At 32.8% G+C, this 57,671-nt stretch carries 48 protein-coding genes and 1 tRNA gene (2 of these 49 only partly in view); 24 read left to right on the forward strand and 25 right to left on the reverse strand.

Annotated elements, in window-relative coordinates; translation table 11 throughout:
- From CLU81_RS13755 to CLU81_RS13780, 6 genes are all read right to left on the reverse strand, one after another.
- Positions 1-1,019, reverse strand: partial view of a PepSY domain-containing protein gene (locus CLU81_RS13755; protein ID WP_099710328.1) — the 5' portion only. The gene continues 529 nt to the left of window position 1, outside the view; the window shows 1,019 of its 1,548 coding nt (coding positions 1-1,019); its start codon is at positions 1,017-1,019; the stop codon falls past the left edge of the window.
- Positions 1,020-1,026: 7 nt separating this feature from the next.
- Complete coding sequence (locus tag CLU81_RS13760) at positions 1,027-1,329, reverse strand: hypothetical protein (protein WP_099710329.1); 303 nt, start codon at positions 1,327-1,329, stop codon at positions 1,027-1,029.
- 18 nt (positions 1,330-1,347) lie between these two features.
- Positions 1,348-1,680, reverse strand: coding sequence for a hypothetical protein (locus CLU81_RS13765; RefSeq protein WP_099710330.1), 333 nt, complete (start codon positions 1,678-1,680; stop codon positions 1,348-1,350).
- Positions 1,681-1,740: 60 nt separating this feature from the next.
- Positions 1,741-4,236 carry a TonB-dependent receptor gene (locus tag CLU81_RS13770; protein WP_099710331.1) on the reverse strand — a complete coding sequence of 832 codons (2,496 nt, stop codon included), beginning with the start codon at positions 4,234-4,236 and terminating at the stop codon, positions 1,741-1,743.
- 217 nt (positions 4,237-4,453) lie between these two features.
- On the reverse strand, positions 4,454-5,698 hold the full coding sequence (gene odhB, locus CLU81_RS13775) for a 2-oxoglutarate dehydrogenase complex dihydrolipoyllysine-residue succinyltransferase (RefSeq protein ID WP_099710332.1): 1,245 nt from the start codon (positions 5,696-5,698) through the stop codon (positions 4,454-4,456).
- Between the two features lie 78 nt (positions 5,699-5,776).
- The gene (locus tag CLU81_RS13780) at positions 5,777-8,551 is read right to left on the reverse strand and encodes a 2-oxoglutarate dehydrogenase E1 component (protein ID WP_099710333.1); all 2,775 of its coding nucleotides are present in this window, start codon (positions 8,549-8,551) and stop codon (positions 5,777-5,779) included.
- A 116-nt stretch (positions 8,552-8,667) separates the two neighbouring features.
- On the opposite strand from CLU81_RS13780, the gene CLU81_RS13785 reads away from it, so the two are divergent.
- Genes CLU81_RS13785 through CLU81_RS13795 form a run of 3 tightly spaced genes read left to right on the forward strand, consistent with a single transcriptional unit; the run spans position 8,668 to position 10,312 of the window.
- Positions 8,668-9,219, forward strand: a complete 552-nt coding sequence (locus tag CLU81_RS13785) for a hypothetical protein (RefSeq protein ID WP_099710334.1) — start codon at positions 8,668-8,670, stop codon at positions 9,217-9,219.
- Positions 9,220-9,271: 52 nt separating this feature from the next.
- The gene (locus CLU81_RS13790; protein ID WP_099710335.1) at positions 9,272-9,835 is read left to right on the forward strand and encodes a hypothetical protein; all 564 of its coding nucleotides are present in this window, start codon (positions 9,272-9,274) and stop codon (positions 9,833-9,835) included.
- A gap of 60 nt (positions 9,836-9,895) precedes the next feature.
- Positions 9,896-10,312 (forward strand): ribonuclease E inhibitor RraB, encoded by a 417-nt coding sequence (locus tag CLU81_RS13795; protein WP_099710336.1) that lies wholly within the window; start codon positions 9,896-9,898, stop codon positions 10,310-10,312.
- A gap of 35 nt (positions 10,313-10,347) precedes the next feature.
- On the opposite strand, the gene CLU81_RS13800 is transcribed toward CLU81_RS13795, so the two are convergent.
- The 3 genes from CLU81_RS13800 to CLU81_RS13810 form a co-directional block, all read right to left on the reverse strand.
- Positions 10,348-11,463, reverse strand: a complete 1,116-nt coding sequence (locus CLU81_RS13800; protein WP_099710337.1) for a SprB repeat-containing protein — start codon at positions 11,461-11,463, stop codon at positions 10,348-10,350.
- 85 nt (positions 11,464-11,548) lie between these two features.
- Positions 11,549-11,902 (reverse strand): hypothetical protein, encoded by a 354-nt coding sequence (locus CLU81_RS13805; RefSeq protein WP_099710338.1) that lies wholly within the window; start codon positions 11,900-11,902, stop codon positions 11,549-11,551.
- A 41-nt stretch (positions 11,903-11,943) separates the two neighbouring features.
- Positions 11,944-12,969: a LacI family DNA-binding transcriptional regulator gene (locus CLU81_RS13810; protein ID WP_099710339.1), complete on the reverse strand. Its 1,026-nt coding sequence runs from the start codon at positions 12,967-12,969 to the stop codon at positions 11,944-11,946.
- A gap of 165 nt (positions 12,970-13,134) precedes the next feature.
- Between CLU81_RS13810 and CLU81_RS13815 the strand changes: the two genes are divergently transcribed.
- The 3 genes from CLU81_RS13815 (at position 13,135) to CLU81_RS13825 (ending at position 18,973) form a co-directional block, all read left to right on the forward strand.
- Entirely contained in the window at positions 13,135-15,774 is a 2,640-nt protein-coding gene (locus CLU81_RS13815; protein WP_099710340.1) for a TonB-dependent receptor, read from the forward strand.
- 123 nt (positions 15,775-15,897) lie between these two features.
- The gene (locus CLU81_RS13820) at positions 15,898-17,118 is read left to right on the forward strand and encodes a sugar MFS transporter (RefSeq protein WP_099710341.1); all 1,221 of its coding nucleotides are present in this window, start codon (positions 15,898-15,900) and stop codon (positions 17,116-17,118) included.
- On the forward strand, positions 17,108-18,973 hold the full coding sequence (locus CLU81_RS13825; protein WP_099710342.1) for a trehalase family glycosidase: 1,866 nt from the start codon (positions 17,108-17,110) through the stop codon (positions 18,971-18,973). The genes CLU81_RS13820 and CLU81_RS13825 overlap by 11 nt, the downstream gene beginning before the upstream one ends.
- Positions 18,974-19,329: 356 nt before the next feature.
- On the opposite strand, the gene CLU81_RS13830 is transcribed toward CLU81_RS13825, so the two are convergent.
- Positions 19,330-20,304 (reverse strand): polyprenyl synthetase family protein, encoded by a 975-nt coding sequence (locus CLU81_RS13830; RefSeq protein WP_099710343.1) that lies wholly within the window; start codon positions 20,302-20,304, stop codon positions 19,330-19,332.
- Between the two features lie 268 nt (positions 20,305-20,572).
- Here CLU81_RS13830 and CLU81_RS13835 point away from each other — a divergent pair, with 268 nt between their 5' ends.
- From CLU81_RS13835 to CLU81_RS13855, 5 genes are all read left to right on the forward strand, one after another.
- Positions 20,573-21,094, forward strand: coding sequence for a YceI family protein (locus CLU81_RS13835; RefSeq protein ID WP_099710344.1), 522 nt, complete (start codon positions 20,573-20,575; stop codon positions 21,092-21,094).
- Between the two features lie 107 nt (positions 21,095-21,201).
- Positions 21,202-21,801 (forward strand): TetR/AcrR family transcriptional regulator, encoded by a 600-nt coding sequence (locus CLU81_RS13840; RefSeq protein ID WP_099710345.1) that lies wholly within the window; start codon positions 21,202-21,204, stop codon positions 21,799-21,801.
- A 10-nt stretch (positions 21,802-21,811) separates the two neighbouring features.
- Positions 21,812-23,146 (forward strand): TolC family protein, encoded by a 1,335-nt coding sequence (locus CLU81_RS13845; RefSeq protein WP_099710346.1) that lies wholly within the window; start codon positions 21,812-21,814, stop codon positions 23,144-23,146.
- A gap of 9 nt (positions 23,147-23,155) precedes the next feature.
- The gene (locus CLU81_RS13850) at positions 23,156-24,223 is read left to right on the forward strand and encodes an efflux RND transporter periplasmic adaptor subunit (protein WP_099710347.1); all 1,068 of its coding nucleotides are present in this window, start codon (positions 23,156-23,158) and stop codon (positions 24,221-24,223) included.
- A 71-nt stretch (positions 24,224-24,294) separates the two neighbouring features.
- Positions 24,295-27,471, forward strand: a complete 3,177-nt coding sequence (locus CLU81_RS13855; RefSeq protein WP_099710348.1) for an efflux RND transporter permease subunit — start codon at positions 24,295-24,297, stop codon at positions 27,469-27,471.
- A 118-nt stretch (positions 27,472-27,589) separates the two neighbouring features.
- Here the strand turns inward: CLU81_RS13855 and CLU81_RS13860 are convergent, their stop codons facing one another.
- The 5 genes from CLU81_RS13860 to CLU81_RS13880 all read right to left on the reverse strand — a co-directional run bounded on the left by CLU81_RS13860 (position 27,590) and on the right by CLU81_RS13880 (position 34,450).
- A complete protein-coding gene (locus CLU81_RS13860; protein ID WP_099710349.1) occupies positions 27,590-28,027 on the reverse strand; it encodes a retropepsin-like aspartic protease in 438 nt (145 codons plus the stop codon).
- Positions 27,979-30,642, reverse strand: a complete 2,664-nt coding sequence (locus tag CLU81_RS13865) for a CHAT domain-containing protein (protein ID WP_099710350.1) — start codon at positions 30,640-30,642, stop codon at positions 27,979-27,981. Before CLU81_RS13865 ends, CLU81_RS13860 begins: the two co-directional genes overlap by 49 nt.
- A 164-nt stretch (positions 30,643-30,806) precedes the next feature.
- Complete coding sequence (locus CLU81_RS13870; protein ID WP_099710351.1) at positions 30,807-32,759, reverse strand: PKD domain-containing protein; 1,953 nt, start codon at positions 32,757-32,759, stop codon at positions 30,807-30,809.
- 198 nt (positions 32,760-32,957) lie between these two features.
- On the reverse strand, positions 32,958-33,950 hold the full coding sequence (locus tag CLU81_RS13875; RefSeq protein ID WP_099710352.1) for a hypothetical protein: 993 nt from the start codon (positions 33,948-33,950) through the stop codon (positions 32,958-32,960).
- Positions 33,951-34,150: 200 nt separating this feature from the next.
- Positions 34,151-34,450, reverse strand: coding sequence for a hypothetical protein (locus CLU81_RS13880; RefSeq protein ID WP_099710353.1), 300 nt, complete (start codon positions 34,448-34,450; stop codon positions 34,151-34,153).
- 239 nt (positions 34,451-34,689) lie between these two features.
- Here CLU81_RS13880 and CLU81_RS13885 point away from each other — a divergent pair, with 239 nt between their 5' ends.
- The 7 genes from CLU81_RS13885 to CLU81_RS13915 all read left to right on the forward strand — a co-directional run bounded on the left by CLU81_RS13885 (position 34,690) and on the right by CLU81_RS13915 (position 43,092).
- The gene (locus CLU81_RS13885) at positions 34,690-35,274 is read left to right on the forward strand and encodes an RNA polymerase sigma factor (protein WP_099710354.1); all 585 of its coding nucleotides are present in this window, start codon (positions 34,690-34,692) and stop codon (positions 35,272-35,274) included.
- A gap of 2 nt (positions 35,275-35,276) precedes the next feature.
- Positions 35,277-36,002 carry a tetratricopeptide repeat protein gene (locus CLU81_RS13890; RefSeq protein WP_099710355.1) on the forward strand — a complete coding sequence of 242 codons (726 nt, stop codon included), beginning with the start codon at positions 35,277-35,279 and terminating at the stop codon, positions 36,000-36,002.
- Positions 36,003-36,277: 275 nt separating this feature from the next.
- Positions 36,278-37,939, forward strand: coding sequence for a S41 family peptidase (locus tag CLU81_RS13895; RefSeq protein ID WP_099710356.1), 1,662 nt, complete (start codon positions 36,278-36,280; stop codon positions 37,937-37,939).
- A 142-nt stretch (positions 37,940-38,081) separates the two neighbouring features.
- Positions 38,082-39,728, forward strand: a complete 1,647-nt coding sequence (locus tag CLU81_RS13900; protein ID WP_099710357.1) for a S41 family peptidase — start codon at positions 38,082-38,084, stop codon at positions 39,726-39,728.
- Between the two features lie 362 nt (positions 39,729-40,090).
- The gene (locus CLU81_RS13905; protein ID WP_099710358.1) at positions 40,091-40,870 is read left to right on the forward strand and encodes a TatD family hydrolase; all 780 of its coding nucleotides are present in this window, start codon (positions 40,091-40,093) and stop codon (positions 40,868-40,870) included.
- Positions 40,871-40,934: 64 nt separating this feature from the next.
- Positions 40,935-42,071: a 1-acyl-sn-glycerol-3-phosphate acyltransferase gene (locus CLU81_RS13910; protein ID WP_099710359.1), complete on the forward strand. Its 1,137-nt coding sequence runs from the start codon at positions 40,935-40,937 to the stop codon at positions 42,069-42,071.
- Positions 42,061-43,092 carry an asparaginase gene (locus tag CLU81_RS13915; protein ID WP_099710360.1) on the forward strand — a complete coding sequence of 344 codons (1,032 nt, stop codon included), beginning with the start codon at positions 42,061-42,063 and terminating at the stop codon, positions 43,090-43,092. Before CLU81_RS13910 ends, CLU81_RS13915 begins: the two co-directional genes overlap by 11 nt.
- Positions 43,093-43,493: 401 nt before the next feature.
- Here CLU81_RS13915 and CLU81_RS13920 read toward each other — a convergent pair whose 3' ends face one another.
- Positions 43,494-44,726, reverse strand: coding sequence for an MFS transporter (locus CLU81_RS13920; protein ID WP_099710361.1), 1,233 nt, complete (start codon positions 44,724-44,726; stop codon positions 43,494-43,496).
- A 90-nt stretch (positions 44,727-44,816) separates the two neighbouring features.
- Here CLU81_RS13920 and CLU81_RS13925 point away from each other — a divergent pair, with 90 nt between their 5' ends.
- The 5 genes from CLU81_RS13925 (at position 44,817) to CLU81_RS13945 (ending at position 49,040) form a co-directional block, all read left to right on the forward strand.
- Complete coding sequence (locus tag CLU81_RS13925) at positions 44,817-45,689, forward strand: LysR substrate-binding domain-containing protein (RefSeq protein WP_099710362.1); 873 nt, start codon at positions 44,817-44,819, stop codon at positions 45,687-45,689.
- Positions 45,690-45,749: 60 nt separating this feature from the next.
- Positions 45,750-45,836: transfer RNA gene (locus CLU81_RS13930), tRNA-Ser, on the forward strand.
- Between the two features lie 217 nt (positions 45,837-46,053).
- Positions 46,054-47,460, forward strand: a complete 1,407-nt coding sequence (locus CLU81_RS13935; RefSeq protein WP_099710363.1) for a hypothetical protein — start codon at positions 46,054-46,056, stop codon at positions 47,458-47,460.
- 4 nt (positions 47,461-47,464) lie between these two features.
- Entirely contained in the window at positions 47,465-48,394 is a 930-nt protein-coding gene (locus CLU81_RS13940; protein ID WP_099710364.1) for a hypothetical protein, read from the forward strand.
- Between the two features lie 229 nt (positions 48,395-48,623).
- A complete protein-coding gene (locus CLU81_RS13945; protein ID WP_099710365.1) occupies positions 48,624-49,040 on the forward strand; it encodes a hypothetical protein in 417 nt (138 codons plus the stop codon).
- 669 nt (positions 49,041-49,709) lie between these two features.
- Here the strand turns inward: CLU81_RS13945 and CLU81_RS13955 are convergent.
- Together CLU81_RS13955 and CLU81_RS13960 are read right to left on the reverse strand one after the other, a co-directional pair.
- Positions 49,710-50,093, reverse strand: coding sequence for a helix-turn-helix domain-containing protein (locus CLU81_RS13955; RefSeq protein WP_099710367.1), 384 nt, complete (start codon positions 50,091-50,093; stop codon positions 49,710-49,712).
- Positions 50,094-50,173: 80 nt separating this feature from the next.
- Positions 50,174-51,784 carry an ATP-binding protein gene (locus CLU81_RS13960; RefSeq protein WP_099710368.1) on the reverse strand — a complete coding sequence of 537 codons (1,611 nt, stop codon included), beginning with the start codon at positions 51,782-51,784 and terminating at the stop codon, positions 50,174-50,176.
- A gap of 479 nt (positions 51,785-52,263) precedes the next feature.
- On the opposite strand from CLU81_RS13960, the gene CLU81_RS13965 reads away from it, so the two are divergent.
- Entirely contained in the window at positions 52,264-52,440 is a 177-nt protein-coding gene (locus CLU81_RS13965) for a MarR family transcriptional regulator (RefSeq protein ID WP_039113725.1), read from the forward strand.
- A gap of 80 nt (positions 52,441-52,520) precedes the next feature.
- Here the strand turns inward: CLU81_RS13965 and CLU81_RS13970 are convergent, their stop codons facing one another.
- From CLU81_RS13970 to CLU81_RS14000, 7 genes are all read right to left on the reverse strand, one after another.
- Complete coding sequence (locus CLU81_RS13970; RefSeq protein WP_099710369.1) at positions 52,521-53,027, reverse strand: N-acetyltransferase; 507 nt, start codon at positions 53,025-53,027, stop codon at positions 52,521-52,523.
- 81 nt (positions 53,028-53,108) lie between these two features.
- Entirely contained in the window at positions 53,109-54,068 is a 960-nt protein-coding gene (locus tag CLU81_RS13975) for a nitrilase family protein (RefSeq protein WP_099710370.1), read from the reverse strand.
- Positions 54,069-54,137: 69 nt separating this feature from the next.
- Positions 54,138-54,965 carry a helix-turn-helix domain-containing protein gene (locus CLU81_RS13980; RefSeq protein WP_099710371.1) on the reverse strand — a complete coding sequence of 276 codons (828 nt, stop codon included), beginning with the start codon at positions 54,963-54,965 and terminating at the stop codon, positions 54,138-54,140.
- Between the two features lie 17 nt (positions 54,966-54,982).
- Complete coding sequence (locus tag CLU81_RS13985) at positions 54,983-55,519, reverse strand: cysteine hydrolase family protein (protein WP_099710372.1); 537 nt, start codon at positions 55,517-55,519, stop codon at positions 54,983-54,985.
- Positions 55,520-55,589: 70 nt separating this feature from the next.
- A complete protein-coding gene (locus CLU81_RS13990; protein ID WP_099710373.1) occupies positions 55,590-56,018 on the reverse strand; it encodes an antibiotic biosynthesis monooxygenase in 429 nt (142 codons plus the stop codon).
- A gap of 69 nt (positions 56,019-56,087) precedes the next feature.
- The gene (locus tag CLU81_RS13995; protein ID WP_099710374.1) at positions 56,088-56,861 is read right to left on the reverse strand and encodes a helix-turn-helix transcriptional regulator; all 774 of its coding nucleotides are present in this window, start codon (positions 56,859-56,861) and stop codon (positions 56,088-56,090) included.
- 92 nt (positions 56,862-56,953) lie between these two features.
- A protein-coding gene (locus CLU81_RS14000; RefSeq protein WP_099710375.1) for an SGNH/GDSL hydrolase family protein crosses the window boundary here: on the reverse strand, positions 56,954-57,671 show its 3' portion. 35 nt of this gene lie beyond the right edge of the window; only the last 718 of its 753 coding nucleotides appear in the window; its start codon lies off the right edge, out of view; it ends in the stop codon at positions 56,954-56,956.

Consider the following 57,671-nt stretch of genomic DNA (forward strand, 5'->3'; position numbering starts at 1 on the left):
CGGTACAAAACATTTTTTACAACATCTAAATAGTTGTTTTGTGTAACAGGATTTTTTCTTGCGATTTCTTTTCCGTCAGCAATTCTATAAATTACTTTTCCAATTCCGGTGAATTTTTTGTGAGCCAGCATTTCTCCTTCAACAATAACGTGCATGCTTGCATCGCCATAATTCTGAATAAAAACTCGGGTAATTTCAAAATCTTTCCAGTTGCTTTTTGTCTTAGCAACTAATTGATCGATGTTGAAAGGTGCGGCTAATTTTTTATTGTCAAATTTATAATCAGGATCGTTGTATTCTAATTCTTTGTATAATTTATCCTGATCACCTTTGTACAAAGCCATTACGGCTGGAGCAACAATCAGAAGTTTTATCATAAAAAAAGCTCCCGTTACTGCATATACAAATTGAAAAGGCAAACCAATCATTCCTAATGCTGTGTGCGCATCAGTCCACAGAGTTTTTAATTTTTCCTTTGGACGGAAAATATAAAAGTTCGAAACAATTTTTTTCCAATGCAATAGAAGTCCGGTTACAATAGCAAATAAAAAGAATAATGCTGTGAAACCTGAAAGGTAATAACCAACTGGATAAGGTATTTGAGCTAAGAAATGTAAACGATATAAAAATTCGCCCAATGAATAAGATTCTTCATAAGTAAAGGTTTTGAAGGTCTTTGTGTCAAGGTAAAAAAAACTTCCTTCTTTTTGTTTGGCTGGAGCCAAAGTGTCTTTGGTACCTTCCATGTAAACAGCAACTCTTCTTTCATTACTTGGTTTAGAAATAGTAACGTTTCTTCCGTGTAAGGTATATTCTTTGTCGAGTTTTTTTAAAGCCGTGTTGTAATCCAGTTGAATTTCTTTTGTGATTGCAGTAGATTCACTTCTTTCCCAATTGATGATTTCGTCTCTAAAAAAAGAAAAAGATCCTGCAAAGAAAATAACAAAAAGCACAACACTGATTACAATTCCGCTGACAGTATGCGTATGAAAATAGATATTATAATTACGGTTATTCATAAGTTGGTTATTGCGCGGTTGGATTATAGGTTTGGCCTAAATAAATTAAAAGACAAAAAAGTAAACTTAATAAGATATAAATCCCCCAGATTTTCAATCCACTTTTAGCTAAAAAAGCAATTACCATTAGAGCAACCCAAAGAATGAATCCGCTAAAAGCCATTGTCATTAAGATATTAGCACGGTTAAACCAAGATGCTAAAGCCAAATGAAATGTGACTGAAACAAAATAGCCGCCTAGAATGGCAGCAGTTATTTTGGCAAATCGTTGCCATTTTGATTGGGTTAAATATTTTGGATTTGCTGGCATATTTTGGTTAGAAACGGTTTAGTTGTAATAAAATTCTAATAGAGCAATTAATATAAAAAGAGCCAGTATAGCTTTACTGTTGACTTTTTTTAATGGTTTTAAAATGATAATTAAACTTCCAATAGCCATTAACTGAATAAAAAACATCAATGTGCCACAACCTAACGATTGTGTAAAAAGCCATAAAGAATAGGCGAGTAGTAAAAGTGCTAATCCGGTGATTTTGGTTTGCTTCGGATTTTTTTTCATCCATTTTTCAAAACCTAAATCATAGGATAAAACAGCTCTTTTTGAGGTGTAATAAAGAGTATAAAAAGCTAGAAAAACGATAAGGCTGGCTATTGTAATCATAATCTTTAAAATTTAAAAAACACCTTTCTCCTAAAAGAAAGGTGTTTGGAATGTTTTTTATTAAAATCTGTATGAGAAATTCGCAGATACAGCTCTCATGTTTTTTGGGTGAATTGTAGACCAACCATCATAAGTATCAACATTAGCAATATTGTCTAATTTTAATGTCAATGTAAATTTCTCTGTTCCGTAGAAAATAGAGGAATTTAAAACAGTATAAGAAGGAATTGCAAATTGCCCGACAACATTTCTATTCATAATTAAGTTTTTGTCAGCATAATTTCCACCAAAACCTAAACCAAAACCTTGTAAATCTCCTTGAGGAAATTTGTAGCTTGCCCAAAAGTTTGCGGTGTTTCTTGGTCCTGAACTCTCAGGTCTGTTTCCTACGAACGAAGGATCTCCGGCATTTAAGACAGCATCTACATAGCTGTAACCAGCAACAATGTTTAAACCAGTAACTGGATTTGCAACGATTTCTGCTTCAAAACCTTTGTTTCTTTGTTCTCCATCTTGAAAAGAAGTTTGAGTTGGTACTCCGCCTGTAGAACCATAAACAGTATAAACCTGATCTGTTACTTTGATGTCATAATAGCTAAATGTTGCGTAAAGTTTGTCTTTAAAAACATTTAATTTCGTTCCGATTTCAAATTGGTTAGCGTGTTCTGGTTTGAAAGTTCTTGGAATAGATGCGCCGCTTAAACCAATATCACTTGTTGGAGCTGTGTTAGTAAAACCATCCATATAGTTGGCAAAAATCGAAACTTTGTCAATAATTGGCTGATAAACTAAACCAAATTTAGGTGAAAAAGAAGTTTGATTAAAATCATCAGCATTTGTAGTTACGTCCCCGGCAGTCATAAAACGGTCTACACGTAAACTTGCCATTGCAGATAATGCAGGAGTAATATTGATTACATCTGATGCATAAGCACTAATAACTTCTTGTTTTGTTTTGTTATTGTTTGCAGTAGTTTCTGCTATAAGTTTATCAGAACCAGCTTTTGTTAGGTTACCACTGTCACCATTTGTAATATATTTTGCAGGATCTGTAATGCCGAATACATATTGGTTTACAGTTGCTAAATCTAAATTTCCAATATAAACTCTTCCATTAGATACATATCCAGAACCATTATCAACTTGACCTCTGTTAAAGTAATCTAAACCAACAACAATTCTATTTCTTAAGTTTCCAAGTTTAAAATCGCCAATAAAGTTTTGTTGAATATCTGTTGTTAAAGTTGTTGTATTTTGATAATTCATTGAACGTCCCAAAACAATCCCTTGATTTACCTGTGTAGGGAAAAATCGTGTGCTTTCATATAAATAAGTATAATATCCTTCAGATTGAGATGATCCTCTAGATAGAACCGTTTGAGAAGTCCATTCATCAGAGATTTTGTAATTCATTTGTCCTTGAAGAGAGTAAGAAGGAGTTTCAATCGCAAGTTCGTTACTTGTATAAGAACGTTTGTTATCATAACCCAATTCATCCATATTATGAACTCTTAACGGTGCGCCTCTGTCTAAAAATAACATAGTTGGATTCGTCTGTTTATTGTTCATGAATTCAGTATTAATAAAGAACGAAAGTCTGTCGCTAGCTTGGTAAGATAAAGATGGAGCAAAGAAAAATGATTTTCTAAATCCAGCATCTTGAAAGCTGTTTTCTGTATGATATGCAGTATTAACTCTGAAATTAATTTTGTGTTCATCGTCTACGGGAGTATTAATGTCTGCAGTTACACGGTTTAATCCATAGCTTCCTGCTGTATAGCTTACCTCTCCGCCAAAGTGATCGTACGGTTTTTTAGTAGTTAAGTTGATTAAACCTCCGTAAGAAATTAAACTACTTCCAAATAAAGTTCCAGAAGGTCCTTTAATAACTTCAATTTTATCAATATTTGCAGGATCTATACTTCCGTTATTCAACGCAGGTAATCCATTTGTCATTGTTGGCTGCACAGCAAATCCTCTTAGAGAGAAATATCCGGCACCGTCACCACCACGTCCGGTAGAAGCCCAAAGCGGAGATAATCCCGGAGCATTTTTAAGTGCGTCATCAATATTGCTAACTACTTGCTCTTTTAGTAATTCGCTTGTGATAGTAGTATATACTTGTGGATTCTCAAGATTTTTAAGTGGTAATCTTGATACTTGTTGTGTTTCTTTACGAGCTAATGGATTTTTTTTACCATTACCATTAATTACAATTTCGTCTAATTGTTCAGAATTTGAACTAATTGTGAAATTTTCTATTATTTCGTCACCTGCATTTAGAGAAATACTTTTTTCTTTAGATGAATGTCCAACAGAAGAAACTTTAATTACATAACTTCCCGGTTTTAGATTTTTAATTTCGTAAAAACCATTACTGTCTGTATTAGTTCCTATTTTAGTTCCTTTTAGAACTACAGAAACATTATCTGCAGCCTGATTATTTGCTAAACTAATTTGTCCTTTTATACTCGCTTTTTCTTGTGCAGAAATTGTAGTGCTTGCTAGCAGAAAAAAACAAAAGCTTAAGAAAGAAATTGTAAATTTATATTTCATTGTTATTTAGAATTGATTTTAATAGCGCAAATTTAACTGTTGAATATCAACTATACAAGCTATTCTTATTTATTCTAAATAAAATAATTTTTAAAGGGTAAAATTTACGTTTATTTAAAAAATTAACATCTTAAGCAATATTTAAGCCAATCTTAAGACAAAAAAGCCTGTTCAAGTGAATGAACAGGCTTTTTGTTATTGTGGAAAATTATTACAATTATAGCTCTAAAGCACGTTTAGCATCGCCATTCATTAATAATTCTACTGGATTTTCTAAAGCTTCTTTTACAGCAACTAAGAAACCAACAGACTCACGTCCGTCGATAATTCTGTGGTCATAAGAAAGTGCTACGTACATCATTGGGTGAATTTCAACTTTACCATTTACAGCAATTGGACGCTCAATAATATTGTGCATTCCTAAGATTCCTGATTGAGGAGGATTGATAATTGGAGTACTTAACATACTTCCAAAAACACCACCATTAGTAATTGTGAAAGTTCCTCCAGTCATATCATCAACAGTGATTTGACCGTCACGAGCTCTAAGTGCTAATCTTTTGATTTCAGCTTCAATTCCACGGAAAGTTAATAATTCAGCATTACGAACAACAGGAACCATTAAACCTTTTGGTCCTGAAACTGCGATAGAGATATCAGCAAAATCGTAAGCAATTTTATAATCACCATCCATCATTGAGTTAACATCAGGATATAATTGTAAAGCTCTTGTAACTGCTTTTGTAAAGAATGACATGAAACCTAATCCTAAACCACCATGTTTTGCTTTGAAAGCATCTTTGTATTCATTACGAATTTGGTTAATTGGCGTCATGTTAACTTCGTTGAAAGTAGTTAACATTGCAGTTTCGTTTTTAGCAGCAACTAATCTTTCTGCTACTTTACGACGTAACATAGATAATTTTGTACGCTCAGTTCCACGGCTTCCTCCAGTTGGAGTTCCCATAGAAGGTACTGCATTTACAGCATCATCTTTAGTGATTCTTCCGCCTTTACCAGTTCCTGAAACAGTTGCTGGTGCTATGTTTTTTTCGTCTAATATTTTTCTTGCTGCCGGAGATGGAGTTCCTGCTGCATAACTTGTAGCTGCCGGAGCTTGTACTGGTGCTGCTTTTGGCGCTTCAGCTTTTACTTCTGCCTTTGGTGCTTCTGCTTTTGGAGTCTCAGCCGCTGGTGCAGCCGGAGCATCACCTGCAGGTTTTACACCATCAGTATCAATTAAACAAACTACAGCTCCTACTGCAACTGCATCACCTTCTTCTGCTTTAAGCGTAATAATTCCGCTCATTTCAGCCGGTAATTCAAGAGTTGCTTTATCTGAATCAACTTCAGCAATAGCTTGATCTTTTTCTACATAATCTCCGTCTTTTACTAACCAAGTTGCAATTTCAACTTCTTTTATTGATTCCCCTGGTGATGGGACTTTCATTTCTAAAATCATCTTATTTTTTGTTTAAGGTTTTTATGGTTTCAGGTTTCAAGTTGTTAAACCTGAAACCTGAAACTTGAAACATTCTTTTTATCTGAATAAATTTTTATCGAAAACCATTCTAATTGCATCTGCATGACGACGTTTTGCGCGTGTGTAACTTCCTGATGCAGGCGCAGCATAAGCTTTTAACGAAGCTAATCTCCATTTTACAAGATCAAAGTTCATTAACATAAAGCTGTAAGCTCCCATGTTTTTAGGTTCTTCCTGAGCCCAAACATAATCATCAGCATTTGGATATTGTGCGATAATTGATTTTAATTGCTCAACTGGCAAAGGGAATAATTGCTCGATACGAACAACTGCAACGTCATTTCTTCCGTTGTTTTCTCTTTCAGCAACAATGTCATAGTAGAATTTACCAGTAACGAAAACTAAAGTTTTTACTGCTTTTTTATCTACTGCATTATCATCAATTGTTTCCTGGAAACTTCCTGTTGCTAATTCTTCTACTGTAGACACACATCTTGGATCACGCAATAAACTTTTTGGAGAGAAAACTACCAAAGGTTTACGGAAATTCGTTTTCATTTGTCTTCTCAATAAGTGGAAGAAGTTTGCCGGAGTTGTACAATCTGCAACATACATATTTTGTCTTGCACAAAGTTGTAAATAACGCTCCATTCTTGCAGAAGAGTGTTCTGCACCTTGTCCTTCATATCCGTGAGGTAATAATAAAACGATACCATTTTGGTTGTTCCATTTATCTTCACCACATGAAATATATTGGTCAATCATAATTTGCGCTCCGTTAGAGAAATCTCCAAATTGTGCTTCCCAAATTGTTAATGCGTTTGGATTTGCCAATGCATATCCGTAATCAAAACCAAGAACTCCATACTCAGATAAAAGAGAGTTGAAAACTCCAAATTTTCCTTTTTTGTTTTCGATTCCGTTTAATAGAATTACTTCTTCTTCAGAATCTTCTACTTTTACAACAGCATGACGGTGAGAGAATGTACCACGCTCTACGTCCTGACCAGAAATACGAACATCAAATCCTTCTGTCAAAAGTGAACCGTAAGCTAAAGCTTCTGCAGTTCCCCAATCAATAGTGTTGTTTTCGTATCCAGTTTTTCTATCGGTAACAATTTTAGTTATTTTACTGATAAATTTCTTTTCTGCAGGTAAAGTTGAAATTGTATTGATGATAGAATCCAATCCTTTTTTATCAAAAGAAGTATCTACTTTTTCAAGCATTTGCGTATCAGTTACCTGAACAAATCCGTCCCATTCGTTTTTCATGAATGGAGTTATAATCGTCAAATCTTTTTTACGAGAAGCTTCTAAATTCACTTCCATAGTAGATTTGTATTCTTTTTCTAATGCATTTACATAAGAAGCATCGATTACGCCGTCAGACAATAATTTCTCAGCATAAATATCTCTTGGATTTTTATGTTTTGCGATGATTTTATATAAAACCGGTTGAGTAAAACGAGGTTCATCACCTTCGTTATGACCGTATTTTCTGTATCCTAAAAGATCGATAAATACATCACGTCCAAATTGCATTCTGTAATCTAATGCAAAAGATACAGCATGTACAACAGCTTCAGCATCGTCAGCATTTACGTGTAATACTGGCGAAAGTGTAACTTTAGCAACGTCTGTACAATAAGTAGATGAACGAGCGTCTAAATAGTTAGTTGTAAAACCAACCTGGTTGTTGATTACAATATGGATTGTTCCTCCAGTTTTGTAACCGTCAAGTTGCGCCATTTGAATGATTTCGTACAAGATTCCCTGACCTGCGATTGCAGCATCTCCGTGAACGGCAATAGGTAATACTTTAGAGAAATCATCAGCATAATATTTATCTTGTTTTGCTCTTGTGATTCCTTCAATTACAGCTCCAACAGTTTCTAAGTGAGAAGGGTTTGGTGCTAAATTGATATTGATGCTTTTTCCTGATCTTGTTTTTTTGTCAGCAGTAAGACCTAAATGGTATTTTACGTCACCATCAAAATATTCCTGATCGTAATCTTTACCGTCAAATTCACCAAAGATATCCTGAGTTGATTTTCCGAAGATGTTTGCCAAAACGTTCAAACGACCACGGTGAGCCATTCCCATTACGAATTGTTCAACACCTTTTTCAGCAGCTTGTTCGATCAAAGCGTCTAAAGCCGGAATAATAGATTCTCCACCTTCAAGTGAGAATCTTTTTTGACCAACATATTTAGTATGTAAGAAGTTCTCGAAAGAAACTGCTTGATTTAATTTGTTTAAGATAGTTTTCTTTTCTTCAGAAGAAAAATTAGGCTGATTAACATTAACCGCTAGTTTTTCCTGAATCCATTTTACAACGCCAGGATTTCTGATATACATATATTCAATACCAATATGCTGGCAGTAAATAGCTTTAAGACGGTTTACGATAGCTTCTAAAGAAGAAGGCGGTATTCCGATAGTTTGAGCAGCATCAAAAACTGTTGAAAGATCAGCAGTTGTTAATCCGAAATTTTCAATGTCTAAAGTTGGAGATGAAGTTCTACGGTCACGAACAGGATTTGTTTTTGTAAACAAATGTCCTCTTGTGCGGTATCCATCAATTAATTTTAGAACGTTGAATTCTTTTTGTAATTTTTCTGAAACTTTACTGTAATCTGTGTTGTCGCTAGTCACATATTCAACAATTTGTTGAACTGGATTTTCGTCATTATAAGTCGTTTGGCCAAAGTCGAAACCTTGAAAAAAACTTCTCCAGCTTGGCTCAACGCTATCTGGATTTACTAAATACTGATCATATAATTGTGCGAAAAACTCTGTATGCGCTGCATTTAAAAATGAAAACCTATCCATAATATGAGTGAATATACTTTTTGTTAAATAGAATGGCAAAAGTACAACAATCGCCTTTATTTAGATCTTTTTTTTACGTACTTTTACGTAAAAATTTGTTAAAATAAACGTTAAGTATGTATATAAATCAAATTTCAATCGTTTTCAAAACATTTTTTGTGATTTTGATAGTCTCTTTTTCAAGTTCAGCAATTGCCCAACAAAAGTATGTTATAGACAACAGCAATCATTTTTGGGACAAAGTTCAATTTGGTGGCGGACTTGGTTTAGGAATTGGTTCCGGTTATACAGATATTTCTGTTATGCCAAGTGCAATCTACAATGTTAATGAAATTGTGGCTTTTGGAGTAGGTTTACAGTTTGGATATTTATCTTCAAAAAACTATTATGATTCGTTTGTTTACGGAGGAAGTTTGGTTACACTTGTAAACCCAATTCCCGAAATTCAATTATCTGCAGAATTGGAGCAAGTGCGAATAAACACCAGTTATGATTCAACGCCGTACCGACCTTCTTACTCTGATAATTATTGGAATACGGCCTTATATCTTGGAGCAGGTTACAGAACCGGAAGTGTAACCGTTGGTGCACGTTATGATGTTTTGTACAATGCACAAACGAGTCTTTATGGATCTGGATTTATGCCTTTTGTGAGAGTATATTTTTAAAAGGTTCAGAGGTTCATAGCAACAAAGGTTCAAAGGTTTTAAATATTGAAATTTGAAGAAATATATTTTTATAATTACAGCAATTATTATTTCGAGTTGTAATAATTCGAAGAAAGCAGAAGTTGTAGACACAAAAGTTGTAAAGAAAGAACTAAAACCTTTTTTTGATTCAGATAAAATAGATCATTATTATTTGAATTTTTCTGATGATGATTTTATGAAAATTATTAGAAAAGATAAGAATACTGATAAAGAAGTCGAATTTATTACTTTATTTGTGCACAGTTTTCCTGATACTATTCCACAAGAAAACTTCGAAAAAATTCTATTGAATCATAAGTACAAAAAATCAAATTTATCGCTCAAACAGCAAAAAGAGATTGAAAATGTCTTTAGCGAAAAAGATTCATTGCAAGATACTTTCGCTGCCTGTGCTGCAGAATATCGTGACATTTTTATTTTTAAAAAGAAAGAAAAAACAGTTGGAATCGCAAAGATTTGTTTTAAATGTGGTCGTTTCCAGATTACGGGAAGTAAACTAGATACAAACGGATTTGGACTTTGGTCTGAATTAGATAAATTGAAAAGTATTATTCGACCAAACGAAAAGCCTTAACAACTGAGTTTCGGGACTAAGGTTTTGATTCATTAAAATATTAATAATTACACTTCTTAAATGAAAAAATATTTTGCTATTCTTTTTGGAATTTTTCTAGGAAGTTCGTCCTGTCAACAAAAGGAAACAAAAAACGTTGATGTTAAAAAACAAGCTCAAATAAATGCAAATCTTGGAGTAATAAATTCTTTGCGTAATGCTGGTGATAAGCTAACTGCTTCAAGAGAAGTTTTTCACTGGATTTATTTCAAAGAAGAAAAACAAAGAAATAATTATTTGATAGAAGTAAGTAAGAAAGGATTTGAACTAGTGAGTTCAAATAAAATTAATGATAAGTTTCCATATCAATTACAAATAAAAAGAATTGATAAAGTTGATGAAAATAGTGTAAATGATTATGTAATCTATTTATGGGAAAAGGCAATTGAATATGGTGGAGATTATGATGGCTGGGAAACAAGTATAGAAAAAACTTAGAACCTTAGCATCTAAGAATCTTAGAACCTCAAAACTTACTGATAAATATAAACAGTAACATAAACCCCATCGTCTACTTTTATCAAATAACCATCAGTATCGTAAAAATATTTATAAGTTTGGGTTTTTTGAACCTCTCCATTATCGACTAACTTTTGTTCGATTACGTGTAAATATGGATTTGGTAAAGTTTGTCCTAGTAATGAGGAAAACGTAGTTGCGATTTTATAATAAGGTTCATTGTTGTAGATTCCTGCTTTTGTGCCGTCATATTTAGTAATTACTACTCGTCCATTAGCAACTTCTCCCTGAGACGGAATGACTTCATATCTTGTTTCTTTAACTTCAGTATCAGTATATTCAAAAGTTGAGGCATTCATTGAACCTGCACGATGAATTACTCTTCCGCTTGAATCGTATGTATATGTAGTCGAATAGCCATCAATTAAAACATTAGTTATAAGTCCGTTTTCGTATGTATATGGCGTTTTATTGTTGATTACGTTGCCATTGCTGTCATATTCATAAGAAAATTCGATTCCTGAAGATCCAAGTGAATTAGGACCTTTTAGAATATCAATCCTTATAAGTTGTCCTAAATCATTGTAAGTGTAAGTTCTTACGTCACCTTTTGGTGTATTTGCGTTTAAAGCATCTTCACTTGCTGCATATAGATTATCAGTTAAAGAAGAGTCAGAAGTTGGATCAATTACGTATTTGTCTTTATCGTATTGGATCGATTGAACCAAATGTTTAACAGTTTCACTTCTTTTTCCGCTGGCCGATTTTTTATTAATATTTTTTACTGCCGGTTTAAGCAATCCCGATTGCGGAAGTACAGCTTTAGATTGTGTTATTTCGGTAGTTATGCTAAGAGTGAGTCCTTTACTATCTGTAATGATAAAGGTATAATTTCCTGCCTTCAAACCAGTTTGTGATGGTGAAATTGTATAAGGAGGAGTTCCTCCCGAAGGTATAAAAGTAACTGAGCCGGTATTCCCTCCATAAACAGCTACATCAATTTTTGTAAATGTTGCAGCCAAAGGTTTTATTACAACTTCTGGTTCAGTTTTGACAGGTGTTTTTGTCGGTTCATCTGATGAGCAGGAAGCTATTATAATAAAAGATAACAGAAGGATAATTTTTCTCATGAATTTCGGAAATTATCCAACAAATATTAAGATTTTTTCTGAATAAATCTAACTGTTTTGTAGAAAAGTGTAGTAAGTCAGAATTTTACTTGTAGTGATTTCGAAACCACACTTTCTGCCATTCTCTTTTTAAAATCAAAAACGCAACCTGTTCAGCAAGAATTACCAAATCAGAACCGTCTAGTTTTTTGATTTCACTTTCCGAAACATCGATAATATAAAGCAAGTTTAAATATTCAGCGAATTTGTACTGAATCATTCTGTAGATTTTTTCGTGAAGTTGAATTTTTAATTCATCCGGAGAAATGCTTAACGGAAAATCGATGCCTTCATTTGCCAAATTAAAATCCTTATTAATTTGTTCAATCAGGTTTAGATATAGGTTTTCTTTTTCGGCATCAGCCAATAAAAAATCGGTATTTTCAGGAATTGGAAACATTGATGCTTTTTAAGAATTGACGCAAAGTTAAAACTAAAAAATCATTTAACGGTTGATTCTCTTTCAATGATTCTTGTAGGAAGTTCAATAATTTGATGTGTCACCTGTCGATGCTCTTTTATGTCCATAATTTCATCGATTAAAAGCGAAACCGCCTGATGTCCCATTTCGAATCCGGGTTGATCAATTGTTGTTAGTTTTGGCGAAATAACCGTACTCATAAACCAATTACTGAATCCAAAAACCGCAACTTGTTCCGGAGTTTTTATTCCGGCTTCGTTAAAATATTTTATAATCCCGATGGCGACTAAATCTGTAATCGCAAAAATCGCATCAATATCCGGATTTTCGGTCATTACTTTTTGCGCATTTTCGTAACCATCTTCAAAATCAGTATTGTTGTCGCAAACGTAAACCAGTTTCGAATCGTACTCAATTCCGTGAGCTTCAAGCGCTCTTTTATAACCTAAAAAGCGGTCAATAGAATTCTGCGGAACATAAGAACCTCTAAAATGGGCGATTTTTTTATATCCTTTATTAATAAGATACGTCACAGCATCATAAGCCGCTTTTGCATCATTAATAACAACTTTAGAACAATCAACTCTTTTTGCAATTTTATCAAAAAGAACAACAGGAGTATTTTTCCGAATCGCTTCATTAATATGAGTGAAATCATCGGTTTCATTTGAAAGTGACATTAAAACTCCGTCAACTCGTTTTTGAATTAAAAGAGCAAGTTGTTTTTTCTCGAGTTCATACTTTTCGTTTGATTGTAATATAATGACCAAATAACCTCTTTTTTCGGCTTCTTCAAGGATTCCATTTAATACACTTGAAAAAAAATGATGAACCGTAGCCGGAATAATGACGCCAATTGTTTTGGTTTCATTAGTTCTAAGGTTTACCGCAACAGAATTAGGCATGTAGTTCATCGTTTCGGCCATTTCGATAACTCTGGCTCGCGTAGACTTACTAATATCTGTATACCCTTTTAAGGCTTTTGAGACTGTGGTAACCGAAATTCCCAAGGCTGAGGCTATATCTATTAATTTTGTGTCATTCATGAAATAAAAGTACTAAAAATAAACTGCATTGATAAAATTTTAAGTTCCGAAAACGTTTTAGGTGTTTTCGAAAACGTTTTCGATTTTTAATTCCTATATTCCTTATAATTAGTTATTAAGTTTGACAGTGATAACCATAATTACTAACTAACCGAACAAAAAAAAATGAAAAAGCTACACCAGTATTTAGGTACATTACTTTTAATGTTTTGCCTGTTTTTTTTACCAAATAATCTATTTGCCCAAAATAAAGGCATTATATCAGGAAAAGTATTAGACGACAGGGGAGTAACCGTTCCGGGTGCAAATGTGACTCTTAAGGAAACAGGAAAAAGCACTATTACAGATGAAAACGGAGGATATTCATTCTCTAATATCGATGCAGGAACTTACACTATTATTGCAACAAATGTGGGTTATAAAACTTTCGAAAAACAAATTGCAATAAAAGAAGGCGAATCTCTAGATGTAAATTTACTTCTTGAAGGAGAATCACAAAGTCTAAAAGAAGTTGTGGTTACAGGATCATCAGCGCCAAGATCTAAATTGGAATCCAGCGTTGCAATTACTACAATGGGCGCAAAAGCAATCGAAGACAGAGCGCCATCAAGTACAGCGGCTTTGCTTCAAACAATTCCGGGATTTGTAGTTGAAGCATCTGGAGGAGAAATTGGAAACAACCTTTTTGCAAGAGGAATTCCTTCAGCAGGAGCTTATGAATATGTACAAATTCAGGAAGACGGATTGCCGGTTTTTGAAGATGGAGCTTTGCAATTTGCCAATGCCGATACATTTTACAGATTAGACGAAACGGTAAGCAAAATGGAAGCTGTTCGTGGAGGTTCAGCATCAATTTTTGCCAATAATGCTCCGGGTGGAATTATCAATTTCATTTCGAAAACAGGTCAGAATGAATTTATGGGAAGAGCAAAATTCACGACTTCAGACTACGGAATGTTCAGAACAGATCTTAATTTATCAGGTGCTTTGATTAAAGATAAATTGTTTTTTAATGTTGGAGGTTTTTACAGAGCCGATAATGGTGTAAGAAATACAGGTTTTACAGCAAATAAAGGAGGACAAATAAAAGGAAACATCACGTATAAATTTGATGACAACGATTATTTAAGAGTTAATTTCAAGCATCTTGACGACAGAAATACATTCTATTTGCCAATTCCTTTAAAAAGTAATAACGGAAAAATTGAAGGGATTCCAGGATTTAATCCAAATTATGGAACTTTGACTTCAGTAAATTTCAGCCACTTAAATGTGCCTCAATATGGTGGCGGAACTTTTAGTGCAGATTTAGAAGATGGTTCACATCCGGTTATCAACTCAATTGGAGCTGAATTCAAAAAGAAAATATCTGAGAAAGTAACATTCAAAAATGCATTTAAACAAACAAGTATTGATTTGAATTACAATGCAATTTTTCCAAATGGTGGACCTTGGACACAAAGCGCTTATGCAACAGATGTTCAAAATACAACGGCAAGCAATCTAACGTATTCTTATGTAGACAACGGGCAAACTCTTGATCCAAACGCTTTAATTATGAGAGCAGATCTTTGGCATATTGACAAAAAGATGAACAATTTTGCGAATAATTTCTCTTTCAATTTTGATTTAGATCCTGTGAAATTAACGGCTGGTTATTACTATTCAAACTGGAAATCGAATCAATACTGGAACTGGAATTCTTATTTAGTAGGCGTTTCGGATAATCCAAGATTGTTAAACGTAAAAGACAATACAACCGGAGTTGATCACACTTGGAACGGAATAGAAAGAATCACTTGGTTAGAAAGAGACGCTCAAACCAAAGGTCTTTTGAACGATATTTATGCTGATGCAGAAATTAAAGCGACAGATAATTTGACATTCAATGCAGGTTTAAGATACAACAAAGACAAATATTCAGGTTATAGAGACAACGCGAGATTTTTTGCAGAAAACTTAGGAGTTTTAGATAACAATACGGCTGATGATAAGGTTACTACCGTAAAAGGAAATCCATATACATATTGGAGATATGATGTAAGCGAATGGTCTTATACAGCGGCAGGAAACTACAAATTCAATGATAATATGGCTTCGTATGTTCGTTATAGCCACGGATTTAGATCTCCAATTGAAGAGTCGTTTTATGATAATGCAGCAGATTTAAGCAAACTAGAAAATACAGAAGTAAATCAGTTTGAGTTAGGTTATAAATATTCTAATTCATTCTTTAATGTGAATGCCAATTTATTTCACATGGGTTTAAAAAATGTTGCTTTTACAGACATTTTATCTGACGGATCTTCTGAAAACAAATTTGCCGACGTAAACAATATTGGTCTTGAAGTAGAAACTAACGTGAGATATGAAATCGTAAAACTGAATTTCACTTTCACAGTTCAAAAACCGGAATACGATAATTTTACAGGAACAAATGCTGACGGTTCGACTTTTGATTTTAACGGAAATACAGCACGAAGAATCCCTAAATTCTTCTGCAACTTAAGACCAGAAGTAGATATTACAAAAGATCTTACGGCTTATGTTCAGTTTTCTTATTACGACAAAAAATTCACGAATCAGGATAACAAACAAGTTTTACCGGCTTATAAAGAAGTTGGAGCAGGTTTAAATTATACATATAATAATCTTCGTTTTGCTGTAGATGCTTCGAATTTATTCAACGAAATTGGTTTAACAGAAGGAGATCCAAGACAAACAACTTCTGCCGCAAGCGATGTGTTTATGGCAAGACCTATTTTAGGACGCGCGTTTAGATTTTCGGTAGCGATTAATTTCTAAATTTATATTTATACAAACGCATTATAACGCGTTTTACACAACATACGGTATTGTAGAGGCGCACAGCAGTGCGTCTCCGCACCGTAAACGTAAAACATCGGCAACAAATCACATCCGAAAAAAATGAAAAACATAGGAATCAAAATCTCTCTTTATCTTAATTATTTTGTCTTCGCCATTTTATTAAACAGCGTAGGTATTGTGATTCTAAAATCGCAAAGAAATTATGGAGTAGATGAAGTTCAGGCAAGTATTTTAGAAGCTTTTAAAGACATGCCAATTGCTATTGTATCTTTTTTTATAGCCTCTTTTTTACCAAGAATAGGCTATAGAAAATCGATGTTAATAGGATTAGGTTTGGTTACTTTGGCTTGTATTTCTATGTATTTTGGAAACTCATTTGACAATGCTAAAATTCTTTTTGCAACCGTTGGAGTTTCATTTGCTTTGATCAAAGTTTCGGTTTATTCGCTAATTGGAACTGTGACCGAAACCAAAAAAGAACACAATGCTTTGATGAGTAGTATTGAAGGCTTTTTTATGGTTGGGATTGCGTTGGCTTATTTTTTATTTCCAGCTTTTAATAATGAAAACGATCCAAATTCATGGCTAAATGTATATTGGTTTTTGGCTGCATTATCGTTCCTGTCATTTTTGTTTTTATTTTTTGTAAAATTCAAAGAGCCGGAAGTTTCGGCAGGAGCAAATCTCAAAGATGACTTTCTGCAGATGTTCAAATTAATGGCAAAATTACTTACTGTTATTTTTGTTATAAGCGTCTTTTTGTTTGTTATGATCGAACAGGGAATCCTTTCGTGGTTGCCAACGTTCAATACAAAAGTGCTTCATTTACCGGAGAATATCAGTATAATGATGGCAAGTATTTTAGCTATTTCATTAGCAATTGGCCGAATGATTGCAGGTATTGTAACTAAAAAAGTAAACTGGATCTGGGTTTTAAGTGTGTGCATTTTTTCGGCAATGCTGATCGTGATTTTTGTACTTCCTAAAACTGTTGGACTAGAAGTTAAAAGCATCAACACACTTTCGGATATACCTTTAATTGGTTTTGCATTTCCTTTAATCGGATTGTTTATTGCGCCAATTTATCCCTTGTTAAATTCGATTGTATTAAGTGCTTTACCAAAGAATTTACAAAGCTCAATGACCGGATTAATTGTAATATTTTCTGCTCTTGGCGGAACATTAGGTTCCAGAATAACAGGCTGGTTGTTTAAAAATGAAGGACCGGAAAACGCATTTTATTTTACTTTAATTCCAATGTCTTTATTATTAATATCCTTTTTTATTCTCAAAAAAATAACTGCAAAAGATGAAATTTAAATTACATATAACCCAAACCATCGAAAAATTATTGGCTCAGGAAGATACTGATGGCGATAAAAAAATAACGATTGATGATCATGGTCCAAAGAAATTTCTGTTGTACGATCAAGATGGGAATCCGGCAGTTATTGAAGGAACTTATCAGCTTTCGAATTTATTGCAGGAATTGGCTTTGGCTAAAAAAAACAAAACCGAATTTGCCGAAATCAATCTGAATGAAATTACCGAAGATCCTGTAAAAAGGATTTCGAGAAAGATAAAAAACCTATATTGGAAAGGTCTTACGCGAACAATTGATGCTGATGGCGTAAAGAAAATCCTAGAAGATAATAAGATCGAAAATGAATTGGCTTATTTGTATGTGCCTTTTGGTGATGAAATTGTTTTTGATTATTTCAAGAAATTAGAAGCTACAACGCCAAAATTAAAAGTGGTGCAAATGCCTAAAAACATTTCGCCGGAATATGTGCTTTCGCTGAATAAACAACCCGGAATTTTAGCTTTGGCACTTCAAATAAAAAATAATGAAATTTCGGGAGTTCCGTTTGTAGTTCCTGGCGGAAGATTTAATGAAATGTACGGTTGGGACAGTTATTTTATTGCCAAAGGACTTTTGATCGACGATAAAATAGATCTTGCTTTAGGCATTGCCGAGAATTTTAAATATCAAATCGATCATTATGGAAAAATCCTAAATGCCAACCGAAGCTATTATTTAACCCGTACGCAACCGCCACTTTATACGTCGCTAATTATAGATGTTTTAGAGAAGTCGAATCCGGATGTTTTCTGGATTGAAAGACATTTAAAAACCGCTATAAAAGAATATCAAACTGTTTGGATGGAAGAAGGAAAACGTCTTACAGCAAATGGATTAAATCGCTATAAAGCAGAAGGAATAGGACTTCCGTTTGAAGTTGAGGAAGGACATTTTGATGATATTCTAGAACAATATGCGCCGAAATATAATTTGTCTACAAGAGAATTTGAAAAGAAATATCTCGAAAGAGAAGTTGTAGATGCTGAACTGGATAAGTATTTTATTCACGATCGAAGTATGCGCGAAAGCGGACACGATACAACAAATAGATTGGTTGGAGTTTGTGCCAATTTAAATACGGTTGCGATCAATAGTTTGCTTTATAAATACGAAACCGACATTGCTTTCTTGATTAAAAAGTACTTCAAAAATGAATTTCAATATTTTGAAGACAAATCTTTTTCAAGTGAATATTGGATTTCGAAAGCCAACTCGAGGAAAGAGAAAATCAATAAAATGTGCTGGAATGCAGAATTAGGATGTTATCTGGATTATGATTTTGTAAACGAAAAGCAACATTTCTTTGAAGCAGCGCCAACTTTTTATCCGCTTTGGGCGAAAATAAGCACGCAGGAACAAGCTGAAATTTTGGTTAAAAAGACGCTTCCAAGGTTTAAAATGAAAGGGGGAATTGCAGGAAGTACCAAAGAATCGATTGCTGGTGTTGATGAAAATGCACCAATAAGACAATGGGATTATCCGTTTGGATGGGCGCCGCATCAAATGCTTTTATGGGAAGGTCTGCTGAATTATAATTTCAACGAAGAAGCTCAGGAAATGGTTTATCGATGGCTTTGGCTGATTACCAGAAATGCGGTTGATTATAACGGAACCATTCCGGAGAAATTTGATTTGTCGATAAGCTCGCACAAAATTTTCGCAGAATACGGAAACGTAGGAACGGAATTCGATTACATAACCGAAGAAGGTTTTGGCTGGATGAACGCTTCTTATCAATACGGATTAACGATTTTAGAAGACGATTTAAAACAAAAACTATCAGATTTAGTCGATCCTGATGATTTGTTTTAATTATGGTCAATTTTTTTAAGATGTTATTCATTCCTTTAGGAATGTATGATTGGTAGATTTTTTTGATTGGATTTAATGGTATACGTTCCGTAGCAACGTTTGATTATGTTCATAATCATTCATTGCGCAAAACAGAGGTGTCCCTACAGGACACTATGCAAATGTGTTACTATTTTTTTACCAACCAGATATTCCTAACGGAATAATTTATTTAAAATGACAAACCCGACAGGTTTTTAAAACTTGTCGGGTTTGTTGTTTACAAATGTGAATTTTTTGTCACGAATTCGACTAATTTTTACTAATTTAATTGGGATAAAAATTCGCAGAGATTCGTGAAATTCGTGGCAAAAAAACTAAACTTTTCTTCCCATTAAATTCTCGCCAAAAGTTCTAAGAATATCTTTCTTTTCGGCGTTGATATCCATTTTTTCTAAAGTATCAAAAGCCTTAAAAGTATACATTTCTATAGCATCTTGCGTTGCTTTTGAAGCGCCTGATTCATTAAAAATGCTTTTTGCAGTTTCTATTTTATCCGTATTATCGTCTAAATTCAAGCTGAATAATTTCTCTAATTCCGAAGCTTTTTCAGGTGATGAAAATTCACGTGCTTTTAGATATAAATAGGTTTTTTTGTTTTCGATAATATCTCCGCCAACTTGTTTTCCGAAGGTTTCAGGATCTCCAAAAGCATCCAGAAAATCATCCTGAAGTTGGAAAGCCAATCCTAAATTCAATCCGAAATCATAAATTAAATCACCTTCTTTTTCAGATGTTTTAGCTACAATTGCACCCATTTTCATGGCAGCAGCAACTAAAACGGCGGTTTTATATTCGATCATTTTTAGATATTCGGGAATTGTAACATCGTTTCTTTTTTCGAAATCAACATCCCATTGTTGTCCTTCACAAACTTCAAGAGCAGTTTTGCTGAATAGTTTTGCTAAATCTCTAAAAACGTTTGGATCGTATTGTTCAAAATACTGATAAGCCAGAATAAGCATTGCATCTCCGGAAAGAATTCCGGTATTCAAATCCCATTTTTCATGTACAGTTTCCTGTCCTCTTCGCAAAGGTGCATCATCCATAATGTCATCATGAACCAACGAAAAATTATGAAAAACTTCGACAGCCATTGCAGCCGGAAGCGCCACTTTATAATCGGTGTCAAAAACTTCTGAAGCCATTAAAGTTAGCACGGGACGCATTCTTTTTCCGCCAAGGCCCAAAATATATTCAATAGGTTCGTAAAGGTTTTTAGGCTCTTTGCTGATGCTTTGATTTTCTAAATATTTGATAAAAAAATCCTGGTATTGGCTAATATCGTGCATAAAATATAATCTGAATTGCGAGCCTCAAAGATACAATTCATTATTAATTATTCCTTTTTTAAAAATTTAAAAGATGAGTTTCCATTAAAAAGAGCTGTGAATCCCTTCATTTTAAAGGAATTAAAATAATTTATAAAAAAACTTGGAAACTTTTTTGGTGTTTAGAGTTTCCTGTTTATATTTGCACCGTTAATTGGAAACTTCGAACACTGTAAAAGTTTCCGTGACGAGTTTTAATAATTTATAAACTCAATAAAATCAAATATTTATGAAAACAACATGGACCTTAGATTCTAGCCAATCAGATGTTTTAATCAAAATGAGACATTCTATAATTGCTTATATGGGAGGAACGACTAATAAATTTGGTGGCTACGTGAATATTGAAGACAATGAAATTGAGGATGCTTCGGTTGAGTTTTCATTAGATATCAATAACAAAAAAGATAGTTTTCAACAAATCGATACTTATTTACAGCTTCAGGATTTTTTTGATGTAGATGAGCATCCGATTATTAGTTTCAAATCGACTTCATTTCAAAAAATAAACAATAACATCAACTTTTTTAAAGGTGATCTTACTATAAAAGATGTCACTAAAGTGGTTGAGCTTGATGCTGAGTTTATTGGAATCAATACTTACAACGGTGAAAGAAAAGTTGCTTTTGAAATTAAAGGAGACATCAAACGTCAGGATTTTGGCTTGGATTATAACTCATTTAATCATAATGGAGGTTTGGCTTTAGGAAAAGATATTAAGCTTATAGCTAATCTTGAATTTAGTATATAAATCTTACATGAAGAATAAATTAATGTAAAATTATTACAAATAGCATGGAAACTATTTTTTTGATTTTAGTTTCCTAAGTATATTTGTAATGCAATTTGAAAGTTAAAATGAAAGAGAAAATCATATCAAAAGCAAGTGAATTATTTTTAAAGCTTGGTTTTAAAAGCGTTACAATGGATGATATCGCGGGCGAAATGTGTATTTCTAAAAAAACGATTTATAAATATTTCTGTAACAAAGAAGTTTTAATCGAAGAGAGTACATCTACAGTTCATAAACAAGTACACGAAGTTATTGATACGATTGTAGCCAAAGATTATAATGCGATTCACGAGAATTTTGAAATTAGAGAAATGTTCCGTGATATGTTTAAAAACGCAACAGATACCTCTCCGTTATATCAGTTAAAAAAGCATTATCCTGAGATTTATCAAAATATAATGACTCACGAAATCGATCAGTGTAATCATTATTTCAGAGATAATATTTTGAAAGGAATTCGCGAAGATCTATACAGAGCAGATTTGAATATAGATTTATATGTAAAGTTTTATTACACTTTGATTTTTCATATAAACGAGACTACGGTTTCAGAACGAGAAGCACAAAAAATAGAATTAGAAGCGCTGGAGTATCACACCAGAGCAATGGCAACCGAAAAGGGAATACTGGAATTAGAAAAACAACTTAAAAAAATTACTATTTAATCATCAATCTATGAAACGAATAATTCTTATATTTTTGTGTTCAATTGGCTTGTCTGCCAACGCACAAGTCAAAACACTAACCCTGAAAGATGCTGTTATTTATGCGCTTGAAAATAAAGCAGACGCAAAAAAAGCAAAATTACAGGTTGAAAATAGTGAGTACAAGATTCAGGAAGTACGTTCAAGAGCATTACCACAAATCTCTGCAAACGGAAACTTAACTTACAATCCAGTAATTCAGACAACAGTTATTGATGGAGCTGGTTTTGGTCAGCCAGGAACTACAATTCAGGCGGCATTTGGTCAAAAATGGACTTCAAATGCTGGGCTTTCATTAACTCAGACAATATTTGATCAATCTGTTTTTACCGGTTTAAGAGCTGCAAGATCTACTCGTGAATTTTATCAAATAAACGATCAGTTAACTGAAGAACAAGTAATTGAAAGAGTTGCTAATAACTACTATTCAGTTTATGTACAAAAAGAAAGATTGATTTTATTAGACAGTAATTACGTAAACACAACAAAAGTTCGTGACATCGTAAAAGGACAATTTGATAACGGTTTGGCTAAAAAAATTGATTTAGATCGTATCGTTGTTAAAATGTCTAATATTGATACAGAACGTCAGCAAATTAAGAATCAAATTACTTTACAGGAAAATGCTTTAAAGTTTTATATGGGAATGCCTATTGAAGCTCAAATTGATATGCCAAAAGAAGAATTTGAAGTTGTTCCTGCTGCATTAACAGAAGTGCCAAATGTTGAAAACAGAACGGAATATTTGCTTTTGAAAAAACAAGAAGAGCTTTTAGTTTACAATAAAAAAGCTGTTGAAGCTGGATATTATCCAACACTTTCTTTGACTGCAGGTTACAATTATATTGGTCAGGGTCCACAAATGCCTTGGTTTGCAAAACCATCAGATGGTGTTTATTGGTCAGATTACTCAGCAATTGGATTAAACTTACACGTACCAATTTTTACAGGATTTGGAACTCGTGCCAAAGTAAGACAAGCCGATGTAGAAATCAGATCACTTCAGGAAGATATCAAAGACACAAAACTTTCGCTTGATTTAGATTACAGAAATGCAATGGCACAAATTGATAATAACCTTGTGACTATCAATAATCAAAAAGAAAATATGCGCTTAGCGACTGAAATCTTAAGCAATACAAAAAACAATTATCTTCAAGGATTGGCATCATTAACAGATTTGTTAGATGCTGAAAATGCACAACTTGAAGCTCAAAATAATTTTACGAGAGCAGTTTTGAATTACAAAATTGCCGAAATAGCACTAATCAAATCAAAAGGCGAACTTAAAACTCTTATTAAATAACTAATTACAATGAAGAAAACTATTATAACAATCGTAATCATAATCGCAGCACTGGGTGTGATGGGATATGTCTTAAATAATAATAAGAAGGAGAATAAAGCAAAAACAGATATCGTAGCAGAGAAAAATGCTGCAGTTTCAGTAAAAGTAACTCCTGTAAAAACAGAAGAAATTTCACTGGATTTCGTTGCAAACGGAAACTTTCAACCAATTCAACAATTAACATTTTCTGCTGAGAAATCTGGAAAAGTAATTAGTGTTTTGGCTAAAGAAGGAGATTACGTAAAAGTAGGCCAGACTTTATTAACAATGAGAGGTGACGTTATTAATGTAAGTGCTCAACAAGCGCAAGCAGTTTACCAAAATGCAAAATCTGATTATAGCAGATACGAAAATGCTTTTAAAACAGGTGGAGTTACAAAACAACAATTAGATCAGGCAAAATTAGCGTTAACAAATGCTGAATCTAATTTGAAACAAGCAAACATTAATGTTGGAGATACTAAAGTAAAAGCACCAATCAACGGTTTTATCAATAAAAAATACATCGAGCCAGGATCTATCTTAACAGGAATGCCTGCAACTGCTTTGTTTGATATTGTAAATGTTTCTAAATTAAAATTAGTAGTTACAGTAAACGAAAATCAAGTTGCAAGTTTGAGAGTAGGAAACCAAATCAATGTAACAGCGAGTGTTTATCCTGATAAAACTTTTACTGGAAAAATCACTTTTATTGCTGCAAAAGCGGATGAATCTTTAAACTTCCCAGTTGAAATTGAAATTGCAAATAATATCAATAACGACCTGAAAGCAGGTATGTACGGAACTGCAAATTTTGCATCAAACCAACAAAAACAACATCTTATGGTTGTGCCTAGAAATGCTTTCGTAGGAAGTGTTAGTAGTAACGAAATCTTCGTGGTTCAAAATGGTGTTGCAAAATTGAAAAAAGTAACTGCTGGAAGAATTTTAGGAGATCAGGTAGAAATCATCAACGGATTAACTGACGGAGAAATTGTAGTTATTACAGGTCAAATTAACTTACAAGACGGTAATACAGTAGAAATTATTAAATAATTTAAAGCATTAAGCTATACGCCATAAGCATTAAGCTTATTGCCTAAAGCCTACCGCCTAAAGCAACAAATATGAAATTAGCCGAAATATCCATAAAACGTCCGTCGTTAGTAATTGTATTGTTTACAATTCTAACACTTGGTGGATTGTTCAGCTACAGCCAGTTAGGTTATGAGCTGATCCCAAAATTTGAACAAAACGTTATTACAATTTCTACAGTTTATCCGGGAGCTTCTCCAAGTGAGGTAGAAAATACAGTAACCAAGAAAATTGAAGATGCGATTGCATCCTTAGAGAATGTTAAGAAAATTGACTCAAAATCATACGAGAGTTTATCTATCGTTTCGATTACATTAACATCAAATGCAAAAGTCGATTTCTCTCTGAATGATGCACAGCGTAAAATAAACGCGATAATTAGTGATTTGCCAGATGATGTTAAAACACCGGCATTGACCAAATTCTCGCTGAGTGATTTACCAATTATGACGCTTGGTGCCAACGGAAAAATGGATGAAGCAGCGTTTTATGACTTAATTGACAAAAAAATTGCTCCTATTTTATCTCGTGTACAAGGTGTTGCTCAGGTAAACATTATTGGTGGATCTGAACGTGAAATCCAGGTAAATCTTGATGCATTAAAAATGCAAGGTTACGGACTTTCTATTCCTCAGGTACAACAAAATATTTTGACTTCGAATTTAGATTTCCCAACAGGAAACATCCAGACTCGTAACCAAAAAATATTAATTCGTTTAGCGGGTAAATATAAAAGTGTTGAAGAATTAAGAAACCTTGTTGTTTCTTCTCAAAACGGAATTCAGGTTCGTTTAAGTGATATTGCAGATGTTCAGGATACTCAAAAAATTGCTGAAAAAATATCACGTGTAGATCAAAAAAGTGCGATCGTTTTGCAAATCGTAAAACAATCTGATGCAAATGCGGTTGCGGTAAGTGAGCAATTATTAAAAACAATTGCTACTCTTGAGAAAGATTATAAAGTAAATCAGCTAAAACTAGAAGTTGCAAAAGACAGTACAGTTTTTACTCTTGAAGCTGCAGATTCTGTAGTTCACGATTTATTAATTGCAGTAGTTCTGGTAGCTTTTGTAATGTTGTTCTTCTTACATAGTATTAGAAACTCGTTGATCGTAATGGTGTCTATTCCGGCATCTTTGATCGCTACCTTTATTGGCATTTATTTAATGGGATACACGTTAAACTTAATGAGTTTACTTGGATTATCTCTTGTTGTTGGTATTCTGGTCGATGATGCGATTGTGGTCCTCGAGAATATTTATCGACACATGGAAATGGGTAAAAGCCGAATTCGTGCTTCTTATGATGGAACAGCAGAAATTGGTGGAACTGTAACTTCGATTACATTAGTAATTGTGGTGGTATTCTTGCCTATTGCGATGAGTTCTGGATTGGTATCTAATATCATTACACAATTTTGTGTTACGGTAATTATTTCAACGATGTTATCGCTTTTAGCTTCATTTACAATTATCCCTTGGTTATCATCTCGTTATGGTAAATTAGAGCATATTGAAGGAAAGAATTTATTTGGAAGAATTATTCTTGGTTTCGAAAGTTATTTAACACGTTTTACAAACTGGGTTTCTGAATTATTGACTTGGTGTTTAGATCATTATGTTAAAACTATTTTAGTAGTTCTTGTATTGTTCTTTGGATCAACAATTGGATTAATGGGCGGTGGATTTATCGGAGGAGAGTTTTTCGCATCATCTGATAGTGGAGAGTTCTTAGTTCAAATCGAAATGCCAAAAGATGCTTCGTTAGAACAAACGAACTTCATGACTCAAAAAGCCGAAGCTTATTTAAAAGCTCAGGAATATGTTCACAGTCAAATTACAACGGTAGGACAAACCTCAGAAGGTTTTGGAGCATCGCAAGCAACAGCTTACAAAGCTGAGATTGACGTAAAAATGATTGAACAAAAAGATCGTACTGATGATGCTAACGTTTACGCAGCAAAAATCAAACGTAAATTAGAAAAAGTATTAGTTGGCGCAAAAGTAAAAACCGTTCCTGTAGGTATCTTAGGAACTGCTGAAGATGCAACTTTAGGATTAATTGTAACAGGTCCTTCAACAGAAAGTGCTATGGCATTTGCAAAATTAGCTGAAGCTGAATTACGCACAATTCCTGGAACAACAGAGATTAAATTAACAGTTGAAGACGGAAACCCTGAGATCAACGTTAAAGTAGATCGTGATAAAATGGCTGCTTTAGGATTAACGCTTCAAACAGTTGGTTTAACGATGCAAACTGCTTTTAGTGGAAACACAGATGGTAAATACAGAGCTGGAGAATACGAATATGATATCAACATTAGATACAATGCATTCGACAGAAAAAGTATTACAGACGTTAGTAACTTAATATTTGTGAACGCAGCAGGTCAACAAATTAAATTGTCTCAATTTGCTACAATTACAGAAGGTTCAGGACCTAGCCAATTAGAGCGTAGAGATAAATCTGCTTCGGTAACTGTAAAAGGACAAAACGTTGGGGTTCCTTCTGGAACAATCGTTCAACAATGGCAGGTTAAATTAGACAAGTTGAAAAAACCAGCTGGAGTAAACTACATTTGGGGTGGTGACCAAGAGAATCAATCTGAAGGATTTGGTACTTTAGGAATCGCTTTATTAGCCGCTATTATTTTGGTTTACCTTGTAATGGTTGGACTTTATGATAGTTTCGTTCACCCGTTTGTCGTATTGTTTGCTATTCCGCTTTCGTTTATTGGTGCGATGTTAGCATTAGCTTTGACTAATAACTCATTGAACATCTTTACTATCTTGGGTATCATCATGTTGATTGGTCTGGTGTGTAAGAATGCGATCATGCTTGTCGATTATACCAACCAAAGAAGAGCTGCCGGAGAATCAATCAGAACAGCATTAATTCAGGCAAATCACGCACGTTTACGTCCGATCTTGATGACAACAATTGCGATGGTATTTGGTATGTTCCCAATTGCATTAGCATCTGGAGCAGGAGCTGAATGGAAAAACGGATTGGCTTGGGTAATTATCGGAGGATTAATTTCTTCGTTATTCTTAACCTTGATTGTAGTTCCTGTAATTTATAATATCATGGAGAAAATAATTCATAAATTCTCTAAAGGAGAGAAAATCGATTACGAAGCTGAAATGGTTGCAGATTATGTGCACACCGAATTAAGTGAAGACGGTTTTAATCCTAAACATACCCATTAATTGATTTAATTTTAGATTGAAAAGTCCCAAATTCCGAAAGGAGTTTGGGATTTTTTTTGTGAATTATATTATAACGTCAGATTGGAATTTGGAATTTCTTTATTGGAATTTATAAGTATTACTTCAAATACAAACAATGATTATAATAATCGATGATTCCTTTGCCTTCAAGCAAAACATCAGCGCCAATGATACCGTGAACAGGTTTTGCCTTAAAAGATTCTAAAGCTTCATTTACGTGCGAAAGATCAAAAATCACGATCCCAAAATCCGTGTTTTTCCAACTTCCGAGTTGTAATTTATTATGTGCCGAAGTCTGCGTTTTCATGCCCGTTCCTCCAGCTCCGGAAGCTTTGGTTTTTGATTTTTTTGCTGTTAATTCAAAACGTTCAATACTTTCAAAACCAACGCAGGAATTTGATGCTCCCGTATCTAAGATGAAATTTCCTGAAATACCATTAATTTTAGCTTTTACTAAAAGGTGTTGTGTTTTGGTAACTTTGAATTTTATTTTTTTGTAATTCTCTTTTTTGAGAACCTCGTGAAGATTTTCCATTTTCGATAATGATTGAAAATCAAAAATAAACCAATTACAGTCAATAAACTAATGATGTAAAAGATATAATTTTCTGACTTTTCTTCTGTCGAAATAGAACCATAATACACAAACGAACTCCAGTAATAAGGAGATTTCTTAACATTTGGAATTGATTTGTCGTTCAGGAAATCAATTTTAGCATTTGAATTAGCTTCAAAATACGGAACATCATTTTTAATGTTTTTATAAAAATCAGCCATAAAAACCGATGTCGTATAATCGTTTACCTTCCATAAAGAAAACATTAAATTCTGAGCTCCGGCAAACTGAAAACCTCTTGCAACGCTCATTGCGCCCTCGGCTTTGTAGAGTTTTCCTATTCCGGTTTCACAGGCACTTAAAACCACTAAATCAGGATTAATATTCAGATTATATAATTCTGAATATAAGATTTCCTGATCATAAAATTTAATACTTGCCGGAGTTTCAATATCGCCGGACGAAGCATGTGTACTTAAATGTAAAATGGAATATTTACTTGCATTATTTTTAAAATTTGCAAAACTCGCCTCAGAATTTTCTAAATATTTTCCTTTGAAATTACTTCGAATCGATTCTAATTCTTTCTTCGAATAACTTAATTCAAAAGGTGTTTTTTCGAAAATAGGAAAAACTCCTAAAACTGTTTTTTTAGAATTTGAAATCGGTTTTGAATTCAGATAATTACTAGCAGAATTATTATAAGCAATTCTAAAATCATTCAATAAATAATGCATTTTAGCAAAATTAGTTGTGTTTAATTCATGTGTAATTAAAGCTTCAAAAGGCAGAAAATTCAAAATTCCGTCAGGAACAATGATGAGGTTATTATAAATTGCGTTTTGAGGTAATTTTAATAAATCGTAGACATTTTTTCCATAATGATTATAGCCTGAAATATCATTTGTAATGGCATCGGCATTATTAAAATAATCTATGAAATGTACAATACTATAAATTTTTCCATCTCCAATAGGAACACGATCTAATAAAATTCGGTTATTCTGTAAAATGAAATAATAAAGATTTTCAGAACCCATAAAATAGTAGAGCAATATTGCTTTATCTTTTTCCAGTTTTGATAAAAGTGCTTTTATGTCACAATTTTCAGGAATATAATTGGAACTTTCAGTTTGGATTTTCTTTAGCGAAAGCATCAATTCGTTTTGTTTTTTTATCGTCGAATTAATATTAGAAATATTAGCCAAATCTCCTTTTTGCTGTTCTTTAAGAATGTTATTATTTAAAGTTTGAAGTTCCTGCAAAAGTTGTTTTTCTTCGGAAGAAGCATTTTTAATATTCGAACGATAACCTTTTAAAATACCTGATTTTGTTCTTTCAGATAATTGAAAGGCTTTTTCGAGATATTCAGTTTTATTTTCTTTTCTATATAATTCATCATAAATAGAAATGCATTTTTCGGTACGATTTCGCGCTCTGATTTGTGTAATTATTTTTGAGTTTTCGTAAACCAAAACATTCATCAACAAATCTTCAATGTCAAAAGAAAGCCTAAAAGCTTCAAGCGATTTTTTGAATTGATTTTGTTTTGCGAAAATTTCTGCCTGTAAATCGAGAACATCAATTAAAACCGTTTCGGCATACAATTGATTTTGATTTGGAAGAATGTTTTTCGAATTGTAATTCGGAATCAGAATCTTAAAAATAGCCTGAATTTGTTTTTGACTTTCATCGTATTTTTCTTCATCAAAAAGCAAAAGCGCTTTTTCATAATATAGTTTTGCGAGTTTTCTAGGTTGACGATTTTTTGTTTCTAAAAATAACTTTTCAGCTTTTTCTAAATAAGAAGATGCAATTTCGAAGTTTTGTCTTTGACGATTTAGAAGCGAAAGATTTCGATAAGAATTAGATAAAGTTTCGGATTGTTGCTTTTCATTTTTCAAATATTCAACAGCCAATTCAAATGATTTTTGGGTTTTTTGATGCGTTTCAGGTCTCATTAAATTCCCAGCTGAACTTAATAAGTAACTATTCCCCAAATTATTCAATAAAATTCCTTTCTGAGAATTCGATAATTTCTCTGTTTTTAAAGTGCTTTCCAGTAATTCAATTGCCAAAGAAATTTTGCCGGAACTCTGATAAGCATTCGATAAATTAAGAATCGCAGCAAACTTTTGTTTTGCAGCGTCAGGATAATTTTTAGAAGTATTTACAATGAAAAAGTATTGTTTTATAGTGTTTTCGGCGCTGTCATAATCTCCCAAAACCGTATATAAATTGCCCAAGGGTTTTAGGCAATATTCGATTATATCATAATTACTGAGTTTGTTTTTCTGATAGATTTGCCAGGCTTTCTCATAACTCGAAATCGCTTTTTCGGTTTGCCCGAATTGGTTTTCATAATATGCTTTATTGCAATTTAAAACTACAATTGCCAATAATTCATCTTTAGTTTTTGGTCTTGAACTCTTCCAAAAATCTGTTTCAATAGTATTCAGATTTTCTATGGCTTTCGCCGAAGGATTCGCCACAAAAGTATCAACTGCATTATATATTTTATCTTCCTGATTCTGCGCTGACAGATTCAGACTAAAAAAAAGAAAAATTAAACCATATAAGTTATATAAGTTCATATTATGTTGGTACTCATAATTTTAAAGTTAAGGCATAAAGTACATATTATATTGATATGAATTTGTCCGTCTGAGCGAAGTCGAAGACCTTTTTGTTATAATAAGACAAAGTAGATAATATGAACTTACATAACTTATATGGTGAAAAAAATATGGTAAAAAAACTAAAACTTCCAGATTCCATAAAACTGAAAATAGTTAAAATTCTGTTCGAAGTTAATTACATATCGCGCGCCTAAACTTGGACCAATTCGGGCAAAACCAGCTGTTAAATCAAATAAAAGCCCAGTTTTTAAATTATCAAATCCACTTTTTACGGAGTTTGATTCCGTTTTTGTGTCAATTACAATTTTATCGGTTCCACCTTCGAAACTTTCAATCTTCTTATTCATAATTTGTTCCGATGAAATATTAAAATTCGCCTGAATTCCTGCGCCAATTCCAATATAAGTATTAATGTTATATCGCAATAAAACCGGAACTTCCCAATTTACATTTTTGTTTTCTGTTGTCGTTGTCGTGCGCTGAAATTGCTTTACACCATTTGGATTTACCACCGTTTGATCGACTACGGTTGTACCACTTTCATATTTATTTAAAGCATTTATCCATTCGGCTTGCCAATAAAAACGATACGATTTAAATGGCGAAATCGTTGCACCAACAAAATAACTCGTCGATTTTTCAAGATCTGGATAAACATTATAACCCGCTTTTGCACCAATCGAAATTCCGGGTAAGAATCGGGTAGTGGCATAATTGGTAATTATAGGTTCGTTTTTGTCAAAAATAATAGCGGTGCGGCTTCGGGTTTTTACTTTATGAAAATCTTCATTGAACTTCATCGAGTATTTGACAAAACCTTTTGTACTGTCTTTTTCGTGTACGTTTTTTTGCTCGCTTCCGGGTAAATAAATATTTTTAAAGGTAAAGAAAATCTGTTTTTGTTTGATAATTGTATCAAGACAACTTACGGTTGGTTCTTCGCCTTTTGGACAAATAGGACATTTGGGATACATATCTTCGACCTGAAATGTTTTCTTGTCAAACATATCCGGAATATCAGTTTCAAGTCTGATCATTCTTGCGGGACCTTCTCCATTGTTTTGAAAACGGGTTTTGAAATTTACACGTTTAAAACGTACTAATCTGTAATTGATAAAACTTCCGTTTGAGCCCATTTTATTAGGATCGTGAGAAGTTACGATTTCCATTTCGAGATTTTTTATTTTATGGTTTTTATAACTTCTGTTTGGAACAAAAATTCCGCGCATTGTAACCGTGGCGCTTGTATCTTTGATCATTTCCGGAGTAGTTTTAAAAGTATAAAATACATTACGGGTTTCGCCCGGATTTGCATCGTCAAATTCTAAAACCGAAACATTATGATAGGTTTTATTGGCGTCTAATAACGATGCGTTAAGATCTTCTTCGGTAGTTGTGTTTCTATATTTTTTGGCTTTGAAAGTGTTTTCGGCTGAAGCCAAATATCGATTAGAATCCTCCAAATCATTAACCGAAGCAACGGTATTTTCTTTTACTTCGCGTTCGTTTGCATACGTTCTGAAATCGACTAATTCGAAATTATTGCTTTTGAATTGTTTCTCATTATAGAATAAATATAGTTTTCCGCTTGCGACATAATTCTCCATATTTTGATAACCTACTACGACTACCATTTCCTGATCCGGAATGGGATCGCAGTTTTTTAAGATCGCAAATCCGTTTTGGTCTGCGATTGAAGCAATGTCTTTATAATTAGTATCGGTAATGTCGTTTATGGCTACTTTTTTTGGTCGTGTTGCAGGAGGTTTTCCGTTGTCGTAATTGTTGGTTACGGCAAGTCTTGTGGTATAAGTTCCTTTGTTTTTGTAGACATGTTTCGGTTCAGCTTCCTTGCTGTAATGTCCATCGCCAAGTTCCCATAAATAAGAATAACTTGGTTTTGGAGCGCCCGCAATTGGTATTAATGGCGGAGTTTCCGGTTTGTAAGTAACGGTGTTTCCGTTTTGGATTAAACCAATATTGGCTCTTCGGGTTATGGTGTCTTTTACTTTGGTTTGTCCTATGGAGAGAATAGAAAATAGAAGAAAGAAGATAGATGATAGTGGTTTCATAACTAGTGGTTTTTTAGCCCTGATAGTAGTGGAAATCCTTTTGTGTCCGCCGCGGCAGACATAAAAGATTGCAACGTCCCGAAGCTTCGGGAGCAGGATTAGCTTCTTAAAATCATCAGAATTAAATTTTAAAACTGGATTAAATGTAAAAAAAAGTGATGAGCAAATCACCACTTTTTCTTAAAAGTATTTTGTAAGTTACTGAATAGCATTGATTGCAGCTACCAGTTGAGCTTCTGTGCCGACTGTTGTTTCGGCTAAAGTAAAGGTGTAAACATCGTTGGCAGCAACGGTTACAGCTTTGATCGCATAGCGCCATTGTCCATTATCTTCGGTAACGAAAATCACGTGACAAGCTAAACCAATTGGGATTTGACCGTAGTGTTCGCTGAATAATCCAGCAGGCGTGTAAGTGTCCAGTTTAGCAAGTGCATTTGTTCCTTCGCCATCGTATGATAAGTAAATCGCGCTATTGTTGTTGTCGTAACCATCAGGAGCATCAGCAAGAATGGTTGTTTTAGGTCTTGGATCGCTATAAAAACGGTCTACGTTTGTCCATCCAAAGTTTCCAAAAGTCACATAATAATTCGTTCCTTCACCTTGAACTCCGCCTTTTCCGCCATCAGTTCCGTCAGCATTTGGCTTATTGGCATCTCTCCAGGCTAATTCTCCTTTGTCATCAATTACGCCTTTCCATAAAGTCATTGTATTGTCGACACCATCTGTTAAAGCTGCCGGAACGACCATTGTCATGTAGCAAGAAGTTTTAAGTTCAACGCCGCCTTGTGTAGCTTTGATGAAGAATTCTCCGCCAGAAATCAATAAGTTTTTCTTTCCGTCAGGCATGATTCCCATTGTTGGTTTGTTGGTAATTAACATGTTTCCTTTGTCAAAAAGTTCGATGTATTCGATATCAACTGCTCCGGTTACAGCAACTCCGTTTTTGGTCAAACAATCTCCGGGAATGTTTAGTTTAACTCCTTTTGCAGATGTTATGGTTACAACACCAGTTCCTGCTGTAATGGTAAAGTTTTGCGTGTTTTTCTTAATTCCTTTTTCGTTAATGCTTTTAAAAGCAGCTCCGGTTGGAGGCAAAATAAGATTGTTGTTATCGCCATCGCTATTGTCACAACTCGCAAATGTGATTACTAATAAAAATAAAACTCCTAATTTTTTGAAATTTGTGTTCATGATTTCTAGTTTTTATAAATCTGTCCTGATTAGTATCAGGCGGTTTTTCAGATTTGGTTGTTAATTATCATTTTATATTCTTATATCAATTTGGGTTTGATATTGTTACCCTTGTTTTGAAAATATTTTTTAATGTTCTTTTATACAGCTATATCAACACGCTTATAAAATTGTTACCCCTGTTTTTTATTTTTTTTAATTTATTGGGAAAGGCATTTGTCTTCAAACAAGTTTCCGTCTTCGTCTACGGCAACGAGAATGTTTTTCTTCTGCGAAAGCGTAACAATCAAATACAACCAAACAATTGCCCAAAGTCCAAAAGAGATACAGGTAAGAAAGAGATGAAGCGAATGGTTAATGTTCTTTTTTTCTTTGGATAAAACCACATACGGTAATTTTTCGTTGTGTTCGATAATTACAAAACCATTTCGTTTTTTGGCAGCAATCATTTCGTTAAACTGATCTAAAGTCTTTTCGTTTGTAAATTGATACGTTTCCATTTTTCTTAATTTTTGAATTGATTTTTTGCCACAAATTGCACGAATGAGCAAGAATTTTAAATTAGATAATCTGTAAAAATCCGTTTGATCGGTCTGATCAGTGTGCTGTTTTCTTCCAACAAATAATCTGGCAAAAGCATATTGTTACGTTATATCAACTTGACTTTATAATTGTTACCCTTTTGAATGAAATTTATTTCAGATTCTTTTTCTTAAATTAGCTAACAAAAAGTTTTTTTATGAGTCAAAATAAAATTCATCCTGATCAAATGTATATTGAAGGACTTGCTGCAAATGACTCGGCAATCATTCAGACGATTTACAAAAAGTTCGTTCCTAAGGTCGTTATGTTCATTATGAATAATTCCGGCGATAAAGAACATGCGCAGGATGTGGTTCAGGAAGTCATGATTTTACTTTTTAATCAGGCCAAAGCCAATACACTTCAATTGACTTGTCCGTTTGATGCTTACTTTTTTTTATTGTGTAAAAGAAAATGGCTTAACGAACTCAAAAAAACTTCGAATAAAGGGGTAACAATTAATGAAGATGCAGTATCTATGAATGAATCTGCACTGGAATTAATTGGGCAAACGGAAGAATTTGACGAAAAACAACAGCTTTTTGACACCATGTTCCAGAAACTGGGTGATAAGTGTCAGGAATTGTTGAAGTTAAGTTTTACCATAAAATCAATGGAAGAAGTTGCCGAGAAACTAAACGTAACTTATGGATATGTCCGCAAGAAAAAATCGTTGTGCGTTGGTCAATTAACTCAGTGGATTCAGGAAGCCAAAAAATTTAAATCTCTAAAAAATAATTAGTCATGAACGAAGAGCGCTACATATTATTCGATCAATATCTTCAAGGCGAACTGACGATTGATGAAAGAAATAAGTTTGAAAATCAATTGTCTCAAGATCCCGGAATGGCTTCGGAATTTGAGATTTTTAAAAATCTTCATACTCAATTAGAAAATAAATTCGAACATGAAGAAGAAAGAGAAGCGTTTAAAGCAAATTTAAAAACGATTTCAGACAAACATTTCAATACCAGTAAACCAAAAGTTATAGGATTAAATGCCTGGTATTTTGCGGCCGCAGCTTCTGTGGTGATTCTATTTGGATTGTTCTTTTTTAATTACAACCAGAATCCGGCTTTTGAAGATTATAATCATCCTGAACAAGCTTCATTTACAGAAAGAGGAGAAGCAAAAGAAACTTTGAAACAAGCCGAAACAGCTTTTAACGAAAGAAAATATTCAGAAGCAATTCCGCTTTTTGAAACTATTTTAAAAGAAAACAAAACACCTGAAATTCAATATTTTTATGGCGTTTCTTTATTAGAAGAAAGTCATTATAAACAAGCTGAATTAGTTTTTAACGAATTAATAGCCGGAACTTCTGTCTATAAAGAAAAAGCAAAATGGAATCTGGCTTTATCCAAATTAAAACAAAAAGACTACAAAGGCTGCAAAGAAATCTTGCAGACAATCTCTGAGGATTATGAAAATTACGACGACGTTCAGAATCTTCTGGAAGACTTAGATTAAGATTTTATAAGAAACAAAGACTTTTATACATATTCAAACCCGACAGGTTTTTAAAACCTGTCGGGTTTATCGTTTGATAACAAACAGGAACACAAAATAAAAAATCAGTTTAAATCCGCGTTTTCACGAAGTGAATCCGCGTCATCCGCGTGCCATTAACCGCAACAAATTGCTTTTACGTAAAACCGTAATCAAATTTAGATTTTTAGTTCTAAATTCGATTTTAATTTTATAAAAACTAATCAAAATCAACCTACAATTCTAACTTTTATTGAATGAAAAAAATAACCCTCTTTTTTCTTTTAGTTCTTACTCAAATTACTTTTGGTCAAGCCAAAATTACAGAAACCGAAAAACTTGTGGCAACTTGCAAAGTTTGGGGATTCTTAAAATATTACCATCCAAAAGTAGCAAAAGGCGATTTGAATTGGGATAAACAGCTTCTTGATGTTTTGCCTAAAATTGAAAAAGTACAAACCCAAAAAGAATTTTCATTAATTCTCGAAAAATGGATTGATGATCTTGGACCAATAAAAGAAATAGCACCAATTGTGGTACCAAAAGATGTTGAATATTTTGATAAAAATTTCGATTTAAGTTGGTTTAATGATAAGTTGTTTTCTAAGAAACTTTCTAAGAAATTGAAATTTATAGAAAAGAATAGATTTCAAGGCGAGCAATTTTATGTTTATGCCGCAGAAGGTGCTGGGAATATTGGCTTGCAAAATGAAAGTTTTGCGCATCCTGACTTTAAGAATAAGGATTCAAAACTTCGAATGATATTTATGTATTGGAATCTGGTAGAATATTTTTTTCCGGATAAATATTTAATGGATCAGAAATGGGATATCACTTTAGAAAAAATCTTACCGCTTGTAATTAAAGCAGATAATCAAGATGATTTTTATCTGGCAATGAGAAAACTGGTGTCAAGAATTGATGACAGTCATACAGAGTTTTATACCTATTCGTCTGCGACAACTCCAAAAATAAGAAATTATTTTCCCGCAAAGGGAAAGATAATTGATGAGAAACTGGTAATTACAGAAATTCTAGCCGATAGTCTTGCTCAGGCTGATAATATAAAAGCGGGGACTATAATTACTAAAATAAATGATAAAACAATAAGAGAGATTATCGCAGAGAACAGAGATTTGATTTGTGCCTCAAACGAACCTAAATATTTAGATAAACTGGTGGAGAAAATTTTAAGAAGCTATACTGCAGATTTAGTAAAAGTAGAGTTTTTTGAAAATGACAAGTATGTTACAAAAGCAATGACTTGGTATGATTATCATGATTCTCACAGAAACGAATTTAAAAAAGGAGCCAGAAAAAAGAAGGAAAAATTTAAGATCTTGGATAATAATGTTGGTTATGTTGATATGGGAATTATTGCCATTAAAAACATTCCTGATATGATTGAAGCATTAAAAAATACGAAAGCGATTGTTTTTGATATGAGAAATTATCCGAAAGGGACTTTTGAGCCAATAGGGAATTTTTTAAACTCGCAAGAAAAGAAATTTGCCATTTATACACTTCCTGATTTAAGCTATCCGGGAAGATGTACATGGAGTAGCGGAGCTTCAATTGGTTTTGATAATAAGGATTATTATAAAGGAAAAGTGATTCTTTTGCTGAATGAAAAAACTCAAAGTCAGGCAGAATGGACTGCGATGTGTTTTCAAACTTCCGGACACGCTACAATTATTGGAAGCCAAACTTCTGGCGCAGATGGAAATGTTTCAATATTCGATTTTGAGGGATTTAATACACAGTTTTCAGGAATTGGAGTTTTTTATCCGGATAAACGCGAAACACAAAGAATAGGAATCGTTCTGGATATCGAAGTAAAACCAACCATAAAAGGAATTCAGGAAGGAAAAGATGAAGTTCTGGATCGCGCTTTAATGTTTATTGAAACTGGAGTTTAAAGATTTAATCCGTGTGCTATTTACCACAATAAATTGCTTTTACGTAAAGCCGTAATCTAATTTCAATTTTTAGTTTTAATTTCGATTTTTATATTATACCAAGAACAAACCAAAACCATTAATAATTTTATCCTTTTGTTGAATGCAAAAAATTATTTTATTTCTTTTAATTATCTTTTCACAAATCATCTTTGGCCAAGCTAAAATTACAGAAAATGAAAAATTTGCTGCTACTTGTAAAGTTTGGGGTTTTCTGAAGTATTACCATCCAAAAGTTGCCAATGGAGAAGTAAATTGGGATAAGCAGCTTTTAGAAAAATTACCTAAAATAGAAAAAGCGCAAACCAAAGAAGAGTTTTCATTAGTTCTGGAAAACTGGATCGATGATCTTGGACCCATAAAAGAAATCGCGCCAATTGCAACGCCAAAAAATGTTGAGTTTTTTGATAAAAACTTCGATTTAAGCTGGTTTAATAATAAGTTGTTTTCTAAGAAACTTTCTAAAAAATTGAAATTTATAGAAAACAATAGATTTCAAACTACTGAAGAATTCGGACCTGGTTTTGATGCAATGAAAAATGTAAAAAACTATTTTGATCTTGATTATACTAATAAAGATTCCAGATTGCTAATGCTTTATGCATATTGGAATTTAATAGAATATTATTTTCCGTATAAATATGTAATGGATCAAAAATGGGATTTGAGTTTAGAGCAGGCCTTGCCAAGTATTGTTGATGCTAAAAGTGAAATTGATTTTTATATTGCAATAAAAAAGTTAGCGGTTAAAATTAATGACAGCCATACCGAAACTCAAATATATAGTATTTCATCTTTGAGCCGCCGATTCAATTATTTTCCGGCCACAGGTAAAATTATTGATGAGAAATTGGTTGTTACAGAAATTTTAGGCGATAGTTTAGCTGAGGCAAGTAACATAAAAATTGGAGATGTAATTACCAAAATAAATGGTAAAACAATAAAAGAACTAATTCAGGAAAATCGAGATTTAATCTGCGCTTCAAATGAACCTAAGTTTTTAGATAAAGTGGTCAGTCCAATTTTAAAAAGCAATTCTGAAAATGTTACAGTTGAGTTTTTAAAAGACGGAAAATACGAAACAAAATCAATGTTCTGGGCTGATTATCATGATTCTCATAGAAATGAATTTAAAAAAGGAGCCATCAAAAAGAAGGAAAAGTTTAAACTTCTGGATAATAATATTGGCTATGTTAACATGGGTGAAATAAAACCCAGACATATTCCTGATATGATTCAAGCTTTGAAATCTACAAAGGCGATTGTTTTTGATATGCGAAATTATCCAAATGGAACGTATGAAGATATTGCTAAATTTTTAAACTCCCAGGAAAAAACATTTGCAATTTATACCTATCCTTATCCAAATTATCCGGGAAGATATATTTGGACAGAAGGATCAACTTGTGGTACTGAAAATAAAGACAATTATAAAGGAAAAGTAATCGTTTTGCTTAACGAAGATTCTTTAAGCCAGTCAGAATGGACCGCTATGTGTTTTCAAACGGCAGGAAATACCACAATAATAGGAAGTCAAACGGCTGGAGCAGATGGAAATGCAATGGATCTTGATTTTAAAGGATTTCATACCAGATATACAGGAATTGGAGTTTATTATCCTGATAAACGTGAAACCCAAAGAATAGGAATTGTTCCTGATATCGAAGTTAAACCAACAATAAAAGGAATTCAAGAAGGAAAAGACGAGGTTTTAGATCGTGCTATGCAATTTATTCAAGAAGGAGTTTAGTATTAGCATTTAGTTAAATGGCACACGGATGATGTGTATTCACTTTGTGAAAGCGCAGATTTGTACGGATTTTTTTTGGGGGATAAAACCCGTGCGCAAACATGTGCCCAAACCTTTGTCAAAGTTTTAAACTTTGACAAAGGTTTTTTAGTATTAGAGAATCACGTTACGGGACTTCGCATATGTTCAATTTGACAAAAACACAACACAATCAAAAACACAACGCAAAATAAAAAATCAGTTTAAATCTGCGTTTTCACAAAGTGAATCCGTTAAATCTGTGTCCCATTTACCGCCATAACATTCAAATTGGGAAAGTTTTTAATATTATCGTAATTTTGAGCCTTTAAAAATTACAACAATTGAATTCAACACCTATAATTACCGACACGCACACACATTTATATTCAGAAGAATTTGATCAGGATCGTGACGAAATGATGCAAAGAGCTATAAATGCCGGAGTAACACGTTTTTTTATTCCTGCAATCGATGCTGCTGCAACGCAATCTATGTATGATTTAGAGCAAAATTATCCTGATTATGTGTTCTTAATGATGGGTTTGCATCCCACTTACGTGAAAGATAATTACGAAGAGGAACTGAAACATGTAGAAACCGAACTGGCAAAAAGAAAGTTTTATGCCGTTGGCGAGATCGGAATTGATTTGTACTGGGATAAAACCCACTTAAAAGAACAACAAATTGCTTTTAAGAGACAAATTCAGTTAGCAAAACAATACAAATTGCCAATTGTAATTCATTGTCGTGAAGCTTTTGATGAGATTTTTGAAGTTCTGGAAGAAGAGAAATCAGATGATTTATTTGGAATTTTTCATTGTTTTTCCGGAACATATGAACAAGCACTTCAGGCGATTTCTTACAATATGAAGTTGGGAATTGGTGGAGTTGTGACTTTTAAAAACGGAAAAATCGATCAGTTTTTAAATCAAATCGATTTGAAACATATCGTTTTAGAGACAGATTCACCTTATTTAGCACCAATTCCATATCGTGGTAAACGCAACGAAAGCAGCTACTTGGTAAATGTTATTAGCAAATTAGCAGATATATATGACGTTTCTGAAGAAGAAATAGCAGGAAAAACAACACAAAATTCTAAGGACGTTTTTGGGATTTAATATGTACCTTACAATAGTTTAATTTTTTTTTTGTTCTTTTGCCCACTTAAAACCAATATAAATAATGCAGAAATTTGATGCCATTCGACCGTTTTATGATTCTGAAATAAATGAAGCACTTCATGATGTTGTTAATCATCCGATGATGAAAACCATGATGAACTTTACTTTTCCGGAAGTAGAAGATGAGGTTTGGAAAGAGCAACTTAAGAAAACACATTCGATTCGTGATTTTCAGTGCAACTTTATTTATAATACAATACAAAAGGTTTTAGAGAAAAGTTCTGAAGGACTTACAACTTCAGGATTTGAAAAACTTGAACCCAATACATCGTACTTATTTATCTCTAATCACAGAGATATTTTACTAGATACAACCTTATTGAATGTTTGCCTTTTTGAGCATGGTTTAGTCATGACAGCATCTGCAATTGGCGACAATTTGGTTAAAAAAGCATTCCTGAGCACTTTGGCAAAACTAAACAGAAACTTTTTGGTTTTAAGAGGTTTAACGCCAAGAGAAATGTTGCAAAGCTCTAAATTATTGGCCGAATATATGGGACAATTATTGCTTCGCGAAAATCGTTCGGTTTGGATTGCACAAAGAGAAGGACGTACAAAAGACGGAAATGACGAAACCAATCCAGGAGTTTTAAAAATGATTGGAATGGGTTCTGATGAAGCCAATTTGATGGATTATTTCAAGAAATTAAAGATCGTTCCAGTTTCGATTTCATACGAATATGATCCTACAGATGTTTTGAAAATGCCACAATTAATGGCCGAAGCAAAAAACGAAGTTTACATTAAAGATAAAAACGAAGATTTCATGACCATTATAAGTGGTATCATGGGAACTAAGAAAAGAATACACATTTCTGTTGGAGATGTTCTGGATACTGAAATTGATCAGATTGTTGCTGAAAATGACAATTCTAACAAACAAATTCAGGCTCTGGCACAAGTTATTGACGATTCGATTTTGAAGAATTATCAATTATGGCCAACTAATTTTATCGCTTACGACATTTTGAACGAAACAGATAGATTTGCTCATTTATACAAAGAAAATGAGAAATCATTGTTTGAGCGTCGTCTGGAAATGCGTATTGGCTGTGATAATCCGGTTACAAGACAAGGATTTCTGGCAATGTATGCAAATCCTGTTGTGAACAAATTAAAATACCAAGATGTCATCTAAAGCTAAAATATTGCTGATCTATACCGGTGGAACCATTGGTATGAGTAAAGATTTTGAAACTGGCGCACTCAAAGCGTTCAATTTTGGTAAATTATTGCAAAAAATTCCTGAAATCAAACAATTAGATTGTGAGATTGAATCAGTTTCTTTCGAAAACCCAATAGATTCATCCAACATGAATCCTGCAATGTGGACGAAAATTGCTGAAATTATAGAAGAGAATTACGTCGCTTATGATGGATTCGTGGTTCTTCATGGTTCTGATACAATGTCATATTCAGCATCGGCATTGAGTTTTATGCTGGAGAATTTGTCAAAACCAGTTGTATTTACAGGTTCTCAATTGCCAATTGGTGATTTGCGTACCGATGCAAAAGAAAATCTGATTACGGCAATTCAGATCGCTTCATTACAAGAAAACGGAAAGCCGGTAATCAACGAAGTTTGTTTGTATTTTGAATATAAATTGTATCGTGGAAACCGAACTTCAAAAGTAAATGCTGAACATTTTAAAGCTTTTACGGCACCAAATTATCCTGAATTAGTAGAATCTGGAGTTCATCTTAAACTAAACAGACATTTATTTCTTCCGATAAAAGAAAACGCCAATTTGATCGTTCATAAAAACTTGGACAATCATGTTGCTATTATAAAAATGTTTCCGGGAATGAGCGAAATTGTTTTATCGTCAATTTTAGCTATTAAAGATTTAAAAGGAATTGTATTAGAAACTTACGGTTCCGGAAATGCGCCAACCGAAGATTGGTTCTTGAATTTAATTCAAAAAGCAATTCAGTCCGGTTTACATATCGTCAATGTTACACAATGTTCCGGCGGAAGTGTAAATATGGGACAATACGAAACCAGTACAGCCTTAAAATCTCTTGGAGTTATCTCAGGAAAAGATATTACTACAGAAGCCGCAATTACAAAATTAATGTACTTGTTAGGACATAATATTCCTCAAAAAGAATTTAAAGACGTTTTTGAAACTGCTTTACGCGGAGAGATTTCGTTGTAGAAATTTCACCATATAAGTGTTTTTTCTTTACCATATAAGTGATGTAAGTTCATTTTACTTTGAGTTGAAAAATGAATTTTAAGTAGTTTGTCATTTCGATTTCTATTATAAAACCAATTTTTTTTTCAGGAGCTAATCCCGCTATTCGTTTCAATCTTTTATGCCTCCCAAAGCCTCGGGATCGGCATAAAAGGATTTCCACTTCTATCGGGGCTAGGGCAATCATTTTTAGAATAATATTATAGTCTATTTTGTCATTTCGAGGAACGAGAAATCCTCGCGAGAAGCTCCGTTCCTAATGTTTCAATCTTTGTCGAGTTTCTTACGAGGATTTCTCGTTCCTCGAAATGACAAGATCATAGATAGATAATTGGAATTAAAAAAAATGGAATTTATTTTTCTTAATCTTTATAACGAACGGGACAAGTTCCCATTTCTTCTTCAGAACTACGGTTTTTATAATACACATAAACAATTACAGAAATAATACAGATAATTCCCTGAATTGCTACAGTTTCTCGTGTTCCTATAATGTGTGAAACATACCCAATTATTAAACTTCCCACAGGAATCATTCCCTGATACGCCATTAAATAATAGCTAATACTTCTGGAACGCATATTTACCGTACTTTGCGTTTGAACGTAAATGTTTATAGATGAGGTTTGTGCCATCATTCCCACGCCACTCAAAGCCATACAAATAAGCGCGACAGTCAAACTATTTGAGTAAGCAAGTATAATGATGCTAAAACCTAATAATAAACTCGCAGAGATCATTATTTTACCCATATTATCAGCTTTTTTAAGATTTGCCAGATAAATAGCCGATACAATTGAACCAATTCCGGCAGCACTTTCGAACCAGCTAAAAGTCTGAGCGTTTCCGCTGAAAATATCTTTGGCAAAAACAGGCATTAAAGTATTGAAAGAGATTACAAATAAACTGCTACACATAAGCATTAAAAGCATTTTCGCCATTTCGGTTTCTTTTTTCACATAATCCAAACCTTCAAGGAAATCGTCTAACATTTTCATTTTATCAGTCGCTTTGATATGCGGAGTGATTTTCATCATCAATAAAGAAATCAAAACTGGAATATAACTTAAGAAGTTTCCAATAAAACAAATGTCTTCACCATAATTGTGCAGAATAATTCCGGCTAGAGCTGGACCTGCAATTCGGGCAAAATTGTTCAAAGTAGAGTTTAAGGCAACCGCGTTTGGCAAATCTTCTTTATTGTCGACAATATCAATCATCATAGTTTGACGACAAGTCATATCGAAGGAGTTTATGATTCCCTGAAAAAGGCTTAAAGCTAAAATAAAATTGATATTGTAAATTTTTAAGTAAATCAATAAAGCCAAAGCTCCAGCTTGAAACATCGCCAAAGATTGCAATAAAATCATGGCTTTGTGTCTGTCATAACGTCCAATAATACTTCCGGCTAGCGGTGCAAGAAATAAAGACGGAATCATGCTTAAAAAGGTCGCAAGACCAAGTAAGAAAACAGAACCCGTCACGCTATAAACCATCCAACTTACAGCCGTTTTTTGAAGCCATGTTCCAATTACAGAAACTGATTGTCCATAAAAGAATAACTTGAAGTTTTTTGATTTTAGCGCTTTAAACATGATGCCTGATATTTTTTACAAAGTTCGGGATTATGATTTCATTAGAAAAATTAATAATTTTACTGATAATAAGTATTAAAACTTATCGATATGGAGATTTATCAATTAGAATATTTTATTAAAACAGCTGAAGTTCTTCATTTTACAAAAGCTGCCGAATTGTGTTTTGTCACACAATCCGGATTATCACAACAAATAAAAAAACTCGAAGAAGAACTCGGAATGCCTTTATTCATCAGGATTGGCAAGAAAGTTAAACTTACCGAAGCAGGTTCTGTTTTTTTAATTCACGCTAAAAAGGTGATTGAAAATGTACAAAACGGGAAACAGGCCATTGACGATTTGAATGAAATGATTGGCGGAGAATTGCGAATAGGCGTGACTTATATTTTTGGATTACTGATTTTACCCGTGATTAATGCATTTGCAAAAAGATATCAAAAGCTAAAAATTGTCGTGGAATATGGTACAACCGAGGCATTAGAACAGAAATTAATTCACAATGAACTGGATTTGGTTTTGGTTATTTCATCGCATGAAATTGGGCTTCCGCTTCAAAAAGTACCTTTGTTTACTTCAAATATGGTTATGGTAGTTTCAAAAACACATTCTTTGGCAGTTTTAGACAAAATTGCTTTTAAGAAAATAGAAGGAATACCGCTGGTTCTTCCGGGTAAAGGTTCGAATTCGAGAGAATTTGTAGAAGAGTTGTTCACAAAAAACAAAATGAAACCTAAAATTTCGATTGAATTAAACTCGATTCATGCTTTATTGCAAATGGTACAAGACAGCGATTGGGCAACAATTGTAGCAGAAAAAGCCCTGAAAGACTGGGATAATCTAAAAGCAATTGCCATTACAGGAGTTCCTACACAAAGAGATTCATTCATGTTAACCATAGAAGGAGCGTATCAAAAAAAGGCAGTAAAACTATTTATGGAAGAATTTAAGAAAAGTATGTAAAGTAATGTCTGATTTTGTTTTTCTAACTCAATTTTTTTTTTGTTATTTGCAAACCAATTTAGAGAGGTGTCCGAGTGGTTTAAGGAGCTAGCCTGGAAAGCTAGTATATGGGTAACTGTATCGAGGGTTCGAATCCCTTCCTCTCTGCTAAAACCGCAATTTCATAATTTATGAGATTGCGGTTTTTTATTTACATTTTTATAGGATGTGAAAGAATATAAAATGTGATTTAAAAACTAGTAAATACTTCGAGATTTATGAAGAATCTCGAAGTATCTTTTTTTTAAAATCTATTTTTATAAGTTTTTTCTTTGCTTATAGTTAATAATTTTTACTTTAGCTATAAGAAAATAGCTAACTAACTATGAGAAGGATTACAAAAATGTTTAAAAGCTTACTGTTGTTAAGTTTTGTGTTATTAATAACAAATTGTGCGACTGAAGAAATCGGACAAAAAAATGTTGCTCAGTCTTCTTCTGAGGCTAAAATTTGGTTTGATAATCATCAAAAAGATTATAATACAACGGTTTTAAATTATATAGAAAGTTTGCAATGGCAAAATGCAATTATTTCGGAAGGTGAAGATGGACAAATAATAGAAGTACCATTTAATCTTAGTAGCAATTTAAGTGCTACAACTAAAGAAGCTGACCAATATAATGACCATCATCGTTTAATGTTTATAAAAGATGAACAAAATGGTTTTAAACTTTTTTATATTCAGATTTTAACGAATGATGAAAATTATAAAATTCAGGATAAAAATTACAATTATTACAATATTAAAGATACTTTTTACGGTAAGATTTTTGTACAAGAATTAGCTACTAATGCTGGAACTAAAATTGAGTTTAAAAAAGGAAAAAAGTTAGAACCTTCGTTGACTGCAAGATATTCTGAAAATGAAATACAATGTGTTTATTATGGCTATTGGTATGAAGATGGACATTTTGAACCACTTTACGAAGTAGGTTGTTATGCTAGCGGTGGAAGTGAACCTCAGTATTTACCAGCGCCTGGTTATGGAGGTGGAACTGGCTCATCTAGCTCAGAAAATACAGATCAGACAATAGCTCAGAAAATTGAAAAAAATATTAATTCTGATAATTTGGCGGGGTGTTCAAAAGAAGTTCTAGAGGCACTAAAAAATGCAACTAATTGTGATATCGCCAATATTTTAAGTAAATTAGGAGCTACTAATACAATTATTGTTACAGTAAAAACAGAATTACCAACCGATGGTAAACCTGCACAAACAGTGAGGACAAATCCTCAGATTAAATATAATTATACAGTACGTATAAGCTCAAATTATACATCTGCGACTACTTTATTTAGAGCATCAAATATTCTGCATGAGTTTACTCATGCTTATTTTATGAGTTTAATAGATGATTATAATTCGACAAGTAATCCAGTTGTTTTTGCAGATACTCCAACACTTTTTCAAGCTTATTGTGATCGAAAATATCCTCCAAAACCAAATGAATTACCAAATTTGCATCATAAAGAAATGGCAGAAACTTACGTGAAAGCTATAGGAGCAGCATTACAAGAGTTTCAGACTGGAATTCCTGTTATTGCTGGAAAAACCCCAAGTCAAATCTATACAGATTTAGCGTGGGGAGGTTTACGAGGAACTCCAATCTATAATGAAACTTTTGCTGTTGGCAGTGAAGATTATAAAAGAATAGAAGCTCGATATGCTGCTGAATCGAATGGTGGAACGTCTGGAAATCAAACTGCAATTGGAAAACCTTGTAAAATTTAGAAGTATGAAAAAAAGTATTGTTTTATATTTATTTATAATTTGTTTTGTTAGTTGCGTTTCTGCTAAGAATACAAATAAAATAGATAATTTGAAGACAACTGAAGATGTCGTTAAATTTGTAAAATCCATAAATCCTGATTTTGCAAAAGAAAATTTTGGAGAATTACAAATAAAGCCCACGGAGTCAATTATTAAGGCATTAAATAATTGTGATCTCTATAAAAGTTGGAATATTCAAAATTGGCAGAAAATAGACCTTAATAACGATGGAAAAACTGATTTACTTTTTACAGGTTATTGGTATAGTACTTATTCTCAATATGCTATAGTAGAGGTTGAATCTGGTAAGTATAATTTGTTTAATCTCGCCGAGAACTTAGAATACGCTTGTAAAATTGTAAAACCTATTGTTGTAAACCATAAAAATGAGTTATTAGTAAACAATTATAAAACAGATGATGAAAGTATTTCTAAAAGAGAAACAATTCATTATTTAGATACGCTTACTTATAAATTTAATGCTTTTATAGAAATAAATAAGAAAGTTGTTAATTATGATATTGAAAGCATAAAATTTATTTTGGATAACAATTTTGAAATTGAGGTTTATAACAACCAAAATGCGTATTATAATTGTTTGAATACTTTTAATGCATCAAATTTAAAAGGGAATTTTTACAAAGGAGAATCAAGAAAAAAAATTGACGTAGCTTATTTTAATGAGTTAGAAAAAATGCTTGAATATATTAATGTCAAAGATTTACCAAACGAATATACATTAGATGGTTATGATTTTCCTACGGTTTGGCTTGAGATAAAATTTAAAGATGGAAGCATTAAAAAAATAAAAGATTACGGTTATCAAGGAACTTATGGACTGAATGCTATATATGATAAAATGAAAAAAATAGCATTAGAAATTGACTGGAAATAATAATTGAAAGCTATATTGAAGCTCATACAAACCTCTAAAATTCATGATAAAAATAGAAGACATTTCTACAAAATAAAGAATACTATTTTTTTTTTGTTAAATTATTCATAATTAGAAATTTGCAATATTGTTGTCAATTAGGTAAAATAGAAATTTTGAATATATTACAATTAATACTCAAAAGTAAGTTGCTTAATTTATAGAACGGATCTTCAAACTTTAACTAATTATGAAAAAACATATTTGTCTGTTAGTATTTTTAACAATTAATTCTATAGGTGCACAAACAAAAACAAGTGATTATTTTACTTTTTATAAAGGAGGAGATAAGTATTTGAAACCAATAAAATATGTAATGTTTGATTCTAATTTGAGCGAAAATATAAAAACGGAAGACAAGGATTTGATTTATTTTAAGATAAAAGGGGAACGTTTTAAATTTGATAAAAAAAAGAATAAAAAAGATAGTTGCTCTCTTGATATTTTAAAAAAAATAAAGCTGGAGAACCCAACACAGCTTAATAATGAAGGGTATAAGTCTTTTAAAAAGAAGAAAGAAGAAATAGAAAAGGAAAAAATGTTAAGCTTGTTTATCCGCCAGCAGGTTTTCAATCTTATCTTAAAGTTTATATTCTGGAAAAAATAAGCAATAAAATTATTAAGTATGAGGTTGATTGGGAATATTCAGATTTTTAGAAAAAAACTTTTATAATGAAAACACCAATTAGAAACTATTTTATTTTTGTAACAATCTGCATTTTGTTGTTTACCTATTTTTATTTTAATCAACATTTTTATACAATTAGCTTGCATGATACTTACTACCTCATAAGTTATTTCTATTTTGTTTTGCCTATATTTATTATCGGTACGATCTTTTATTTGGTAAAAGTTTTAATAGAAAAATTAAAAATCAGAGTAGAGCAATCTAATGAGAGATATTCAAGGTATTTATTGTTTTTTTTACAACCGAATTTATATTTTAAATTTAAAAAAAGAACTAGAAATTATTTAGTTTTTGTAACAATCTGTCTTATATCGTTTAGTTATCTTTACCTTACTGAAGCTTTTTATTTAGTTATTGATAATGGTAATTATCATTTTGTAAAATATCATTATTTTGTTTTACCAATTCTGATAATTGGTACTATTTTTTATTTGGTAAAAAATCTACAGAGTAGAACTAATTTATAAAGTTTACTTTAAATAAGGAAAACTAATCGATAGATACTTTATTTGAAATCTGTTCATATAAAAAAAGAGGTCTTTTATCAAGATCTCTTTTTTTGCGATAATTTATATCTTATAAAAGGTTTTATTTCCCTTTCAACAATTTCTCCAAATATTCATTTTTATCCTTTTCAACCTGTACTAAACGTTCGTAAAGTTCAATAACTTTGTCTAAAGGATTAAAATTGCAATAATTACCGGTATTAAAAACCCCATTATCATAAATATTATTAAAATAATTAATGATGCTTTCTTCTGAAAAGTTTTTAATTGCTTCAACAGAAACTCCAAGCGCTTTTGCTACTTCTTTAAGTTTTTCTTCGTCGATGTTTTCGCTGTTTTCCATAGCCGAAATTGCTTGCTGATTTGTTCCCAAAGCTTGTGCAAGTGCTTCTTGTTTCATGTCTTTAAGTTCACGAATACGGCTTATTTTTCGCCCTATATGATATGGTTTTGCTGTTGTGCTCATACATCAAAGGTATTTAAAATTTTTAGAGAAAAATAGATTTTAGTAAAAAACAGACTTGTTTTTGTAAGATACGGTTTTCATTATAATACCACCGGAATATAAATATCAAATTTAGCTCCGTGATTTAGTTTGCCTGCTGCGGTAATGATTCCGTTATGATTTTCTACAATTTTTTTGGCGATAGCAAGGCCAATTCCTGTTCCTTTATAATCCGTTTTACTATTAAGTTGTTGGAACATTTCGAAAACCCGGCTTTCAAACTGAGGATCAAATCCAATACCATTATCGCTTATAATAATGTGGCAATAATCTGGCAATGATTTATTTTTCTTTGTTTTTGGTTTTGTATAAAGGATTTTTATAGTAATATGTGGTACTTTTTCTATTATTGAAAATTTCAGAGAATTACTTACCAAATTGCATATCAATTGATGAAACTGCGACGGAATTATAAAGGCGTTTCCGTTTCCGGATACTTCTATAATTGCCTTTTTTAATAATATCTCTTCTTTTAAATCTTCCAGAACTTTATTGATGACATCATTAATACTAGTTTTTTCAAACTTTTTTTCGGTTACACTTGTACGGGAATAAGTCAATAAATCATTTATAAGCGCTTGCATATGAGAAGCAGCAACTTCGATTCGTTCGAAATAATACTTTCCTTTCTCAGTCAAATTTTGATTTTCATCTGTGGAAATTCGGTTCGAAAAAACCTGTATTTTCCGCAAAGGTTCCTGAAGATGATGACTGGATATATAGGTGAAAGCTTCCAATTCATTATTCGCAAGAATTAATTCAGCAGAACGTTTTTCTTTCTCTTTATTTTGAAAAAGAAGCTCAGAATTGGCAACACTTAATTCATCTGCCCGTTTTTGTTTCTCTTTGTTTTGATAAGCAAGTTCAGTATTAGCAATAACAAGTTCGGCAGCACGATCTTCTTTTTCATTGTTCTGAAAAGTAAGTTCTGTATTTGCTATCAGAAGTTCAGCGGCGCGTTTTTCTTTTTCTTTATTCTGATAAGCAAGTTCTGTATTAGCTATAACAAGTTCGGCAGCACGGTCCCCTTTTTCTTGATTTTGATAGGCAAGTTCTGTGTTTGCAATAACTAATTCAGCGGCACGTTTTTCTTTTTCTTTATTTTGAAAGGTAAGTTCTGTATTAGCTATCAGAAGTTCAGCCGCACGTTTTTCTTTCTCTTTATTTTGATAAGCAAGTTCAGTATTTGCAATAACAAGTTCGGCAGCACGATCCTCTTTTTCCTGATTTTGAAATGCAAGTTCTGTGTTTGCAATAACTAATTCAGCAGCACGTTTTTCTTTTTCTTTATTTTGAAAAAGAAGTTCAGAATTGGCAATGCTTAGTTCATCTGCTCGTTTTTGTTTTTCATTGTTTTGATAAGCCAGTTCCGTATTTGCTATTACAAGTTCGGCGGCACGATCTTCTTTTTCCTGATTTTGATAAGCCAGTTCTGTATTGGCAATAACAAGTTCGGCAGCACGTTTTTCTTTTTCTTCGTTTTGATAAGCCAGTTCGGCATTGGCAATAACGAGCTCTGAAGCACGCTTTTTTCGTTCCTCTATTTGTCGCGCAAGTCTTTTATTAACGAGCAATAATTCATCATTATGATTTACTTTAGTCCGTTCTGGAAAGATTGTACTTTCAGGCAGAATAATCTTTTTTTTGCTCATGATTCCTAGGGCATTTACCCAAATATAACCTAACTGAATTTAATCGCTTGCTTTTAAACTTAATAAGTCAATTTATAATTTATTAAAGAGCGTTAATGCTCAAAATTTAAATTTATGAAATTTAAGTTTTTTCTTATTTTTTAAAAGTAATGTAGTGATTTTATTAAAAATTATATGGAATAAAAACAGGTTATTAGAAGGTGTTTTTATTGATATTATATGATTTTCTTTGATTTAGTGTCTGAAATTATTTTCAAAACAATGTATCATTTTTAGTTTGCTATCGTCTTGATTTAAAACGCTTGAATTGTCTAATTTACAAAATGGCCAAAAAGTAAAAAGATTCAGCAAACAATCATCAATCAAAAAACGTCAATCAAAATCATGAGAAATTTTATTTCTAAATCTCTAAAAATAACGCTTCAATTTTTATAAGAAAATATTTACTATTTTTGTGTTTTATCAAAACATAAAAAATTATGGAAATCAAAAATCAAGTATTAGATGCTATAAAAAAAGCTGAACAGCCTGTAAATGCTGGTAAAGTAGTTGAGTTAACTAAATTAGAGCGCAAAGAAGTAGATAAAGCAATGAAAAAGTTGAAGGACGAAGGTTTAATAGTTTCTCCTAAACGCTGTTTTTGGGAAGCAAAATAAGTTTGAAAGAGTCAATTTTTGATTCAAACAAAACTCCTTGTAAAATTTATTCACAAGGGGTTTTGTTTTTTAGAGTTTTCTTAAAGTTTAATCTCAAACAAACTAAAAGAACCTTCTTTGTAATGTTCCGGTAATTCGCTTGTCCATTCGATCGTGCTGATTCCTTTGTATTCGAAACCGCAACTTGTGTAGTATTTATTTATTCTCTCGTTTCCGCTATGCGTGTCAAGTCGAATGTATTCTTTGTTATTTTCTTTGGCGTATGTTTTAACCCATTCAATGATTTTTTTTACATACGATTGTCCTCTGAATTTTGGATTTGTCGCAATACGATGAAGATAAACCGCAGGATCCTGAGCAGCTTCTTTCCAGATAATTAAATCATTAAAAGTTAGTACAAATGTACAAGCAACTTCATCTCTTTCTTTGATTACAAAATGGCGATTTTCGGCAATTTCGTTTTCGATTAGAGATCTTTCAAAACCTCTCCAGCTTTTATTATTGACAGTTTTTTGGTATGATGTCGCTTCATTATAGATATCAAAAACAGCATCGATATCTTCATTTGTAGTTTTAAAAAATTCCATTATTGGGTTGTATTCTGTAGATTAATCAATCCTGTAAAGATAAATTTTCAGATTCTCAAAGTTGGATGAATTATATTAGTTTTAACTTTTTTTATCAGAATTTAACCAAACTACATTTTGTTCTGATTCGTGATTTTGTCCAATAATATCACGATATAAATCTGGCCTTCTAGCTTTTATGTAGCGATTTCCTCCGGCCTGAATACATTTTTCAGGAGTAATTATTGCTGTTGCAAAAGAGTCATCAAAAGTTCTACATTCTGCCAAAATATCTCCAAAAGGATCAACAATCATCGAACAACCATTTTTCAGTTGATCGTCATCCATACCAATTGGGTTTGAGAAAACGGCATAAATAGCATTGTCATAAGCTCTTGCAGGCAACCATTTCATCAACCAATCGCGACCTTTCATGCCGTCAAATTCCAGTCTTAAGGAAGTTGGATCGGCTTCACGATTTTCCCAAAGCTGAGGTGCAACAAAACCAGCGCCAGGTCGGGTCGAAGGCGTGCACATTGTTACGTGTGGCATGAAAATAATGTCCGCTCCCAAAAGTTTTGTTGCGCGAACATTTTCGATAATATTATTGTCGTAACAAATTAGAATTCCGCATTTCCAACCTTTAATTTCAAAGATGCAATAACGATCTCCAGGCGTTAAATATGGATTTATAAATGGATGAAGTTTTCTGTATTTTGCGACCAAACCATTTTTGTCAACACAAACGTAGGCTTTAAAAAGATTGTCATTTTCATCCTTTTCAAAAAGTCCGGCAAGAATTACAATGTCATTTTTTTTGGCAATTTCGGTTAGTTTTAAGATGCTTTCTCCACTCGGAATAACTTCTGCCAAGTCCAGCATTTGTTCTTTCGATAAATGCCTTGCAAATGTATATCCCGTAATCGAACATTCATGAAATGAGATCACATCGCAACCTTCATTGGCTGCTTTTTGCGAAAGCTTTTCGATTACAGATAAATTATAGTTTTTGTCGCCGCTTTTGTTTTCAAACTGTGCGGTAGCTATTTTTAGATTTTCCATTTTTGATACTATTATTTTGAGTCAAAAGTAGTATCAATGAAATGCTATAAATTGTACAAAACCGACATTTTAAAGAGAACCAATCGGGAAGGTTCGAATAAGATTATTGGTTAATTTCCCGCTGCAATGCAAGTATTCTTTTGGAGATATTCCGGTATGTTTTCTGAAATCTTTTATCAAATGCGATTGATCCGAAAATCCTGCATCATAACAAATAGTAGTAAGATTTGTATCTGCAGGTTTGTCTTTTAGTAGTTTTAAAAAATGATGTAGCCTTACAACGTTACCAAATTTCTTCGGGTTTAACCCGATTGATTCTTTAAATTTTCGTTCAAGATGCCTTTCGGTATAACCGGTATATTTAACCAATTGCGCTACGGAAAAATGCCCTTTGTTTGAAATTATAAAATCGAGAGAACTGTTTACAATCAGTTGGTTTGATTCTAATTTTTTAGAGATAAGATTGCTGAAAAAATGATTTAAAAGTTCAATTCTTGTTTGATTCTTGTTTTGTTCCGATAGTTTTTCTTGAAGAATCAGTCCGTTTTCTCCAAAAACATCATCAATAGAAATAATAGAATCCAGAAATTCATTGGCAGGAATTCCTAACAATTGATGAATTCCGCTAGGCTGAAAAACAACAATTATTAAAGTGATTTCATCGTGAGAATAAATGTCTTTGAAGCCATTAAGTTGTCCGTATAAAAAAGAATCTGGCAGATAATTTTTTACTTGATTATTAGTGATATCAGCGATAAGTTTACTTTTAAAAGAAAATACAACGCCACTATTACCATCAGAAAACAATCGAAGTTTTTGAATAGCAGTTTCCTGATTATCCAAAAAAAGATAATGTTTAATATAAGGCGATAGTTCTTTTGAAGGTAAAACTTGCATTGTTTAGTTGTTGATTATTAAAAACCGAACTTGTCTGTAATAATTGTGGCGCCTTTCTTTTCCAAATCAGATAACATTTCTTGTTTTCTAAATTGAACGTCATCTCCGGTAGCGATGTATTCTTGCAAAAGTGCCACTTGATAACCGTTTTCTAGCGCATCAATTGCGGTTTGTTTTATGCAATATTCTGCCAGAAAGCCACATAATATAACTTTACGAATTTGATTGTTTTTCAGGTAAATTTTAAATTCTTCTGATGAAAAACTACTGTGTTTTGTTTTCGAAATTAATTTGAACGAATCATCAAAATCAATTTCATGGCCTTTTGTGCCTTCGATACACATCGAAATTCCTTCTCCGAATTGATTTTCCTGATAATTTGAAAAAATAATTACAAATCTATCTTTAGCAAATTGCTTCGTTAATTGATTTAGTTTTGCCTTGACTTCTTTGATTTGATGAATTGGATGGTTTTTTGCATAATTTCCATCAATATCTGTAAAGTCTTTTTGGGGATCAATAATTACTATTAATTCTTCAGATGTTAATGTCATCGTTTTTAATCTTTTTGAAGTTTGAATCGTGAAGAATCAGCTTTTGACAAATTTAAGTATATTTTTCCGATTATGGTTTTTCTGATTCTTTATAGATGTTTCTGTCCATCGTGATTTTTAATCTGGCAAACATTTCGGCAATATCAAATCCTTCTTTTTTATATTCGGCTTGAACAGCTTCTTTTGCTTTTTTCAAAACGGCCTCATTTTCCCAAACGGCAATAGTCATAAAAATAAAATTTCCTTTTTCGTCAATGCGTTCGTAAGCTTCGTCTTTTATGAATCCGTTTAAGTTCCTGATAAAGTTTCTGTTTCTGTTTACTCTTTCTAGAAATTCTTGTTTTGATTGTGCCGGAACGATAAATTTATCGATAAAGATTTGTTTCATGTTTTCTGATTTTTTGGTTTCAATTTTTGAATTAATTGTTGTTGATTGAGCATTTGCGGTATAGTTAAGCAATGCCAAAAAGACAATTCCGATTAAAAGATGTGTTTTCATAATTCTTGATTTTTTGTTGTTGTAAAATTCAAGATTACAGAAACCAATTAATTGTAAAAAATCATTGATTTACCAGAAAGAAGGAAATTTAAAAAATTCAGACGGAGTTTGTCCCGTAAACAATTTGAAGTCTTTATTGAAGTGAGATTGATCAAAATATCCGGCATCAAATGCAAGTTCGATAAGGTTTTGATTGTTTTGTTTTTGATCGATAATTGCTTTTATTCTAACGACATAAGAAAACTGTTTGGGCGATGAACCTATTGTTTTTCGGAATCTTTTTTCGAAAGCATCCTGGCTGATATAAAGCATATCTGCAAGTTCTTTTATTTTAATAATGCCTTTTTTAGATTGGATTATCGCGATTGCATTCGAGATTAATTCATCTGGTTTGTAATCGTGTAATCTTGACAAAAGAAATTGTTCGATTACAGCAATTCTTTGATTGTTGGTTTTAGCTTCGGCCAAAAGTTCTTCTATAATTGCTGTTTTTTGCTGTGGAAAGAAATTGTCTAATGAAACGCTTTCTTCAAATAATTCATGAAGAGGTTCTTTAAAAAAGGCTTTAGCCCCAACTTCTTTAAAGTGAACAATAACTGTAGCGGTATCTTTTGAATAATTGATTAAACGCGCCGATTTTCGCATACCCGAAATAGCTGTAAGAGGTAAATTGTCCCGACTATTTCCTTTAACATAATTGACCTCGCCTTTACATCGAAAAGCAATTGTAAGCGAAGTTCCCGGCAAAACCCGATTGATTAATTCATCCTGGCTTTCGATAATTCGATAAGTCTTTATGAATGGTTTTAATTGTTCTGTTGGGATAAAATCTACAATTTTCATTTCCTATGTAGTTTACTGCTAGTAAAGATAAGGAAAAGTGTTTTTAAAGTAAAAGTTCTGTTTTGTATGATTGGCTTTGAAATTAAAATAGCTTAATCCTGAAGAATCATTTTTACTTTAGGTAAAATGCGACCAACAAACTGTTTGTAAGCCAACTCCGACGGATGTAAACCATCTGAAGCAACAAGGTTGCCATTGCTCAGACCATGTTGAGTAATGTCTGTAATAGAGATAAAACTAACACCTCTGCTACTGCAGTAAATCTCGGCAGTATTATTGTATTTCGTTATTTCGCCTGAAATCTTTGCTTGGTTTTCGGCAGTGTAATTGGCGGCAAATGGCGTGTAAGTATAATCAGGAATCGAAAGTACAAGTACATTTTTCTTATCACCTTTTGCCAGTGCAATAGCTTTGTCCAGTAATTGTGGAAATTCCTTTTCGTAGACACTAAAATTCAGATGTTGATATTGATTGTTAACACCAATTAAAAGTGTAACCAAATCATAATTAGAATCTGGATTTTGTGTGTTTATTGCCGAAATTAAATTAGAAGTTGTCCAGCCGGTTTGTGCAATTACTTTTAATGAGAAACTGGTTTGAGGGTAAATTGTTTTTAGATTTGCTTTTAACTGTTCAGGATATCGACAGGTTTCGCAAACACTTTGACCTATTGTATAACTATCGCCTAAGGCCAGATAATTTATTGTAGAAGGAATAGCTGTAGTGGGAACTTCTGTTGCAGGAGGAGTTGTGCTTGTAGTTTGTGAAGGACTTTCTTCAGAACTACAACTTAGGAGAAATATAGAGAGT

It is taken from the genome of Flavobacterium sp. 9, assembly GCF_002754195.1.
Classification (GTDB): Bacteria; Bacteroidota; Bacteroidia; order Flavobacteriales; family Flavobacteriaceae; genus Flavobacterium.

What these genes read in the sequence shown, in the direction of transcription:
- CLU81_RS13830 (WP_099710343.1), bottom strand. Translation starts at nt 20,304, where the DNA reads ATGCACGATATTAGCCAATACCAGGATTTTTTTATCAAATATTTAGAA.
- CLU81_RS13825 (WP_099710342.1), top strand. Translation starts at nt 17,108, where the DNA reads ATGAAATTTAAATTACATATAACCCAAACCATCGAAAAATTATTGGCT.
- CLU81_RS13970 (WP_099710369.1), bottom strand. Translation starts at nt 53,027, where the DNA reads ATGGAATTTTTTAAAACTACAAATGAAGATATCGATGCTGTTTTTGAT.
- CLU81_RS13815 (WP_099710340.1), top strand. Translation starts at nt 13,135, where the DNA reads ATGAAAAAGCTACACCAGTATTTAGGTACATTACTTTTAATGTTTTGC.
- CLU81_RS13885 (WP_099710354.1), top strand. Translation starts at nt 34,690, where the DNA reads ATGAGTCAAAATAAAATTCATCCTGATCAAATGTATATTGAAGGACTT.
- CLU81_RS13770 (WP_099710331.1), bottom strand. Translation starts at nt 4,236, where the DNA reads ATGAAATATAAATTTACAATTTCTTTCTTAAGCTTTTGTTTTTTTCTG.
- CLU81_RS13810 (WP_099710339.1), bottom strand. Translation starts at nt 12,969, where the DNA reads ATGAATGACACAAAATTAATAGATATAGCCTCAGCCTTGGGAATTTCG.
- CLU81_RS13765 (WP_099710330.1), bottom strand. Translation starts at nt 1,680, where the DNA reads ATGATTACAATAGCCAGCCTTATCGTTTTTCTAGCTTTTTATACTCTT.
- CLU81_RS13865 (WP_099710350.1), bottom strand. Translation starts at nt 30,642, where the DNA reads ATGAACTTATATAACTTATATGGTTTAATTTTTCTTTTTTTTAGTCTG.
- CLU81_RS13760 (WP_099710329.1), bottom strand. Translation starts at nt 1,329, where the DNA reads ATGCCAGCAAATCCAAAATATTTAACCCAATCAAAATGGCAACGATTT.
- CLU81_RS13855 (WP_099710348.1), top strand. Translation starts at nt 24,295, where the DNA reads ATGAAATTAGCCGAAATATCCATAAAACGTCCGTCGTTAGTAATTGTA.
- CLU81_RS13875 (WP_099710352.1), bottom strand. Translation starts at nt 33,950, where the DNA reads ATGAACACAAATTTCAAAAAATTAGGAGTTTTATTTTTATTAGTAATC.
- CLU81_RS13910 (WP_099710359.1), top strand. Translation starts at nt 40,935, where the DNA reads ATGCAGAAATTTGATGCCATTCGACCGTTTTATGATTCTGAAATAAAT.
- CLU81_RS13900 (WP_099710357.1), top strand. Translation starts at nt 38,082, where the DNA reads ATGCAAAAAATTATTTTATTTCTTTTAATTATCTTTTCACAAATCATC.
- CLU81_RS13840 (WP_099710345.1), top strand. Translation starts at nt 21,202, where the DNA reads ATGAAAGAGAAAATCATATCAAAAGCAAGTGAATTATTTTTAAAGCTT.
- CLU81_RS13780 (WP_099710333.1), bottom strand. Translation starts at nt 8,551, where the DNA reads ATGGATAGGTTTTCATTTTTAAATGCAGCGCATACAGAGTTTTTCGCA.
- CLU81_RS13850 (WP_099710347.1), top strand. Translation starts at nt 23,156, where the DNA reads ATGAAGAAAACTATTATAACAATCGTAATCATAATCGCAGCACTGGGT.
- CLU81_RS13845 (WP_099710346.1), top strand. Translation starts at nt 21,812, where the DNA reads ATGAAACGAATAATTCTTATATTTTTGTGTTCAATTGGCTTGTCTGCC.
- CLU81_RS13870 (WP_099710351.1), bottom strand. Translation starts at nt 32,759, where the DNA reads ATGAAACCACTATCATCTATCTTCTTTCTTCTATTTTCTATTCTCTCC.
- CLU81_RS13975 (WP_099710370.1), bottom strand. Translation starts at nt 54,068, where the DNA reads ATGGAAAATCTAAAAATAGCTACCGCACAGTTTGAAAACAAAAGCGGC.
- CLU81_RS13965 (WP_039113725.1), top strand. Translation starts at nt 52,264, where the DNA reads ATGGAAATCAAAAATCAAGTATTAGATGCTATAAAAAAAGCTGAACAG.
- CLU81_RS13940 (WP_099710364.1), top strand. Translation starts at nt 47,465, where the DNA reads ATGAAAAAAAGTATTGTTTTATATTTATTTATAATTTGTTTTGTTAGT.
- CLU81_RS13995 (WP_099710374.1), bottom strand. Translation starts at nt 56,861, where the DNA reads ATGAAAATTGTAGATTTTATCCCAACAGAACAATTAAAACCATTCATA.
- CLU81_RS13955 (WP_099710367.1), bottom strand. Translation starts at nt 50,093, where the DNA reads ATGAGCACAACAGCAAAACCATATCATATAGGGCGAAAAATAAGCCGT.
- CLU81_RS13915 (WP_099710360.1), top strand. Translation starts at nt 42,061, where the DNA reads ATGTCATCTAAAGCTAAAATATTGCTGATCTATACCGGTGGAACCATT.
- CLU81_RS13935 (WP_099710363.1), top strand. Translation starts at nt 46,054, where the DNA reads ATGAGAAGGATTACAAAAATGTTTAAAAGCTTACTGTTGTTAAGTTTT.
- CLU81_RS13960 (WP_099710368.1), bottom strand. Translation starts at nt 51,784, where the DNA reads ATGAGCAAAAAAAAGATTATTCTGCCTGAAAGTACAATCTTTCCAGAA.
- CLU81_RS13835 (WP_099710344.1), top strand. Translation starts at nt 20,573, where the DNA reads ATGAAAACAACATGGACCTTAGATTCTAGCCAATCAGATGTTTTAATC.
- CLU81_RS13820 (WP_099710341.1), top strand. Translation starts at nt 15,898, where the DNA reads ATGAAAAACATAGGAATCAAAATCTCTCTTTATCTTAATTATTTTGTC.
- CLU81_RS13925 (WP_099710362.1), top strand. Translation starts at nt 44,817, where the DNA reads ATGGAGATTTATCAATTAGAATATTTTATTAAAACAGCTGAAGTTCTT.
- CLU81_RS13800 (WP_099710337.1), bottom strand. Translation starts at nt 11,463, where the DNA reads ATGAGAAAAATTATCCTTCTGTTATCTTTTATTATAATAGCTTCCTGC.
- CLU81_RS13990 (WP_099710373.1), bottom strand. Translation starts at nt 56,018, where the DNA reads ATGAAAACACATCTTTTAATCGGAATTGTCTTTTTGGCATTGCTTAAC.
- CLU81_RS13880 (WP_099710353.1), bottom strand. Translation starts at nt 34,450, where the DNA reads ATGGAAACGTATCAATTTACAAACGAAAAGACTTTAGATCAGTTTAAC.
- CLU81_RS13785 (WP_099710334.1), top strand. Translation starts at nt 8,668, where the DNA reads ATGTATATAAATCAAATTTCAATCGTTTTCAAAACATTTTTTGTGATT.
- CLU81_RS13920 (WP_099710361.1), bottom strand. Translation starts at nt 44,726, where the DNA reads ATGTTTAAAGCGCTAAAATCAAAAAACTTCAAGTTATTCTTTTATGGA.
- CLU81_RS13945 (WP_099710365.1), top strand. Translation starts at nt 48,624, where the DNA reads ATGAAAAAACATATTTGTCTGTTAGTATTTTTAACAATTAATTCTATA.
- CLU81_RS13860 (WP_099710349.1), bottom strand. Translation starts at nt 28,027, where the DNA reads ATGGAAAATCTTCACGAGGTTCTCAAAAAAGAGAATTACAAAAAAATA.
- CLU81_RS13795 (WP_099710336.1), top strand. Translation starts at nt 9,896, where the DNA reads ATGAAAAAATATTTTGCTATTCTTTTTGGAATTTTTCTAGGAAGTTCG.
- CLU81_RS13895 (WP_099710356.1), top strand. Translation starts at nt 36,278, where the DNA reads ATGAAAAAAATAACCCTCTTTTTTCTTTTAGTTCTTACTCAAATTACT.
- CLU81_RS13805 (WP_099710338.1), bottom strand. Translation starts at nt 11,902, where the DNA reads ATGTTTCCAATTCCTGAAAATACCGATTTTTTATTGGCTGATGCCGAA.
- CLU81_RS13890 (WP_099710355.1), top strand. Translation starts at nt 35,277, where the DNA reads ATGAACGAAGAGCGCTACATATTATTCGATCAATATCTTCAAGGCGAA.
- CLU81_RS13985 (WP_099710372.1), bottom strand. Translation starts at nt 55,519, where the DNA reads ATGACATTAACATCTGAAGAATTAATAGTAATTATTGATCCCCAAAAA.
- odhB (WP_099710332.1), bottom strand. Translation starts at nt 5,698, where the DNA reads ATGATTTTAGAAATGAAAGTCCCATCACCAGGGGAATCAATAAAAGAA.
- CLU81_RS13980 (WP_099710371.1), bottom strand. Translation starts at nt 54,965, where the DNA reads ATGCAAGTTTTACCTTCAAAAGAACTATCGCCTTATATTAAACATTAT.